The 55,051-nt window shown below is 73.5% G+C and carries 57 protein-coding genes and 1 pseudogene (2 of these 58 running past the window's edge); 27 read left to right on the top strand and 31 right to left on the bottom strand.

Going from position 1 to position 55,051, the window contains the following annotated elements; genetic code table 11:
• Positions 1-1,137 carry the 3' portion of a glycoside hydrolase family 3 C-terminal domain-containing protein gene (locus tag HS048_RS17385; protein WP_196467492.1) on the top strand. It extends 1,038 nt beyond the left edge of the window, so only the last 1,137 of its 2,175 coding nucleotides appear in the window; its start codon lies off the left edge, out of view; it ends in the stop codon at positions 1,135-1,137.
• Positions 1,138-1,266: 129 nt separating this feature from the next.
• Here the strand turns inward: HS048_RS17385 and HS048_RS17380 are convergent, their stop codons facing one another.
• From HS048_RS17380 to HS048_RS17370, 3 genes are all read right to left on the bottom strand, one after another.
• On the bottom strand, positions 1,267-2,115 hold the full coding sequence (locus HS048_RS17380; RefSeq protein ID WP_196467491.1) for an MBL fold metallo-hydrolase: 849 nt from the start codon (positions 2,113-2,115) through the stop codon (positions 1,267-1,269).
• A gap of 180 nt (positions 2,116-2,295) precedes the next feature.
• Complete coding sequence (locus HS048_RS17375) at positions 2,296-2,454, bottom strand: hypothetical protein (RefSeq protein ID WP_196467490.1); 159 nt, start codon at positions 2,452-2,454, stop codon at positions 2,296-2,298.
• The gene (locus HS048_RS17370) at positions 2,444-2,875 is read right to left on the bottom strand and encodes a MarR family winged helix-turn-helix transcriptional regulator (RefSeq protein ID WP_196467489.1); all 432 of its coding nucleotides are present in this window, start codon (positions 2,873-2,875) and stop codon (positions 2,444-2,446) included. The genes HS048_RS17375 and HS048_RS17370 overlap by 11 nt, the downstream gene beginning before the upstream one ends.
• 181 nt (positions 2,876-3,056) lie before the next feature.
• Here HS048_RS17370 and HS048_RS17365 point away from each other — a divergent pair, with 181 nt between their 5' ends.
• Positions 3,057-3,857 (top strand): IucA/IucC family C-terminal-domain containing protein, encoded by an 801-nt coding sequence (locus HS048_RS17365; protein WP_196467488.1) that lies wholly within the window; start codon positions 3,057-3,059, stop codon positions 3,855-3,857.
• A gap of 88 nt (positions 3,858-3,945) precedes the next feature.
• Here HS048_RS17365 and pcaC read toward each other — a convergent pair whose 3' ends face one another.
• The 5 genes from pcaC to HS048_RS17340 all read right to left on the bottom strand — a co-directional run bounded on the left by pcaC (position 3,946) and on the right by HS048_RS17340 (position 7,915).
• A complete protein-coding gene (pcaC, locus tag HS048_RS17360) occupies positions 3,946-5,061 on the bottom strand; it encodes a 4-carboxymuconolactone decarboxylase (RefSeq protein WP_196467487.1) in 1,116 nt (371 codons plus the stop codon).
• Between the two features lie 42 nt (positions 5,062-5,103).
• Positions 5,104-5,694 (bottom strand): protocatechuate 3,4-dioxygenase subunit alpha, encoded by a 591-nt coding sequence (pcaG, locus tag HS048_RS17355; protein WP_068901875.1) that lies wholly within the window; start codon positions 5,692-5,694, stop codon positions 5,104-5,106.
• On the bottom strand, positions 5,691-6,431 hold the full coding sequence (gene pcaH / locus HS048_RS17350) for a protocatechuate 3,4-dioxygenase subunit beta (RefSeq protein ID WP_068901878.1): 741 nt from the start codon (positions 6,429-6,431) through the stop codon (positions 5,691-5,693). Before pcaH ends, pcaG begins: the two co-directional genes overlap by 4 nt.
• A 117-nt stretch (positions 6,432-6,548) precedes the next feature.
• Positions 6,549-7,178 carry a CoA transferase subunit B gene (locus HS048_RS17345; RefSeq protein ID WP_068901880.1) on the bottom strand — a complete coding sequence of 210 codons (630 nt, stop codon included), beginning with the start codon at positions 7,176-7,178 and terminating at the stop codon, positions 6,549-6,551.
• Positions 7,175-7,915, bottom strand: coding sequence for a CoA transferase subunit A (locus HS048_RS17340; protein WP_196467486.1), 741 nt, complete (start codon positions 7,913-7,915; stop codon positions 7,175-7,177). The genes HS048_RS17345 and HS048_RS17340 overlap by 4 nt, the downstream gene beginning before the upstream one ends.
• 283 nt (positions 7,916-8,198) lie before the next feature.
• Between HS048_RS17340 and HS048_RS39100 the strand changes: the two genes are divergently transcribed.
• Positions 8,199-9,749 carry an IclR family transcriptional regulator C-terminal domain-containing protein gene (locus tag HS048_RS39100; protein ID WP_196467485.1) on the top strand — a complete coding sequence of 517 codons (1,551 nt, stop codon included), beginning with the start codon at positions 8,199-8,201 and terminating at the stop codon, positions 9,747-9,749.
• A gap of 30 nt (positions 9,750-9,779) precedes the next feature.
• On the opposite strand, the pseudogene HS048_RS17330 reads toward HS048_RS39100, so the two are convergent.
• A pseudogene (locus HS048_RS17330) lies at positions 9,780-11,270 on the bottom strand (ABC-F family ATP-binding cassette domain-containing protein); the annotation flags it as partial.
• Between the two features lie 70 nt (positions 11,271-11,340).
• On the opposite strand from HS048_RS17330, the gene HS048_RS17325 reads away from it, so the two are divergent.
• The gene (locus tag HS048_RS17325) at positions 11,341-11,925 is read left to right on the top strand and encodes a TetR/AcrR family transcriptional regulator (protein WP_068901888.1); all 585 of its coding nucleotides are present in this window, start codon (positions 11,341-11,343) and stop codon (positions 11,923-11,925) included.
• A gap of 79 nt (positions 11,926-12,004) precedes the next feature.
• Here HS048_RS17325 and HS048_RS17320 read toward each other — a convergent pair whose 3' ends face one another.
• A complete protein-coding gene (locus tag HS048_RS17320; protein ID WP_068901891.1) occupies positions 12,005-12,223 on the bottom strand; it encodes a hypothetical protein in 219 nt (72 codons plus the stop codon).
• 133 nt (positions 12,224-12,356) lie between these two features.
• On the opposite strand from HS048_RS17320, the gene HS048_RS17315 reads away from it, so the two are divergent.
• The 3 genes from HS048_RS17315 (at position 12,357) to HS048_RS17305 (ending at position 15,174) form a co-directional block, all read left to right on the top strand.
• Complete coding sequence (locus HS048_RS17315; protein WP_196467484.1) at positions 12,357-12,968, top strand: TetR/AcrR family transcriptional regulator; 612 nt, start codon at positions 12,357-12,359, stop codon at positions 12,966-12,968.
• Positions 12,969-13,457: 489 nt separating this feature from the next.
• On the top strand, positions 13,458-14,753 hold the full coding sequence (locus tag HS048_RS17310) for an RNA-guided endonuclease TnpB family protein (RefSeq protein ID WP_307832518.1): 1,296 nt from the start codon (positions 13,458-13,460) through the stop codon (positions 14,751-14,753).
• Between the two features lie 220 nt (positions 14,754-14,973).
• A complete protein-coding gene (locus tag HS048_RS17305) occupies positions 14,974-15,174 on the top strand; it encodes a hypothetical protein (RefSeq protein ID WP_230880861.1) in 201 nt (66 codons plus the stop codon).
• Positions 15,175-15,226: 52 nt separating this feature from the next.
• On the opposite strand, the gene HS048_RS17300 is transcribed toward HS048_RS17305, so the two are convergent.
• Entirely contained in the window at positions 15,227-16,708 is a 1,482-nt protein-coding gene (locus HS048_RS17300) for an NAD(P)/FAD-dependent oxidoreductase (RefSeq protein ID WP_196467483.1), read from the bottom strand.
• A 114-nt stretch (positions 16,709-16,822) separates the two neighbouring features.
• On the opposite strand from HS048_RS17300, the gene HS048_RS17295 reads away from it, so the two are divergent.
• Positions 16,823-17,497, top strand: coding sequence for a TetR/AcrR family transcriptional regulator (locus HS048_RS17295; protein ID WP_196467482.1), 675 nt, complete (start codon positions 16,823-16,825; stop codon positions 17,495-17,497).
• Between the two features lie 119 nt (positions 17,498-17,616).
• On the opposite strand, the gene HS048_RS17290 is transcribed toward HS048_RS17295, so the two are convergent.
• From HS048_RS17290 to HS048_RS17275, 4 genes are all read right to left on the bottom strand, one after another.
• On the bottom strand, positions 17,617-18,183 hold the full coding sequence (locus tag HS048_RS17290; protein WP_196467481.1) for a hypothetical protein: 567 nt from the start codon (positions 18,181-18,183) through the stop codon (positions 17,617-17,619).
• A 434-nt stretch (positions 18,184-18,617) separates the two neighbouring features.
• Positions 18,618-20,168 (bottom strand): alpha/beta hydrolase, encoded by a 1,551-nt coding sequence (locus tag HS048_RS17285; protein WP_196467480.1) that lies wholly within the window; start codon positions 20,166-20,168, stop codon positions 18,618-18,620.
• Between the two features lie 247 nt (positions 20,169-20,415).
• On the bottom strand, positions 20,416-21,231 hold the full coding sequence (locus HS048_RS17280) for a response regulator transcription factor (RefSeq protein WP_196467479.1): 816 nt from the start codon (positions 21,229-21,231) through the stop codon (positions 20,416-20,418).
• A 340-nt stretch (positions 21,232-21,571) separates the two neighbouring features.
• Positions 21,572-22,642, bottom strand: a complete 1,071-nt coding sequence (locus HS048_RS17275) for a sensor histidine kinase (RefSeq protein WP_230881696.1) — start codon at positions 22,640-22,642, stop codon at positions 21,572-21,574.
• A 230-nt stretch (positions 22,643-22,872) separates the two neighbouring features.
• Between HS048_RS17275 and HS048_RS17270 the strand changes: the two genes are divergently transcribed.
• Entirely contained in the window at positions 22,873-24,204 is a 1,332-nt protein-coding gene (locus tag HS048_RS17270) for a serine hydrolase (RefSeq protein WP_196467477.1), read from the top strand.
• A gap of 168 nt (positions 24,205-24,372) precedes the next feature.
• On the opposite strand, the gene HS048_RS17265 is transcribed toward HS048_RS17270, so the two are convergent.
• Positions 24,373-25,515, bottom strand: a complete 1,143-nt coding sequence (locus HS048_RS17265) for a GTP-binding protein (protein WP_196467476.1) — start codon at positions 25,513-25,515, stop codon at positions 24,373-24,375.
• A 122-nt stretch (positions 25,516-25,637) separates the two neighbouring features.
• Here HS048_RS17265 and rpmG point away from each other — a divergent pair, with 122 nt between their 5' ends.
• From rpmG to rpmF, 5 genes are read left to right on the top strand one after another with little or no spacing between them, the layout of a single operon-like run.
• On the top strand, positions 25,638-25,802 hold the full coding sequence (gene rpmG / locus HS048_RS17260) for a 50S ribosomal protein L33 (RefSeq protein WP_196467475.1): 165 nt from the start codon (positions 25,638-25,640) through the stop codon (positions 25,800-25,802).
• 4 nt (positions 25,803-25,806) lie between these two features.
• Positions 25,807-26,052: a type B 50S ribosomal protein L31 gene (locus HS048_RS17255; RefSeq protein ID WP_196467474.1), complete on the top strand. Its 246-nt coding sequence runs from the start codon at positions 25,807-25,809 to the stop codon at positions 26,050-26,052.
• Complete coding sequence (gene rpmB, locus HS048_RS17250) at positions 26,052-26,288, top strand: 50S ribosomal protein L28 (RefSeq protein WP_068904648.1); 237 nt, start codon at positions 26,052-26,054, stop codon at positions 26,286-26,288. The genes HS048_RS17255 and rpmB overlap by 1 nt, the downstream gene beginning before the upstream one ends.
• Entirely contained in the window at positions 26,288-26,587 is a 300-nt protein-coding gene (gene rpsN, locus HS048_RS17245) for a 30S ribosomal protein S14 (RefSeq protein ID WP_196467473.1), read from the top strand. The genes rpmB and rpsN overlap by 1 nt, the downstream gene beginning before the upstream one ends.
• A 1-nt stretch (position 26,588) precedes the next feature.
• Complete coding sequence (gene rpmF / locus HS048_RS17240; RefSeq protein WP_196467472.1) at positions 26,589-26,756, top strand: 50S ribosomal protein L32; 168 nt, start codon at positions 26,589-26,591, stop codon at positions 26,754-26,756.
• Between the two features lie 12 nt (positions 26,757-26,768).
• Here the strand turns inward: rpmF and HS048_RS17235 are convergent, their stop codons facing one another.
• Both HS048_RS17235 and HS048_RS17230 read right to left on the bottom strand, forming a co-directional pair.
• Positions 26,769-28,010 (bottom strand): GNAT family N-acetyltransferase, encoded by a 1,242-nt coding sequence (locus tag HS048_RS17235; protein ID WP_196467471.1) that lies wholly within the window; start codon positions 28,008-28,010, stop codon positions 26,769-26,771.
• A gap of 352 nt (positions 28,011-28,362) precedes the next feature.
• Positions 28,363-28,635 carry a hypothetical protein gene (locus tag HS048_RS17230; protein WP_196467470.1) on the bottom strand — a complete coding sequence of 91 codons (273 nt, stop codon included), beginning with the start codon at positions 28,633-28,635 and terminating at the stop codon, positions 28,363-28,365.
• 41 nt (positions 28,636-28,676) lie between these two features.
• On the opposite strand from HS048_RS17230, the gene HS048_RS17225 reads away from it, so the two are divergent.
• Together HS048_RS17225 and HS048_RS17220 are read left to right on the top strand one after the other, a co-directional pair.
• Entirely contained in the window at positions 28,677-28,919 is a 243-nt protein-coding gene (locus HS048_RS17225; protein WP_196467469.1) for a hypothetical protein, read from the top strand.
• 12 nt (positions 28,920-28,931) lie between these two features.
• Complete coding sequence (locus HS048_RS17220) at positions 28,932-29,558, top strand: HAD-IA family hydrolase (RefSeq protein ID WP_196467468.1); 627 nt, start codon at positions 28,932-28,934, stop codon at positions 29,556-29,558.
• A gap of 61 nt (positions 29,559-29,619) precedes the next feature.
• Here the strand turns inward: HS048_RS17220 and HS048_RS17215 are convergent, their stop codons facing one another.
• From HS048_RS17215 to HS048_RS17205, 3 genes are all read right to left on the bottom strand, one after another.
• Entirely contained in the window at positions 29,620-29,778 is a 159-nt protein-coding gene (locus HS048_RS17215) for a hypothetical protein (RefSeq protein WP_196467467.1), read from the bottom strand.
• A gap of 351 nt (positions 29,779-30,129) precedes the next feature.
• Positions 30,130-30,777 (bottom strand): hypothetical protein, encoded by a 648-nt coding sequence (locus HS048_RS17210; protein WP_196467466.1) that lies wholly within the window; start codon positions 30,775-30,777, stop codon positions 30,130-30,132.
• Positions 30,778-30,872: 95 nt separating this feature from the next.
• Positions 30,873-31,688: a carbon-nitrogen hydrolase family protein gene (locus HS048_RS17205; RefSeq protein WP_196467465.1), complete on the bottom strand. Its 816-nt coding sequence runs from the start codon at positions 31,686-31,688 to the stop codon at positions 30,873-30,875.
• 175 nt (positions 31,689-31,863) lie between these two features.
• Between HS048_RS17205 and HS048_RS38880 the strand changes: the two genes are divergently transcribed.
• The gene (locus tag HS048_RS38880) at positions 31,864-33,102 is read left to right on the top strand and encodes an HNH endonuclease (RefSeq protein WP_196467464.1); all 1,239 of its coding nucleotides are present in this window, start codon (positions 31,864-31,866) and stop codon (positions 33,100-33,102) included.
• A gap of 118 nt (positions 33,103-33,220) precedes the next feature.
• Here the strand turns inward: HS048_RS38880 and HS048_RS17195 are convergent, their stop codons facing one another.
• From HS048_RS17195 to HS048_RS17180, 4 genes are all read right to left on the bottom strand, one after another.
• The gene (locus tag HS048_RS17195) at positions 33,221-33,469 is read right to left on the bottom strand and encodes a hypothetical protein (protein WP_196467463.1); all 249 of its coding nucleotides are present in this window, start codon (positions 33,467-33,469) and stop codon (positions 33,221-33,223) included.
• Positions 33,470-34,159: 690 nt separating this feature from the next.
• Entirely contained in the window at positions 34,160-35,380 is a 1,221-nt protein-coding gene (locus HS048_RS17190) for an acyl-CoA dehydrogenase family protein (RefSeq protein WP_068893826.1), read from the bottom strand.
• Positions 35,381-35,517: 137 nt separating this feature from the next.
• Positions 35,518-36,489, bottom strand: a complete 972-nt coding sequence (locus HS048_RS17185; protein WP_196467462.1) for a glucosyl-3-phosphoglycerate synthase — start codon at positions 36,487-36,489, stop codon at positions 35,518-35,520.
• Positions 36,490-36,587: 98 nt separating this feature from the next.
• Positions 36,588-38,057, bottom strand: coding sequence for a helix-turn-helix transcriptional regulator (locus HS048_RS17180; protein ID WP_068893828.1), 1,470 nt, complete (start codon positions 38,055-38,057; stop codon positions 36,588-36,590).
• A 384-nt stretch (positions 38,058-38,441) separates the two neighbouring features.
• Here HS048_RS17180 and aceA point away from each other — a divergent pair, with 384 nt between their 5' ends.
• Positions 38,442-39,731 (top strand): isocitrate lyase, encoded by a 1,290-nt coding sequence (gene aceA / locus HS048_RS17175; RefSeq protein ID WP_068893829.1) that lies wholly within the window; start codon positions 38,442-38,444, stop codon positions 39,729-39,731.
• Between the two features lie 241 nt (positions 39,732-39,972).
• Here aceA and HS048_RS17170 read toward each other — a convergent pair whose 3' ends face one another.
• Positions 39,973-40,872, bottom strand: coding sequence for a LysR family transcriptional regulator (locus HS048_RS17170; RefSeq protein WP_068893830.1), 900 nt, complete (start codon positions 40,870-40,872; stop codon positions 39,973-39,975).
• Between the two features lie 80 nt (positions 40,873-40,952).
• Here HS048_RS17170 and HS048_RS17165 point away from each other — a divergent pair, with 80 nt between their 5' ends.
• From HS048_RS17165 to HS048_RS17150, 4 genes are all read left to right on the top strand, one after another.
• The gene (locus tag HS048_RS17165) at positions 40,953-42,218 is read left to right on the top strand and encodes an MFS transporter (protein WP_196467461.1); all 1,266 of its coding nucleotides are present in this window, start codon (positions 40,953-40,955) and stop codon (positions 42,216-42,218) included.
• 2 nt (positions 42,219-42,220) lie between these two features.
• Positions 42,221-43,105 carry an NAD(P)H-binding protein gene (locus tag HS048_RS17160; protein WP_196467460.1) on the top strand — a complete coding sequence of 295 codons (885 nt, stop codon included), beginning with the start codon at positions 42,221-42,223 and terminating at the stop codon, positions 43,103-43,105.
• A 126-nt stretch (positions 43,106-43,231) separates the two neighbouring features.
• On the top strand, positions 43,232-43,444 hold the full coding sequence (locus HS048_RS17155) for a hypothetical protein (RefSeq protein WP_153054023.1): 213 nt from the start codon (positions 43,232-43,234) through the stop codon (positions 43,442-43,444).
• Positions 43,445-43,683: 239 nt separating this feature from the next.
• Positions 43,684-43,971, top strand: a complete 288-nt coding sequence (locus HS048_RS17150) for an HU family DNA-binding protein (protein ID WP_068893833.1) — start codon at positions 43,684-43,686, stop codon at positions 43,969-43,971.
• 40 nt (positions 43,972-44,011) lie between these two features.
• On the opposite strand, the gene HS048_RS17145 is transcribed toward HS048_RS17150, so the two are convergent.
• The 3 genes from HS048_RS17145 to HS048_RS17135 all read right to left on the bottom strand — a co-directional run bounded on the left by HS048_RS17145 (position 44,012) and on the right by HS048_RS17135 (position 47,915).
• Positions 44,012-44,824 (bottom strand): ABC transporter ATP-binding protein, encoded by an 813-nt coding sequence (locus HS048_RS17145; RefSeq protein ID WP_196467459.1) that lies wholly within the window; start codon positions 44,822-44,824, stop codon positions 44,012-44,014.
• Positions 44,825-44,901: 77 nt separating this feature from the next.
• A complete protein-coding gene (locus HS048_RS38535) occupies positions 44,902-46,470 on the bottom strand; it encodes a serine/threonine-protein kinase (protein WP_196467458.1) in 1,569 nt (522 codons plus the stop codon).
• A gap of 344 nt (positions 46,471-46,814) precedes the next feature.
• Positions 46,815-47,915, bottom strand: coding sequence for an alpha/beta hydrolase (locus tag HS048_RS17135; protein ID WP_196467457.1), 1,101 nt, complete (start codon positions 47,913-47,915; stop codon positions 46,815-46,817).
• Between the two features lie 327 nt (positions 47,916-48,242).
• Here HS048_RS17135 and HS048_RS17130 point away from each other — a divergent pair, with 327 nt between their 5' ends.
• From HS048_RS17130 to HS048_RS17120, 3 genes are read left to right on the top strand one after another with little or no spacing between them, the layout of a single operon-like run.
• Positions 48,243-49,040, top strand: coding sequence for an ABC-2 family transporter protein (locus HS048_RS17130; protein WP_196467456.1), 798 nt, complete (start codon positions 48,243-48,245; stop codon positions 49,038-49,040).
• A 53-nt stretch (positions 49,041-49,093) separates the two neighbouring features.
• Positions 49,094-49,882: an ABC transporter permease gene (locus HS048_RS17125; RefSeq protein ID WP_196467455.1), complete on the top strand. Its 789-nt coding sequence runs from the start codon at positions 49,094-49,096 to the stop codon at positions 49,880-49,882.
• 4 nt (positions 49,883-49,886) lie between these two features.
• Positions 49,887-50,663: an ATP-binding cassette domain-containing protein gene (locus HS048_RS17120; protein ID WP_196467454.1), complete on the top strand. Its 777-nt coding sequence runs from the start codon at positions 49,887-49,889 to the stop codon at positions 50,661-50,663.
• A 190-nt stretch (positions 50,664-50,853) separates the two neighbouring features.
• Here the strand turns inward: HS048_RS17120 and HS048_RS17115 are convergent, their stop codons facing one another.
• The gene (locus HS048_RS17115) at positions 50,854-52,281 is read right to left on the bottom strand and encodes an MFS transporter (RefSeq protein ID WP_196467453.1); all 1,428 of its coding nucleotides are present in this window, start codon (positions 52,279-52,281) and stop codon (positions 50,854-50,856) included.
• Between the two features lie 47 nt (positions 52,282-52,328).
• On the opposite strand from HS048_RS17115, the gene HS048_RS17110 reads away from it, so the two are divergent.
• Positions 52,329-53,543: an ROK family transcriptional regulator gene (locus HS048_RS17110; protein ID WP_196467452.1), complete on the top strand. Its 1,215-nt coding sequence runs from the start codon at positions 52,329-52,331 to the stop codon at positions 53,541-53,543.
• A gap of 191 nt (positions 53,544-53,734) precedes the next feature.
• Here the strand turns inward: HS048_RS17110 and HS048_RS17105 are convergent, their stop codons facing one another.
• Complete coding sequence (locus HS048_RS17105) at positions 53,735-54,229, bottom strand: hypothetical protein (protein WP_196467451.1); 495 nt, start codon at positions 54,227-54,229, stop codon at positions 53,735-53,737.
• 265 nt (positions 54,230-54,494) lie between these two features.
• Between HS048_RS17105 and HS048_RS17100 the strand changes: the two genes are divergently transcribed.
• Positions 54,495-55,051 carry the 5' portion of an MFS transporter gene (locus HS048_RS17100; protein WP_196467450.1) on the top strand. The gene runs 13 nt beyond the window's last position, so only the first 557 of its 570 coding nucleotides appear in the window; the start codon lies at positions 54,495-54,497; the stop codon falls past the right edge of the window.

Raw genomic sequence — 55,051 nt, 5'->3', positions numbered from 1 at the left:
CTGGAGGAGATCAGGAGGCTGGCCGGGGAGCGGACAGTCACCACCGATCCCGAGGGCGCCGACCTGGCGATCGTCTTCGCCGGGCTCGCCGACGCCGACGAGTCCGAGGGCTACGACCGGACCGCCATCGAGCTCCCCGGCGAGCAGGTGGAGCTGATCCGCGCCACCGCCGCGGCGGCCCGCCGTACCGTCGTGGTGCTGTCCAACGGCGGCGTCGTGTCGCTGGAGGGCTGGCACGACGACGTCGACGCCGTCCTGGAGGGCTGGCTGCTCGGCCAGGCCGGCGGCGGCGCCGTCGCCGACCTGCTGTTCGGCGTGACCGGCCCGTCCGGGCGGCTGGCCGAGACCATCCCGCTGCGCCTGCAGGACACCCCCGCCTACCTGAACTTCCCCGGCGAGCAGGGCACCGTCCGCTACGGCGAGGGCGTCATGGTCGGCTACCGCTACCACGAGACCGTCGAGCGGCCGGTACGCTACCCCTTCGGCCACGGGCTCACCTACACCGCCTTCGCGGTCGGCGACCTCGCGGTGGAGGTCACCGGAACCGACAGCGCACGCGCCGCCCTCACCGTCGCCAACACCGGCGGGCGGTACGGCAAGCACGTCGTCCAGCTCTACGTCGCCACGCAGGCCGGCCCCGTCCGCCGCCCGGCCCGGGAACTGCGCGCCTTCACCAAGGTCGCGCTCGGCCCCGGCGAGTCCACGACCACGGCCTTCGACCTGGACGCCCGCGCCTTCGCCTACTGGGACGTCGCCGAAGGCCGCTGGCTGGTGGCGCCCGGCGAGTACACCGTCCAGATCGGCGAGAACGCCTCGGTGATCGTCGCCGAGGCGACCGTCGAGCTCGCCGGTGAGGTGCTCGCCAAGGAGCTGACGCTGGGCTCCAGCCTCGGTGAGTGGCTCGCGCATCCGGCCGTCGGCCCCGCGTTCATGGACCGGCTGACCGCGGGCATGACCGAGGAGCAGCGGGCGCAGGCCGCCGAGCACGCCGGCATGCTGCGCCTGGTCGAGTCACTGCCGATGCACCAGTTCCTGGGGTTCCTCCCCGCCCCGCTCCCCGAGGAGGCCCTCGCCGAGCTGATGGCCCTCAGCAGGCGGGGGACGCGCCGCCGGCCCCGGGAGCGACGAGCGCTCTGATCGCGGCGGCTCTGCGGCGGCTCTGCGGTGGAGCTGCGGTGGCTCCGCCGAAGCCGGAGCACGGGCGGGTGACCGGTCGTGCCGGTCCACCCGCCTGACGGCGGTGCACACGCGCGTCCGGCGGCCGGCTCATCGGAGCGGGTCGTCGAGGACGAAGCCGGAGCCCTCCCTCCGGACGGTCCCGGAGCGGGCCAGGTGGGTGGCGAAGAAGAGGCCGGAACGGTCGGCGAGGTCGTCGAGCACGCGGCGGCGGCTCTCCGCGGCGAGGGCGGGATCCTCGCAGAGGGACGAGGAGACGTCCGGGCGGAGCAACTGCAGGGGATGGTGGACCAGGTCTCCTGCGATCACCGCGGTCCGGCCGCCGTCGGTGATCTCCACCACGAGGTGGCCGGGGCTGTGACCGGGGGCGGGCAGCAGCCGTACGCCGTCGTCGATCCGGTGGGCTCCGGCGACCAGGTCCAGCAGCCCGGCCTCCTGCACGGGCAGAAGGCACTCGCCGATCCGTTCGGCGTGCCGGGTACGGCCGGCCGCGAAGTGCTCGTACTCCGCCTCGGCCAGCAGGTGGCGCGCGCGGGGGAAGGCCGGTTTCAGGTCGTCGGTGGTGTGCCAGCCGACATGGTCGTGATGGAGGTGGGTGGTGACCACGACGTCCACGGATCCGGGTTCGACGCCGGCCTCGGCGAGGGTGGTCATCCAGCGGGAGGTGAAGCCGGGGAAAGGGCCGCGTTTCCCCCGCTTGTCTCCGCCGAGGCAGGTGTCGACCAGGATCGTGGTCCCGGCGCCCAGGACGGCGAAGCCGGTGACGACCATCGGCGCGCGCATGCCGTCCGTCGCGAGCAGCCGTTCCAGGTCGGCGGGCGGCAGGCCGGGGAAGAGGCGCTCGGGCGGCAGGACGTGCCCGGCCGCGTCGATCAGCGGGACGACGGTGCGCCGCCCGACGGTGACGGGCGGGGGCTGGGGCGGGACGTGCAGGCGCACGGGCTGCTCCTGGCGTGAGGGGCTCTGGGCCGGGTGGGGATTTCCGAAGAAGAGGCATCGCCGGTCAGGGTCGTCCGGAGTGCCGTCAGCCGTGTTCGGCGTGGCCGCCGTGGTCGCTCACCTGCGCGTCGAACCAGGCGTGCAGCGCCGCCACCAGGGCGGGTTCCGCGGTGGTGTAGGTCAGCCGGGCATCACCGACCGGCCTCTGGTCGCCACCTCCTGCTGCCGGGCCGTGCCGCCGACCGGTCCGGCCGGAGCGGTCAGCGCGATCGCCGCGGTCCCGGCGGCGAGGGCGGCCACGGCGGCGGCCACGAGTGCGATCGTGCGGTCACGGTTCATCGACGGCCTCCGTGAGCAGGGTGAGGGCGCGCAGGACCGCCTGGCGCTCTTCGGCGGGGATGCGGTCCAGGGCGGCACCGAAGCGGGCCTGGCGGGCCGCGGCCAGTTGCCGGGCGGCCTGCAGGCCGGCGGGTGTGAGCCGCAGCAGGACGCCGCGGCCGTCATCGGGCGCGGGGGCCCGTTCGACCCAGCCCCGCCGGGCCAGCTGGGTGACGATGCGGCTGGTGGTGCTCTTCTCCAGCCGCAGCCGGTGCACCAGCTCGACCTGCCGCAGCTCGCCCCGGCGGGCCAGCTCGCCCAGCGCGTGGGCCTCGGAGGTCGGGATGGGGACCCCGCACGGGGTGCGGTCCGGCTGATGGAGCCCGAGCGCCCGGACGAACCGGGACACGGCCTCCTGGAACTCTGACGCCTCGGACGACATGGTTCGACCTTACAACCAAATAGTTCGATAATGCAACCGCATGGTTCGATAGTGCAACCAGTCTGGAAGACCGTCCCGATGCACCCCTCGAGCGCCGGTGGGACCGCGGCGCAGGCCTGCCGCGCCGATGCCGCACAATGGTTCGCCGACAGCGCCGTCACCACGCAAGGAGCCCTCCACCGTGTCCCATCCCTCCGCCGATCCGGCCACCGTGCTCACGACCCTGGCCGGCTACGGCGAGCGCTACAGGCTGGAGACCGATCCCGGTGCGGGCGAGGACTGGATCGCCGCCGACCGGCTGGTGGACCCCGCCGCCGAGGAGCTGACGCGGGTGCTGGAGGCCGAGCGGGCGGCCAGCGGCCAGGTGTCGGCGCACGCCACGGCGCTGACCGTGATGGCCGTCTACGCCGGCACGGTGACGGCCCCCGCCCTGCTGGCGTGGGCGCTGCACGACCAGGTGCTGGACGTCCGGCCGCACAACGTGCTGCTGCGGCTCGACGACCACCACGGGTTCGCGGCCGTCGCACTGCGCCGGCCGCGCCTGGCCGACGTCTCCCGCATGCCCGCGGCCGAACGGCTGGCACTGCTGGTGCGCCAGGTCCTCGACGAGCACCTGTTCCCGGTCGCCGAGGCGCTGCGGGCGCGCAGCCGCGCCAGCCGGCGGCAGCTGCACGGCGGCATCGCCCACGGGTGCGCTGCGGCGTTCGGCGCCGCGAGCAGGAGACCCGGAGCCGACGTCGACCTGCTGCAGCGCGCCCACGAGAGGTTCCTCGCGGCCTGCCCGCCGGAGCTGGCCGCTCTCGGGGAGATGGTCCGGCTCTCCGAGGCAGGCGCACAGGGCCTGTTCTACCTGCGCCGGACGTGCTGCCTGTACTACACCGCCGTCCACGGCGAGAAGTGCGCCAGCTGCTGCCTGGACAGCGCGGAGGACCGCATCGCCGGCTACCGCCGCGTCCTGGCCGGAGACGCGGCCCCGCACTGACCCGCCCCGGCGGCCCTCCTCCCCCGGCCGGAGCGGCCGCATCGGTGACCGGGAGCGCCGGGGTTCCCCGCCCGGACGCCGTTCACGGTCACTCCTCCGCGGCGCCGGAGGCGGTCTCGTCCAGCACGCGCTGGGCGACGGCGAAGGCCGCGTTGGCGGCGGGCACCCCGCAGTAGACCGCGGTCTGCAGCAGCACCTCGCCGATCTCGTCGGGCGACAGGCCGTTGCGCAGCGCCGCGCGCACGTGCATGCCCAGCTCCTCCAGATGGCCGCGGGCCACCAGCGCGGTCAGCGTGACGCAGCTGCGCGTCCGGCGGTCCAGGCCCGGACGGGTCCAGATCTCCCCCCACGCGTAGCGGGTGATCAGGTCCTGGAAGTCGCGGGTGAAGGCCGTGGTGCGGGCGATCGCCCGGTCCACGTGGTCGTCGCCGAGCACCTCGCGCCGGACGGCCGTCCCGGACTCCGCGGGCAGGTGCGCGAGCAGGGCGGCGGTGACGGGCTCCGGCCGGTCGACGCCCGCCAGGTGGGCGGCTCCGGGGACCTCCACCAGGGTGGAGCCGGGGATGCCGTCGGCGAGCAGCCGGGCGTGCGCGGGCGGCGTCGCGGCATCCTCGCGCCCGGCCAGGACCAGCGTGGGGACGGTGATCCGCGCCAGGGAGCCGCGCAGGTCGTAGCCGGCCAGGGCCTCGCAGCAGGCGGCGTACCCGGCCGGGTCGGCGGCGGCGAGGTCGTCGAGGAGCGGTTGCCGTACGGGACCGGCGAACCACCGCCGGGCGGCGGCCTCCGCCAGCGGCGCGGTCCCCTCCGCGCGGACCGCCTCGGCCCGCTCCCGCCACGCCTCCGGCTCGCCGAAGCGGGCGGAGGAGCAGAGCATCGCCAGGGACCGCACCCGCCCGGGATGCCGTACGGCCAGGGTCGCGCCGATCGCGCCGCCGATGGAGACCCCCGCGTAGTGGAAGGCTGTGAGGCCGCAGGCGTCGGCCGCCTCCAGCACGAGGTCGGCGAGGTCCTCCATGGTCCGCACGCCGCAGGCGCCCGGAGCGGACCCGCCGTGGCCGGGCAGGTCGAACCTCACCACGCGGAACCGGCGGGCCAGGGCGGCCAGCTGCGGTTCCCAGACGCGCAGCGAGGTGCCGAGCGAGGGCCCGAGGACGAGCGGCTCGCCCTGCTCGGGGCCGTCGGTCCGGTGGTGCAGCGCAGTCATCTCTCCTCCTGCGGAGTCCTGGGGCCGCCCGGGGTTCCGGGGTCATCCGAAGTCAAGGAAGACCGTTTCCTTCTCGCCCTGCAGGTGGATGTCGAACCGGTAGACGCCCTCCCGCTCCCACTCGGCCAGGAGCGTGCGCCCGCGGCCGGCGGGCAGCGTGTCCAGGAAGGGGTCGTGCGCCAGGTAGACGCGGGTGAACAGGTGGTGCAGCAGGCCGCGGGCGAACACGCAGACGCTGATGTGGCCGTTGCCGGGCGGGAGCGTGCGCAGCGCCCAGTGACCGTCGGCGTCGGTGGCGACCCGGCCGAAGCCGGTGAAGTCGACCCCGTTCCTGCCGATGACCGCGCCGGTCACCGGGTCGCGGCGCAGGCTGCCCGGCGCACCCGCGAGGTTCCCGGCGGGGTCGGCCTGCCAGAACTCCAGCAGCGCGTCGGGGACCGGGTCGCCCGCGCCGTCGCGGACGCGGCCGTGCACGGTGATCGCGGCCGGGTCGCCGGCCGGGGCGAGGTCGCCGCCGCCGGGGAAGGGCAGCGCGTAGCCGTAGAACGGGCCGACGGTCTGCGAGGGGGTGGGACCGGTGCCGCGGCCCTCGGCGAACCGGTCACGGTTCGAGGCCGACGCGGAGGACGTCATCGGCCCTCCTCCGTCCAGGTGGCGGCGGGGCCGTCCAGCACGATGTCCCAGCGGTAGCCGAGCGACCACTCCGGCACGGACAGCTCGTGCTCGTAGGCGGCGACCAGCCGCTGCCGGGCCCGGTCGTCGGTGACCGACTGCAGGATCGGGTCGTAGGGGAAGAGGGGGTCGCCCGGGAAGTACATCTGGGTGACCAGCCGCTGGGCGAAGGCGGTGCCGAACAGCGAGAAGTGGATGTGCGCGGGCCGCCAGGCGCCTGTGTGGTTGCGCCAGGGGTAGGCGCCCGGCTTGATCGTGGTGAAGGTGTACTCGCCGTCGTCGCCGGTCAGGCAGCGGCCGACGCCGGTGAAGTTCGGGTCCAGCGGCGCGGGGTGGTCATCTCGCTGGTGGGGGTAGCGGCCGGAGGCGTTGGCCTGCCAGATCTCCACCAGCTGGCCGCGGACCGGGCGGCCGTGGCGGTCGGTGACCCGGCCGCGCACGGTGATGCGCTCGCCCAGCGGCTCGCCGGCGTGCCGGCGGGTCAGGTCGTTGTCCAGGGCGGTCACGTCGGTGACGCCGAAGACCGGCCCGGTCAGCTCGGCGGCCTCGGGATCGGCCACCGCGACCGGCGGCTGCTTCGGGTGGCGGAGCAGGGTGCTGCGGTAGGGGGCGTAGTCGCGCGCGGGATGGTCGCCGGGCCCGGCGGCGGCGCGCCGTTCGGCGATCTCCCGGTCGATGTCGGCCTGGGTGAGGGACATGGAGTGGTCACCTTTCGAGGATGGCGGCCAGGCCCTGGCCGAGGCCGAAGCGGCCGCCGTACCGGCCGGAGGGGGTGCGGACGGCGCCGAGGACGTGGACGGTTCCCGTGCCGGCGCTCATGCGACGACCTCCGCGCCGGTACGGCCGCGCAGCTCGTCCGGGCTCACCCCGGGGGCGGTCTCCACCAGTCTCAGCCCTGCGGGGGTGACGTCCAGGACGCCGAGGTCGGTGATGATCCGGTGGACGCACGCCCGGCCGGTGAGCGGGAGCGAGCACTCCTGCACGATCTTGGGTGAGCCGTCCCTGGCCGTGTGCTCCATGAGGACGACGACCCTGCGGGCGCCGTGCACCAGGTCCATCGCCCCGCCCATGCCCTTGACCAGCCTGCCGGGGACCGCCCAGTTGGCCAGGTCGCCGCGGGCCGAGACCTGCATCGCGCCCAGCACCGCCACGTCGACGTGCCCGCCGCGGATCATGCCGAAGGAGAGCGCCGAGTCGAAGAACGACGCGCCGGGCCGTACGGTCACGGTCTCCTTGCCCGCGTTGATCAGATCCGGGTCGACCTCGTCCTCGGCCGGGTAAGGACCGACGCCCAGGACGCCGTTCTCCGAGTGGATCACCACGTCCACCTCCGGCGGCAGGAACGACGGGATGCGCGTGGGCAGCCCGATGCCGAGGTTGACGTGGTCGCCGTCGCGCAGCTCCGCCGCCGCCCGCGCGGCCATCTCGTCCCTGCTCCAGCTCACGGGGTGCGCACCGTCCGCTTCTCGATGCCCTTGTCGGCGGCCTGGTCGGGGGTGAGCGGGAGCACCCGCTGCACGAAGATCCCGGGCAGGTGGACCTCGTCGGGGTCCAGCTCGGTCAGCTCCTCGACCTCGGCGACGGTGACCCGCCCGGCCATCGCGGCCAGCGGGTTGAAGTTGCGGGCGGCCTTGGCGAAGACCAGGTTGCCGTGCCGGTCGCCCCTGGCCGCGCGGACCAGCGCGAAGTCGGTGGTGATGGCGTGCTCCAGGACGTAGAGTCGGCCGTCGAACGCGCGGACCTCCTTGGGCGGCGAGGCCGCCGCGACCGATCCGTCGGCGGCGTGGCGGAGCGGGAGCCCGCCGTCGGCGACCGGGGTGCCGACCCCGGCGGGGGTGTAGAAGGCGGGGATGCCGCACCCGCCCGCGCGCAGCCGCTCGGCCAGGCTGCCCTGCGGGGTCAGCTCGACCTCCAGCTCGCCCGCCAGGTACTGCCGGGCGAATTCGGTGTTGTCGCCGATGTAGGAGGCGGTCACCCGGGCGATCCGCCGGGCGGCCAGCAGCACGCCCAGACCGCCGCCGTCCGTCCCGCAGTTGTTGGAGACCACGCTCAGACCGGTCACGCCGGTGTCGTACAGCGCCTTGATCAGCGCGTTCGGGATGCCGCTGAGGCCGAAGCCGCCGACCGCGAACGACGCGCCGTCGCGCACCCCGGCCAGCGCCTCGACGGCCGAGGCCACCACCTTCCCGCTCCCCCGGCCCGCTGCCGGGCCGGTCTCCGGGCCCGCTGCCGGGTCTGTTCCCGGACCTGCTGCGAGGTCTGTTCCCGGGTCCCCTGCGGGGCCTGTTCCGGGGCCGTCTCTTCCCGTGTCCGTCCGCACGACGCTCCGTCCGATCCGCCGCCGTCCACCGGGCGTTTTGTTCGCTCAGTGAACTTCAGTTCGCTAGCGTGGAGACGAGTATCCGTAGCGGAGGCGCTCCTGTCAAAGGACCCTTCCGTTGATCTCCGCTGAACGAGGAGTCCCGATGGAGCCGGCCGGAACCCTGGAACGCGGCCTGGCCGTGCTGCGCGCGCTGTCCGCGGAACCCCGGCGCACGCGCGCCACCGACCTGGTCCGCGCCACCGGCCTGGCCAGGTCGGTGGTCGACCGCGTCGTGGCCACCCTCCTGCACCTGGGCCACCTCCGGGCCGAGGACCGCGACCTGCTGCTCGCCCCTCCCCTGGCGGAGCTCGGCACGGCCTACCTGACCTGCAGCGGGCTGCCCCGGGCGCTCGGTCCGCACGCCCGGCGGCTCGCCGACGAGCTGGACGAGTCGGTCTCGCTGGCCGTGCCGGACGGCGACGACGTCCGGTTCGTCGCCCAGTTCCCCCGGCGGCGCGCCCTGTCGATCACCTTCCGGGTCGGGGACACGCTCCCCGCCGCCCGCTGCGCCGCCGGCCTGGCCCTGCGTGACCCGGCCGCATCCTGGGCCGAGGACGACCAGCTCGTCGAGCCGGGACTGGTCGCGGTCGCGCTGCCGGTGCGCGACCCGGACGGCAGGGTCGTGTGCGCGGCCAGCGTGGTCAGCCACACCAGCAGGCACGACGTCACGGGCCTGCGCGAGCACGCCCTGCCCCGGCTGCGCGCGACGGTCGCCGCGATGGAGGCGGCCCTGAGGGAGGCGGCTCTGAGGGAGGCGGCTCTGAGGGAGGCGGCTCTGAGGGAGGCGGCTCTGAGGGAGGATTCGCCCGCTCCCCGTCCCGCCGGGGCCGCGGACCCCTCACCGGCCGCGGGCTCCCCGTCGACTGCGGACTCCTCACGGGCCGTGAAGGCGGAACTGGGCACGGCGTACCTCCGGTCGCTGGCCCGCGGCCTGGCCGTGCTGGTCGCGCTCGGCTCGGCGCCCGGCGGGCTCACCCTCGCCGACGCCGCCCGGGCCACCGGCCTGCCCCGCGCCACCGTACGGCGCGCGGTCCGATCCCTGGAGCAGCAGGGATACGCCGCGGCCGAAGGCACCCGGTTCGTCCTGCTGCCCCGGGTGCTGGAGCTCGGCTACGCCCACCTGTCGGGGCTGACCTTCCAGCAGGTCGTCCAGCCCCACCTGAAGGACCTGGTGGCCCGGGTCCGCGCGTCGGCCTCGGTCGCCGTGCTCTCCGGCGACGACGTCGTCCACGTGGCGCGCGTGCCCACCGCCGGCATCATGAGCGTCGACGTCACCGTCGGCACCCGCTTCCCCGCCCACGCCACCTCCATGGGCCGCGTCCTCCTTGCCGGCCTGCCCGAGGAACGCCTGGCGCGGATCACCCTCCGGCCGCCGACCCACCACACGACCGCCTCCCCCACCGCACCGGCCGACGCCGTACGGCAGGCGGCCCGCGACGGCTACGCCCTGGTCGACCAGGAGCTGGAGGAGGGCGTCCGCTCCATCGCCGTGCCCGTCCGCGACCGCACCGGCCGCACCGTCGCCGCCCTGAACGTCGCCACCCACGCCGGTCGCGCCGCCCCCGGCGACCTGGTCCGCGACGTCCTCCCCGCCCTCGCCGAAACGGCCTCCCGGATCGAGGCGGACCTCCGCCACGTCCCCGCACCCCCCTGACCGGGCCCTGTCGCCGCTGACGGATGCGTGACCTCCCCGAAGCGGGATCCGCGTGCCGGTGAAACGGCTCCGCAGCGCCCGGTCGTGCGTGACCACCACGAGCGCTCCGCGGTAGCCGTCGAGCGCCTGTTCGAGCTCTTCGACCAGGGTGAGCGAGAGGTGGTTGGTGGGCTCGTCGAGCAGCAGCAGGTCGTACTCACCCGCCAGCAGCACGGCCAGCGCCAGCCGCCGCCGCTGGCCCACCGACAGGGCGCCGACCTTGAACTCGAGCGCCTCCGGACGGAACAGGCCGGTCGCCATCAGTGCCGCCGCCTCCCCGCCGTAGGTCTCCAGGACCGTCCTGTCCGGATCGAACGCCACCTCCTGCGGGAGGTATCCGGCTCGCTCCCCCGCCTCGGCGGCGATCGCGGCGAGCAGCGTCGACTTGCCGGAGCCGTTGGGGCCGTGGATCAGCAGCCGGTCGCCCGCCGCGATCCGCACCCGGCCGACCTGCACGAGCGTGCCCGTGGCCGCGCCGGCGGGCGCGAACGCGCCGCGGAAGCGCAGCGGCTCGGGCGGGCGCGGGACCGGGTTCTCCCGCAGGCGGCGCAGGCGCTCGGCCGCCTGCCGTACGCGCGAGGCCACCGAGTCCTGCACGCGCCCGGCGTTGCGGTCGTAGGCCATCTTGTCGTTGTCCTTCATGGCCCGGCCCGCGGCGACGCGGTGCGCGGTGGTCGCGGCGAACTCCCCGACCCGCCGGACCTCCTCCCGCCAGTCGGCGTAGGCCTGCTCCCAGCGCAGCCTGGCCGCCGCCTTCTCGGCGAGGAAGCCGGTGTAGCCGCCGCCGAACCTGGTCATCGTGCCGCCCTCGACCTCGAGGATCGCCGTCGCCACCCGGTCCAGGAAGATCCGGTCGTGCGAGACCGCCACCACCGTGCCCCTGTGTTCGCGCAGCCGGTCCTCCAGCCAGGTCATCGCCGCCTCGTCGAGGTGGTTGGTCGGCTCGTCGAGCAGCAGGACCTCCGGGGAGGCCGCCAGCACGCAGGCCAGCCCCAGCCGGGCCTGCTCGCCGCCGGACAGGCTCGACAGCACGCGCGACCGCTCGATCCGGGCCAGGCCCAGGGCGTGCATCGCCTTGTCCACGCGGGCGTCGGCCTCGTATCCGCCCCTGGCCTCGAAGGCGGTGAGCAGCTCGCCGTACCGGTCCATGTCCTGCGCCTCGGCGGCCTCCTGCATGCCGCGCTCGAGTGCGCGCAGCTCGGCCAGGGCGGCGTCGACGGCCTGCTGGACGGTGTGGTGGCCCGGCAGGTCGAGGGTCTGGCCCAGGTAGCCGACGCCGCCGGCCGCCGACACCGTCACCTCGCCGTCGTCCGGCGCCTCCACTCCGGCGATCATCCGGAGCAGCGTGGACTTGCCGGAGCCGTTCTCACCCACGATCCCGGCGCGCTCACCGGGGCGGACGCTGAAGGTGACCCGATCGAGGACCCGGTGCCCGCCGTACGACTTCGAGACTCCCTTGAGGGAGAGCTGGGTGGTCAGAATGGAACTCCAATCGCAACTTGTGTAGCTTTAACGTAACCCGGCACGAGACTTAATGCAACTGGAGTAGACATTGGAGAAGCGTCCCGGTGGTCGCAGCGCCCGCGTGCGCGACGCCGTACGGCAGGCGACCCTCACCGAACTGGCCGAACACGGCTACAGCGGACTGACGGTGGAGAACGTGGCGATCCGCTCCGGTGTCCACAAGACGACCGTGTACCGCCGCTGGGGAAGCGCCGAGGGGCTGATCGCGGACGCCCTGGAGCTCGCGCGACAGGAACCGTGGCCGGTGCCCGACACCGGTTCCCTCAAGGAGGACCTGCGGGAGATCGCCCGGCTGGTGCAGAGCGGGTTCGCCGACCCCGTCGCCGGGCCGGTCTCCGCCGCGTTCGTGACGGCGGCCGTGCAGAGCAGCGGCGCCGCGCGGTCCCTGCACGACTTCTTCGTGGCCCGCCACGAGCAGGCGGCCGTCGTGGTGCGGCGAGCCGTCGACCGGGGCGAGCTGCCGGCGGGCACGGACGTCGCCGACGTGATCAGGACGGCCGTCGCCCCGATCTACTACCGGCTGTTCATCACCCGTGAGCCGGTCACCGAACGCGACGCGGAACGCGCGGCCGACGCCGCCTTCGCCGCCGCCCGCGCGGGCGTCATCCGGTGATCGGCGCACCGTGCCGCCGCGCCGGATACGCCGACGATCCGCCGTCACTCACCGGCGAAGACCGCAGTGCGGCCGGTCATCACCCGCGCCCGCTCCGCTTGGCCCGCTTGCTCGCCCAGCCGGCCAGCGACGCTCCGGCGACGGCGGCCGCGGCGTAACACGCCAGCCGCACCGCGAATCCTCCGGGCAACCAGGCGAGCAGGCCGGCGTCACCGTGGTCGGCCAGCAGCCGGATGGCGCCCTGCGCTCCCAGAACGAGCAGCAGCATGCCGATGACCAGCGCGGTGGTGTGCCTCATGCGACTTCGTCTCCCATCGCCCCGGAGGGCTTCGACGACAGGGGTGAACATGCCTCCACTTTTTATGGTGCGATCGAACCATAACACCGTCTTGGTACGATCGCACCACAAATAAGCGCAAGGGACGGACGGCATGCCGAGACAGGTGGACCACGACCAGCGCCGCCGCCAGATCGCCGAAGCCGTATGGCGCCTGGCCGTCCGAGGCGGCCTGGAGGATGTGACCTTGAGACAGGTCGCCGCCGAGGCCGAGGTCTCCGTCCGGCTGCTGCAGTACTACTTCGGCACCCGCGACCAGTTACTGCTCGGCGCGCTGGAGATCCTCAACGCCGACTCCGAGCAACGGGCCCGCGAACGCCTCGCGGCGCTCGGCGAGACGCCCGGCATGCGGGCGCTCGTGCGGGGAGTGTTGCTCGAGCTGCTCCCACTGGATGAGGAACGGCGCACCCGACACCTGGTGTACATCGCCTACTTCATCCCGTTCCTGGTCAACCCCACCCTGGCCGAGGTCGCCCGTGACGCGCCACACGCCCTGGAGGACCTCGTCGCCGGCCTGATCACGCAGGGCCAGGAACTCGGCCAGGTGCCCCGCACCATCGACGCCGCGGCCGAGGCCGCGTTCCTGGTGGCAGGCGCCGACGGAATCCAGACGACCGTTCTGCTGGGGCAGCGGACCCCCGAAGACGCCGTGGCCCTGATCGATCATCAACTGGCCCGCATCTTCACAGCCACGCCCCGCGGCTGACACGTGTCCCCGCTCCAGTCGTCCTCCGGCTCGGCGCGCCGGCGATCCGGCGGGCCGGACGAGCACCGGCACGTCCTCCGGTGGATCGCCCCGGAGGAGAGCCGCCCGCCCCGGGACCGAGGGCCCGCCGTGTCGGACGACATCGCGCGTCCGATCCGTCGCCGCCTCGTACACAACCAGGTCGGCGCGGCCGACGCCGGGAGCCTGCGGGCACGGTGACGAGGTCCGCCATGGGCGCCCGTATTCGCGTTGCCGCTGGCAGAAGGGGGCCGTAAGGTCCTGGAACTGTGATGCGGCAAGTGATCGGACGATTCATACCCGAACGACTGGGGTTGTGAACTGCCTATCATTTCGTCGAACCTCCTCAGGCGTTCTCAGGGTTCGTCCGTGTCACCCTGCAGATCTTCTCCTTCCGATGGACAATGCGTGACGATCCGATTACCATCGATCACACGTTCGATTCGCTTCGCGGGAAAGGATGATGCTCCGGTGACATCACCGACCGCTCCCGCACCCACCCCGCCCGCGCACACCGCGCGGCCGGACCGGACCCGGCAGGGCTACCGGATCGAACTGGCGCCCACCCCCGCCCAGCGCACCCGGCTGGCCCAGCACGCCGGACTGGCCCGGGTCGCGGAGAACTTCTACCTGGAGAAGATCCGCGCCGCCCTGGACCAGCGCACGGCCGAGGCCACCTACGGCATCCCGGACGAGCAACTGACCCGGGTGCCGTGGACCGCCCCGGAGCTGGAGGCGCGGTGGCGGGCCGAACGCGAGCACCGCTTCCCCTGGTTCACAGCCGAGAAGCTGTCCTCGCGGATCCCGAAGGAGGCCGCCCGCTGCCGCGCCAATGCTCTGAAGAACTGGGCGGCCTCCCGCACCGGTCGACGTAAGGGGCCGAAGGTCGGATTCCCGGCCTGGCGCAGGCGCCGCCACGGTCGCCGCTTCCGCTACGACGCCGACCGCGCCCATCCCATCGACACTCGTACCGTGGCGCTGCCCGGCATCGGCACCGTGGCCGTCCGGGAGGACATGACCTGGCTGACCGGCCGCATCGCGAGCGGCCAGGCGCGGATCCTGGGCGCCACCGTGCGCGAGCAGGCCGGACGATGGTGGATCTCCTTGCAGATCGAGATCGACCGCACCGCGCTGAACACCGCCCGCACCGTCGACCCGCACGCGCCCGCCTGCGGCCTCGACCTGGGCGTGAAGGTCTTCGCCACCCTCACCGACGACGACGGCACCACCGAGGAGATCCACGCCCCCGAACCGTTGAAACGCTCCCTGAAGAAACTCGCCCGCGCCGACCGCGCCCTGGCTCGCGCCCAGGACGGCAGCGCCAACCGGGCCAAGAAAGCCCGCACGGTGGCGGCCCTGCACCTGAAGATCGCCCATCAGCGTGCCGACTTCCTGCACCAGACCTCCAGCAGGCTCGCGAGAACCAAACGAGCCATCGCGATCGAGACCCTCAACATCGCGGGCATGGTGAGGAACCGGCGGCTGGCCCGCGCGATCTCCGACGCCGGGTGGGGCGAGTTCGCCCGCCAGCTGGCCTACAAGACGGCCTGGTACGGCGGGCACCTGCACGCGGCCGACCGCTGGTTCCCCTCCTCCAAGACCTGCTCGGCGTGCGGGCGGGTGCACCGGGGGCTGGCGCTGGCCGACCGCACTTGGAGGTGCACCGGCTGCCACATCGTGCACGACCGGGAGGTCAACGCCTCGGTGAACCTGCTGGCCGACATGCTGGCCGCCCTCGATCCCGGCGGAGGACGGGCCGCCGCCTGACTCCGGTCAGGGATCACGACTGGACGTCGCCCGGAAGTTCCCCCCTTGAGGAGACGCAAAACGCCTGTGGAGACCGGGTAAGACCGTCGGGTGACCGGCGGCACCGGTCGGTGAAGCAGGAACAGGGAAAGAGAATCACTGAGATTCTCTGAACGGCACCACCTCGGTCGCCGTCCGGCAGCGGGCCGTCCCGGCCGGACTGCAGGGCCGGGTGGGCAGCGTGAACACCATCTGCGTCTTCGGTGGCCTGGTCGCCGGTTCGCTCATCGGCGGGGCGCTGGCCGCCCGCTACGGCGTGACCGCCCCCTTCTGGTTCGCCTTCGTCGGCTCCGCCGTCTTCGTGGTGGCGCTCTGGCGACAGCTCATGCACATCACCCACGACGAAACCCATGACGAACCCGAGGCCGCCCGGCAGGGGTGAGCCCCGGCAGGTCCGCCGAGGCCGGCCGTTCAGAAGTCGGTGACGGATGGGTTCAGGTCCGGAGCCTCAGTTCCACCGACGGGGCCCCCAGCAGGCGTCTGGCTTCGCGGATGCCGGAGGTGAAGGCGCCGTCGGCGTGGCCGAAGCGCACCGGGCAGGTCGCCTCACCGGCGAACAGCACGCGACCGGCCAGGGGGGCCGCCAGGGCCTCGATCGCGGTGACGCCGGCGCCGGGGGTGAGGTGGGTGTAGGCGCCGCACGCGAACGGGTCGTTCCGCCAGCGGGTGACGGCCCAGGCCGCCGGGGCCGGGAGCCGTGCGCCGGTCGCGGTGGCCAGCACGTCCCGGGCGCACCGCAGTGTCTCCTGCTCGGTCAGGGCGGACAGTGCCCGCCCCGCGGGGCCCGCGGCCAGCGCGATCAGGGTGGGCGCGCCGGCCGGGCCCGTGGCGTCGATCCAGGCCCGCAGCGGGGTGCCCCCGTGCCGGATGAGGAACCCGGTGGCGGCCTCGTCCCAGTGGCGGGAGTCGTAGCGCAGCACCACTTTTTCGAAGTCGCCGAAGCCGAGCGCCGCGACGGCCCGGGCTTTCGGTCCGGGCAGGGCCGGGAGGAAGCCGATCGTCCCGGCTTTGAGGACGCCGAGGGGAACGGTGACCAGCACGTGCGAGCCGCGCTCGGTGCGGCCGTCGGTCATCTCGACGGTGACGCCGGCGCCGTCGGCCCGGACCGTCCGGACGGCCGCGCCCGTCCGGACGGGCGCATCGGGGGTGAGTGCCGCGATCAGGCGGCGGTATCCGCCTTCCGGGACGTCGTCGCCGCCGCCGTAGGGCTCGGGGACCTCCAGCACCGCGGCGGACAGGTCGGCGGCCGGAGCGGCGAGCTCGGTCTCGACGACCGTGTGGAGGATGAACCGCGTCCACTCGCGGCGGTCGGCGTCGGTCTCGGCGGCGCAGTAGGCGTCGATGAGACCACCGAGCGTCGCCTCCCGTCCGCTCCCCGCGACGCCTCCTGAGGTGGTGGGAGCGCCGGAGGGCGGGGTGCGGGCGGTGGATCTCGCTGCGGCGGCCTCGAAGCCGGCCGCGCTGCGGATCAGGTCCGACCGGAGCGATCCGCGCACCCGTACGCCTCCTTCACCGACCAGCGCGGCCCCGGCGGTCAGGTCGTCCAGGGCGTAGGGCAGTCGCGGGACGCCCGCCCGCTCGCACAGCCGCGTCAGCGGGTTGCCCCGGGGGTCGTGGATCCACGCGGCGCCCAGGTCGATGTCGGCCGCGCCGATCTCAGCGGTGCGGATCCGCCCGCCCAGGCGGTCTCTGGCCTCCAGCACCAGCACCCGCACCCCGGCCGACGTCAGGGCGTTGGCCGCGGCCAGACCGGCCAGTCCCGCCCCGATCACGATGACGCGGGTGGGGTCGCCCGCGACACCGCCCGGCGCAGGGCCGCCGTCACGGCCGACCTCCCACCTGCCCCCGGCCCGGCGCCGGACCGACGAGGCACCGGCCTGGTATCCCAGGGCGATCCCGGTGGCGGCAACGGACAACCCGGCCGCTCCCGCCAGCATCCCTCTTCTGGACAGGCGCATTTCGTTTCACATCATCCCTGGTAAAGCGAACTGTACGGTGAACAACAGTGAATCTATTGTACGGTGAACAACATGGTCAAGGAGATAGCCGGAGACCGCGCCCGCCGAGCGGCCGGGCCGGAGCGAGAGCCGCTGTCGCGGGAGCTGATCCTGCGACGGGCCCTGGAAATGATCGACGAAGCCGGAGTGGAGGCGCTGAGCATCCGGCGCCTGGCCGCCGACCTCGGCGTGTTCCCCACCGCGCTGTACTACTACCTGCCCACCCGCAGCGCGGTGCTGCACGGCGTGGTGGAGACCGTCCTGGAGGAGATGGACCTCACCCGGGCCCGCACCGGCACCTGGCGGGACCGGATACGGGCGCTGTGCCTGGCCCTGCGGCAGGTCGCGCACGCCCATCCGCGGCTGTTCCCCTACCTGGCCTCCTATCCGGAGAGCACCGTGCAGGAGTACAGGATCTACGAGGAGCTCTACCGCGCGCTGGAGGAGGCCGGTCTCGCCCCGGTGCGGATCGTGCAGGCGAGCACCCTGATCTTCTCCTACGCCACCGGGTTCACGCTCGCCGAGGTCAACGCCACCATCGGGCGGCCGGACGAGGGCGAGTTCGATCGGTTGTCGGCCCTGCCCGCCGCCGAGTTCCCCGCCACCCACCGGCTGGCCGGACAGATCCGCGACCTGGATCTGGAGGCGAGCTTCGAGGCCGGGATCGAGGCGATCCTGGACGGCCTGAGCGCACGAGCGGCCGGGTGAGCAGGAGCCGATCCCCGATCCGGCGGCAGGGGCGGGCAGGCTCCAACCTCCGCCCGGCCGCCGGCTGCGGGCGGCTCGACGGGAATGCCCGCCGAGCCGCCCGGGCGATCAGAACACCGTCAGTTGGCGCAGTCCTGGCTCTTCAGAGCCAGGATCATTTCGCTGACCCTGCCACGCGACAGCTGGAAGAGGTAATCGGCCTTCGCATTGCCCGGAACGGTGATGACGGCGTATCCGTTGACCGCCCGCCGTACCCCGGGGTAGGCCCTCTTCAACTGCCCGCCAGTGGAGCCGATCTTGATTCCCCGCGGGGTCTTCACGCCCTTGGGCGCGGCGATCACGGCCACCCCGTGCTTCTTGGAGATGTACAGGGCGCCGCTCGGGTAGGCCTTCAGGTCCCATGCCGCGCACGGGCCGGAACCGGAGGCGAACACGATCTTCTTGGTGGCCCTGGCCTTCTTGGCGCTCATCCCGAGTCTCACGCCTCCGAATCCGAACGGCCCGAACGTGCCGGCCGAGGTCGCGGAGGCGGCCGGCGCCACAGCCGGCCGCGGTCGCGCCACCGCGCCGGCCGGAGCCGCCGCGACCCCCAGCGCGAGTGCCGCCGCCAGGACGGCGGCCGACACCGTCCGCCGCCCGGCAGGTGCTGTCGACGCGGCCTCGCCGGCTCGGTTCAGTACGGACATCCTGCTCTCCTTCGGTTGCCGACGGCCCTGGCGACCGTCATCCTCGGCGCGTCCCGCACGCGCCTTGCAGGGGGACGGTTCGACGCCTGTCCCGGACTCGGCATCCGCTGATCCCCGCACCCCCGGCGAACTTTCCTGTACATCGAACAAGAAGATCTTATTGTACGGCGGACAAGAGGGTCAACAAGGGATCGAGCACCCCCGGATTTCCCGGAGCGAGCCGGACCCTCGCACCTACCGGTGCCGTTTTTCGCATCAAGGGCTGCAGCGACAGGCCGACGTGCGATCGGAGCCGGAATCAGCTGTGGAGGCTGTCGGCGTCGGTGATGCCGGCGGCCGCCCGCATCGCGGCGTGCGAGCGGGCCGGGATGGTGTATGCACCGGCGGGCCGGGTGCCGTTGGATGAACAGCCCACCGCGGCTCAGCCCAGACCACTACCGGGCGGGGCAGGTGGTGTCTTCGGCGGGCAGGACGCCCTCGAGCAGGTAGCGGCCGACGGCGTCGTCGACGCAGGCGTCAGGGGTGGAGGTGAACACCCGGGACACCAGGTGGCGGAAGGCACCGCGCACGGTGACCATGCGCGAGCCGCTCAGGGCCCGGCGCATCGCCCGCTGGCCCGGATGGGGGGTCTTGGGGTCGCCGGAGGCCCCGACGATCAGGGCCGGGACGTCGTTGCGGATCCGGGTGGGGGGCTCGGCGGGGGAGGTCGGCCAGAAGGCGCACGGGAGGTTCATGGCGCGGGTCAGCGGGCCGAACAGGGGCTCGTCGGCGCGGTGGGCCCGGATGTCGCGGTAGTAGGCGCCGGGATCGCGGGAGGCGGTCCCGTCGGCGCAGGTGATCGCCATCCGTGCGCTTCCGGCCCCGCCGGTCTCCGGAGAGGACAGGTACGCCAGTCCTTCCTCCAGGGAGGGAGCCGAGGTGATTTCGGCTCCGCGGGCGGCGTCGTCGAGGACCTTGAGGTCGGCGGCCAGGGCGGCGTAGGCCTGCTCGCTGTCCCGGCCCAGGCTGAGCAGCAGGATCGCCGGGAAGACGTGGGTGTCGACCTGGTGGCGGCCGATCCGCAGCGGGGTACGGGCGGCGGCCCGGTCGATGCGGTCCACGGTGGCCAGAACCCGGGCGGGGGTGGAGCCCAGGCGGTAGCGGTCGTGGTGGCGTGCGGCCCAGCCGGCCCACTCCTTCAGCGCCGCGGCCAGGTACGGCCCCATCGAGCGGGCGTAGCCGGGTCCGGCGTCCGCGGGATCCAGGGCGCTGTCGAGGACGAACCGGTCGACGCGGGCGGGGAACAGTTGCATGTAGACCGCGCCCAGGTAGGTGCCGTACGACCCGCCGAGATAGGACAGCTTCGACTCGCCCAGGGCGGCGCGGATGACGTCCATGTCACGGGCGGTGGCGCGGGCCGAGGCGTGGGGCAGCATCTCCCGCTGCCCCGCGCAGCGGGCGGCCAGGTCTTCGGCCTGTGCGGCGATCCGGTCGAAAGCGCGCCGGTCGTGGCCGGTCGAGCGCACGTAGTCGCCGATGGGCCAGTGGCAGTTCAGCGGGGTGCTGAGCCCGGTGAAGCGGGGATCCATCCCGATCAGGTCATAGCGGGCCGCCAGCGCGGGTGAGGCCGTCTTGAGCAGCGGTGCGTAGATCCTTCCGGGGTCGCCGGGGCCGCCGGGGTTGATCAGGAGCGCTCCGCGCCGGCGGCCGGGGGCGGTGGCCTGCAGCCGGGAGATCGCGACCGTGATGGTCCGTCCGTCCGGGCGGCTGTGGTCCAGCGGGACCGTGACCTCGGCGCAGCGCGCCCCGGCGGCGTGCAGCTGGGTGCCGAGCTCATCGCCGGGACCGGTCCGGCAGTCGTTCCAGGTGATCTTCTGCTGCTCGAACCGGGCGAGAGGACCGTCCGGGCCGGAGTGCCGAGGTCCGGAGGCGGCCAGGGCGCCCACGGAGCCGGACGAGGCGAGCACCGTGAAGGCGGCCATGGCCGCCATGGAGATCTTTCTCATGAGATCAGCGTCGCGGCCGGGCCACAGGGCCCGCATCGGCCATCAAGCCGATCAAGAAGCCGTGCGTCTCGGCCGTTCGGTCAGGGCAGGCGCGGCCGAAAACGTCATCGCGTACCGCGCGCCGCCTCCGCTGAGATGGCGAGTGCATTCCCAGATCAAGATCTTGTGCGCCCGCGCGAGCACCTTGACGGCCTCGGCCGGGTCGCTGCCACCCGCCGTGGGGGATACGGCGCGGACGCCGGCCAGATCAATCCGGAACCGACAGGCGCGGGGGAAGGGGCGCCGCCAGGCCGGCCTCGTGAGCGAGGATCGCCGCCTGGACCCGGTTCTCCAGGCCCAGCCGGATGAGGATGCGGTTCACCCGGCTCTTCACCCCGGCCTCCGACAGGCCGAGGCTCCTGGCGATGCGCGTGTTGGACATGCCCCTGGCCACCAGGAGGAGGACCTCCAGCTCCCGCGCGGTGAGATCACCGATCCGGCGGACCGCCTCGGAACGGGGGTCCGCCGGCGGCGTTCCGATGGCCGCCATCGGCGCCTGCACGTCAGGATCCGCCGCTCCCCCGGTGAGCCCGGGCACACCCGTGGCGGGTTCCTGCGCCCTGGTGAGCAGGGCGGGAGGAAGGGCCGTGACGGCGCCGATGATCCGCCGGGTGACGGTCGGGGCGAGGGCGGCCTCTCCCCCGGCGACCGCGCGGACGGCGTCGGCGAGCCGGTCGGGTGAGGTGTTCTTCAGCACGAAGCCGGACGCGCCCGCGCGCAGGGAGGCGTAGACGTACTCGTCGAGGTCGAAGGTGGTCAGCATCAGCACGCGGGGGCGGGGGCCCTGGTGCGGCCACTCGCCCAGGATGCGCCCGGTGGCCTCCACTCCGGTCAGGCCGGGCATGCGCACATCCATCAGCACCACGTCGGGCCGCAGCTCGAAGGCCGCCGTCACCGCCTCCTCCCCGTTGGCGGCCTCTCCCACGACCGCCAGGCCGGCACGCCGCTCGATCATCATGCGCAGGGCGGTCCTGACCATGTCCTGGTCGTCGGCGACGAGCACGCGCACGGGCACGGGCGTCATGCCGCACCCTGCGGGTCCGTGACCGTGGCGTCCGTGCGGGATCCCGGATCCGGGGTGGACGCTCGGCGGGGCGGAAGGTCCCGGGAGTCTTCGCGGCGCACGGGATCTGCGGCGGGAACCTCGGAGGAGACACCGGAGGAGACACCGCCGTCCGGACGGGCCGGGAGCGGTTCGGGGAAGTGGAGGACGGCTTCCACCCGCCATCCGCCCTCGCCGTCGGGACCCGCCCGCAGGGTGCCGCCGAACAGCGCGACCCGCTCGCGCATGCCGACCAGCCCCAGGCCCGAACCCGGCAGGGGGATGTGGGCCGGCGCGGGAGGGCCGTTGCCGACCGCGACGCTCAGCCGTCCCCCCCCCGGCTCAAGCCGATGCGCACGCTGGTGGCTCCCGCGTGTCGCAGCACGTTGGTAAGGGCCTCCTGCACGATGCGGTAGGCCGACACCTGCACCGCGGGCGGGATCCCGGCCACCGGGACCACATCGATCCCGACCCGGCACCCCGCGGCCCGGGCGGTGGCCGCGAGCCGTTCCAGATGACGCAGCGACGGCTCCGGAGCAAGGCCCGGCCCGGCGTGATCGCCGACGAGCGGACCTTCGGGGCCGGAGCCACGGTCGTCGGCGAGCAGGCCCAGCAGACGCCGCATCTCGGCCAGCGCGGTGTCGGCCGCCTCACCGATCCCGGCCACGCCCCGGCCCGCCAGGGCGGGATCCTCGTTCAGCACCTCCGCCGTGGCGCGGGCCTGCATCGCGATCGCGCTGACGTGGTGGGCGACCAGGTCGTGCAGGTCGCGGGCGATGCGCGCGCGCTCGGCCACGACCGCCCGCCGGGCGCTGACCTCCTGCTCGGCACGCAGCCGTCCGGCCAGCTCGCGCAGCTGCGCCGCATCGGCGTGGATGCGGCGCTGGGAGAAGCCCAGCAGCCAGGTGCCCGCCGCGATCGCGACGATCAGCACCGCCTCGATCGGACCCAGGACCGGCTCCCGGGGCACCGGCAGGCTCAACCACGGCCCGACGATCTCGGGGAGCGCGATCGCGACCACGGCGGCGCCGATCGCCGCCGCGCTGCGCGGCGGGCGGGCGTGGCGGGCGACGGCGTACAGGGCGCACACCACGTACAGCCCGTCGTGGAAACCGACCAGGGGATCGGTCAGCTCGAAGAGCGGATAGGCGACCCCGACCGCGGCCATGACCCGCCACGGGTGCGAGCGCCGCCACAGCAGCGGTACGGCCTGCGCCGGCAGCAGCACGACCAGCACGGCCGCCGTGGCGGCGTCGCCCGGGAGTCCCTCGCCCAGCCGAAGCAGCAGCGCCGTCGCCGTCAGCCCGCAGGCGAGCGCCGCGTCGGCCGCCCGCGGACGCGCCCGCAGCCACCGGCGCGCCGCGACGATCAGTCCTGCGAGGAGTGCGTTCATCACCTGGGGATGGAACCGGACCTGCTTCCGGCGCCGCTCCCGGCCGAGGGGAGGCCGGGGGTCACCTTTCCGCCGACCAGCGTAGGGCAGCGTCCCCGCCGGCGGAACGCATCGAAAGTTGCGCCGGTCCCGGCCGGTCCCGGGCTTTCGGCCGATCCCCCCGGTGACCCCTTTTCCTACGGTCGGAGCATCCGCCGGATCACCCGGTACCGACTCGAATGGAAGACCTCATGCACCACACCCTCCCCCCGCGTCCGGCCGCACCCGGCACCGGGCACCGCGGCAGACGCCCGGCCGCGGCGGCCGTGACCGCAGCGGTCCTCGCCGCCGCGCTCACCGCTCCGCTCGCCGCCGCCCGCCCCGCCTCCGCGAGCGGACCGGCCTCCCCCACGGCGCTCTTCACGGCCTCCCCCACCGCGTCTCCCCCGGTGTTCTCCACAGCGACCCCTGCGGCGACCCCTGCCGCGTCCCCTGCGAAGGAGACCGCCACCGGCCGATACGGCCGGGCGAGGCTCCAGCGCGACGTGGACGCCATCCGCGCCCTCGGTGCGACGGGGGTCGAGGCGCAGGTCGTCACCGGCGACGGCCGGCGCCTGGTCGCCACGGCCGGCGTGGCCGACCTCCGCACCGGACAGCCCGTACCCGCCGGGGGGTACACCCGCGTCTCCAGCGTCACCAAGATGTTCGTGGCCACCGTGATGCTCCAGCTCGCCGGTGAAGGCAGGCTGTCCCTGGACGACACCGTGGAGCGCTGGCTGCCCGGCGTGGTCCGGGGCAACGGCCACGACGGCCGCCGGATCACCATCCGCCGGCTGCTCCAGCACACCGCCGGCGTCTACGACGCCTACCCGGCCTTCGCCTCCGTGGAGGACTACCGCGAGCGCCGCTACGACCGCTTCACCGACGAACAGGTGGTGGCCGAGGCGATGCGGCACGAGCCCGCCTTCCGGCCCGGCGAGGACTGGCTGTACTCCAACACCGGCTACCTGATCATCAGCATGATCATCAAGAAGGTGACCGGCCGTCCCTGGCATGCCGAGGTCCGCGACCGCATCAGCCGGCCGCTGGGACTGCGGCACACGCGCTGGTCGGGCACCTCGCTCGACGTGCCCCGCCCCCGTATGAAGGGCTATCTGGTGCCGGGGCCCGGCAGGGCGCCGGTCGACGTCACCCGGCACTTCGACGGTGACGCCGCGGGCGGCCTGATCTCCACCGCCCCGGACGTCAACCGCTTCCTGCGCGCCCTGGCGGGTGGCCGGCTGCTCTCGCCCGCTCTGCTGGAGGAGATGCGCCGGACCGTTCCCGCCACGGCGTTCCAGCAGGTCTGGCCGGGGGCCCGCTACGGCTTGGGAATCATGTCACGCCCGCTGACGTGCGGCGGCCTCTACTGGAACCACGGCGGCGACGACTACGGATACACCGCGCGCACCGGCGTCACCGCCGACGGCCGGCGCAGCGTCACGCTGTTCGTCGCCGGCAGGACCGCGGACGGAGAGCGCATGCAGGCCAGGGAGAAGGCCGCCGCCGAACTGGTCGACCGCGCACTGTGCGGCGGCCGCTGATCCTGCCCTGCGTCCCGGCCCCGCCTCCCCGCGACGGCATCCCGCCGTCCCTGTGACGCCACGCCGCCGCGGCATCGGCGTCGGGGAAGGCGGGATCGCCGTCCTCGCGGTCGACGTGGTCCACCCCCTGCGGCGGATCGCTCTTCGTGCGCGGGGTACGGCGGGGCTTCATGCGATCTCCTCCAAATCGAGGACGCCCGCGAACGGGTCGTCGTAGCCGGCCCAGGCGTCGGAGCCGGCGAGCATCTCCTCCGGCGTGAGCAGGCAGGAGTCGAGCAGCGCGGTGATGCGGCCGGGGTCGAGGTCGGGGCCGGTGAAGACCAGGTGCTGCACGCGGTCACCGGTGATCTCGTTCCACTCCAGAGCGGCGGCCGTACGGCGGGCCGGGGAGACCATCTCCCAGGCCGCTCCGGGGAGGGCGGCCAGCCACGGGCCGGCGTCCTCCATCGAGACGATGCCGGCGACCGCGTCCCAGGCCAGCAGGCGCTCGTGCCGGGTGGCCAGCCAGAACCGGCCGCGCGAGCGGACCGAGGTGGTGACCAGCTCGTCGACGGCGTCGAACAGGCGCGCCGGATGCAGCGGGCGCAGCCGGTGCCAGACCACCGTGGTGATCTCCTCGGTGCGGGCGTCGACGGGCAGCCGCGCGGTCGCCGGGTCGACGCGCTCGGCCAGCTCGGCGGTGCACACCGCGCCGCCGCGGACCTCGGGCGGCTCGGCGGCCCGGTGGACCGGAGTGAGCGGGGCCAGGTGCGCGAGCACGGCGCGGGACAGCTCGTCGTCCTCGGCGTCGCCGCCGTGCAGCACCAGGCCGGTGGCGTACTCGATCTGCCGGGCCAGCACCTCGGCCAGGAACCGCCGGTCCCCCGCCGCCGCGACCTGGCCCGTCTCGGCCAGGCGGTCGCCCCGGGTGATGTCGATCGGCATGTGCGTGGCATGCAGCGCGGTCAGCACCGAGGTCAGGCGCAGCACGCCGTGGGCCTCCTCGCAGTCGATGGCCTCGGCCACCGAGCGCGGCTCGACCGTGTCCCACAGGTCCACGATCAGCAGGGAGGCGGCCGGAGCGCGCCGTACCAGCTCGGGCAGCAGGTCCTCGCGCACGGTGCAGGTGACGCAGCCGTGCGCGAGCCGCACCTCGGCCAGGTCCAGGACGCCGGAGCGGTCGCGGACCACGCGCTCGATCCGGCCGCGGGTCACCTCGCGCAGGTCGTGGTGGATCGCGACGGCGCCGGGGTGGTCGTGCAGCAGCGCCTCGACGGCGGCGGTGCGGGCGGGCGCGTGCAGGCCCGCGATGAGGACGACAGGGGTGGACACGGGACTTCTCCTTTGCGGGCGCGGGCGCGGTGACGCTCCCGGCGCCGCGACCGGACATCGATTGACGAAATGAAAACCGTTCCCATTATCATTACACGGGTCGGCCACACGGAAGGAACCCCATGGCCCGAAACGACCTCCGCCCCGTGATCAAACTCAAATCGACCGCGGGCACCGGCTACACCTACGTCACCCGCAAGAACCGGCGCAACCACCCCGACCGGCTCACCCTGCGCAAATACGACCCCACCATCCGCCAGCACGTGCTCTTCCGAGAGGAACGATGACCCCGTGAAGAAGGGCATCCACCCCGACTACCGCCCCGTCGTCTTCCGCGACCCGAGCGCGGACTTCGCGTTCCTCACCCGCTCCACCATCACCAGCACCAAGACGATCACCTGGAAGGACGGCAACACCTACCCGCTCGTCGACGTCGACGTCTCCTCGGCCAGCCACCCCTTCTACACCGGCCGCACCCGCGTGCTCGACACCGCCGGCCGCCTCCAGCGCTTCAACCAGCGCTACGGGAGGACCTGATGTCCGCCCACTGCCAGCTCACCGGGACCGCACCGGTCTTCGGCAACCGCGTCTCCCACTCCCACCGGCGCACCCGCCGCCGCTGGAACCCCAACATCCACAACCGCCGCTACTGGCTGCCGAGCGAGGGCCGGTTCGTCCGGCTCACACTCAGCGCCAGAGCGATCAAGACCGTCGATGCGATCGGCATCGAGGCCGCCGTGGCCCGCATCCGCGCCCGGGGAGGAAAGGTCTGATGGCCAAGAAGAGCAAGATCGCCGCCAACGAGCGCCGCAAGGCCGTCGTGGCCCGCCACGCCGAGCGCCGCGCCGCGCTCAAGGAGATCATCCGCACCGGCACCGCCGAGGAACGCGAGCAGGCCGCGCGAGCGCTGGCCCGCCAGCCCCGCGACGCCTCGGCCACCCGCATCCGCAACCGCGACTCCGTCGACGGCCGCCCCCGCGGCCACCTGAGCAAGTTCGGCCTGTCGCGCATCCGCTTCCGCGAGATGGCCCACCGCGGCGAGCTGCCCGGCATCACGAAGGCGAGCTGGTGACGTGGCCGTCCCCAAGCGCAGGACCTCGCGCAGCAACACCCGCCACCGCCGCTCCCGGTGGAAGGCCACGGCTCCCGACCTGGTCCCGATCATCGCAGGCGGCCGGGAGGTCCTGGTGCCCCGCCGCCTGGTCCGCGCCTACCAGCGCGGCCTGATCACCCCCGGCTGACACCCTCCCCGTCTAATACGGCAGGTAGTAGCTGAGCACATCGGCGGTGAGGGGCGGGAAGAGTGCCTGGAACAGCTCCTCCTGCGCGGTGTAGACGTCGGGCCGGATCCGGGTCAGGCCTTCGATGCCGTGCGGGCCGAACAGCAGGGCGGGCAGGTAGTCGGGGGCCACTCCGGCGCCGCCCACCGCTGCGGGGCCCTGCATCGCGCCGCCGGCGGTGACCGCGCCGAGGCCGTCGGCGTGGACCGGGATCCGGTAGTGGGCGCCGAAGGTGGAGATGACGATGTCTCGGCCGGTGTGGTCTATCCCGGCGGCGGTGAGGCGGTGCCAGAGCAGTGGCCGCAGCCGGTCCAGCAGCGCCGTGACGTCCGGGATCCGGATGTAGTACTGCTCCGCCTGCCGGCGTGGTTCGTGGGTGAGGAAGTCGTGCCAGGCGGCGGCGGTCACGGTGCCGGCTCGATGGACGACCCGTACCTGCCCGTCGGGCACCAGTGCGGCGACGCCGCGGAGCAGTTCCCGCGCCGCGGCCTCGTCTAGGGCGGCGGCCTCGGCCAGGAGCAGCCCGTCGTCTTCGGGAGGCGTGGTGCGCCCGGTGGCGATGACGGTGTCGGCGTGCTCGAGGACCCACAGGGTGCTCGCCTCGTGGGCCAGCAGCCATCGCCAGCATGCGGGTGAGTGCGGCATGGCCACGTCGAACCGGCTCTGGGCCGTCTCCTGCAGGGCCGCCATGACCGGGATGTCGGAGGGCCGGGCGGGGCGGAGCCCCGGGGTCGCCTCACCGGGGGGCGGGGTGTGCACGGTCAGTGCGGGCGGTATGTCGACGGCGTACTCGTAGCCGAACAGCCGGTAGAAGTACGGGATGCCGATCATCGCCTGGATGACGTGACCGCGGGCGGCGGAGCGGTCGTGGGCCCATCGCATGAGTGCCCGTACGAGTCCGCGTCCTTCGTATTCGCGGTCGGTGGCCACCAGCTCGACCTGACCGGAGGGGAGGCGGATGTCGGCGATGCGCACTTCTTCGTCGAGGAGCGTCGCGGTGGAGACGACCCGGTCACCGTCGACGACCACGGCGCAGGCCGGCCAGCCGGCGTCGGGGTCCGTGGCGACCAGCCGGTGGTCGAGGGCGTCAGCGGGTTCGCCGCGTTCGGCCAGGAGCGTTCCGATCTGGTCGAGGTCTGCGGGCCGCGCTTGCCTCAGGACGAGGCCTCCTGCGAGCGGTACAGGCAGGGCGGGGGAGGCTGTGGGCACGGTCACGGCGGGACTATTGCACCGGGCGGGCGGTCTCGTCCATCGGTTTTCCCCCTGCCCGGGGCGGACGGGACAGGCGTCGAAGACGATCGGCGCACCGCACTCGGGGCGCGTTCGGTTTCCTCACCCGGGCGGCACGAATGCGGCCTCCAGGCCGAGCGCGGAGTGGTGCGTTCCACGCCGGCCACCGCCTGATCTTCAGTTCCATCGCGCCTGGACGACCGCAGCGTACGACGACGATTCGCCGGCTCATGGGCTCGTGGTGGTCGGGCGGGGCGGAGAGCTCGGCGGCACGGATCGCCCCGACCCAGGAAGACCCGCGAACAGGGCGAAGAACAGGGCCAGGAATGCGTACCGCTCAAGATCGAAAGGCATGGCGGGAATGGTAGTGAGCCGCGGCGGTGACGCATGTACATCCTGAACGTCGGGAGAAGGCCCGTTCCGCGACCTCGGTGTCGCGGGCACCGCGAGCGAGCCGCCGGTGGCTGAGCCGTACGGTCGCGGACCGCCCGAGCACCGCGGTGACCTCGGCAGCCACCAGCCGGCCGATCGGCTGCCAGGCGTGCATCGCCGACCAGATGGCCGGCCCGTCCAGGACGGTGTCGGGATCGGTGAGCAGATCGTGGATCATCGCGCTTCACCGCTCCGGCGGTGATCGGGGAGGATGGCAGGATGCCGCACACCGAACAGACACCGTGGGGTCGGTGGGAGCCCGCGCCGCCGGGTCAGGTGGTCGCCCTGTTCCAGGACCTGGACGCCTTGGTGGGTCAGCGGCGGGTACGCCGTCGAGCCGGCCGTCGGCCGCGCCTACCGCGAGCGCTGCCGCTGCTGACCGCACCACAGCGGGCCTGGCTGGACGAGGTGCTGGGAGTCGAGTACGGCGCGCATCCCTGGCGGGAGCGGTTGCGCGGATGAACAGGAGAACCGATGCCTTTCGACGCGGTGCTGTGCGACTTCTACGGCGTGATCGGCTACGTCGACCTGACCGAGCACGAACGGCGTGAACGCGCCTGCGGGCTGGTCCCGGGCACCACGGAGAAGATCGCCTTCGCTCCGGAGCTGGCCGTACCGGCGGCCCTCGGACGGATCACGGTAGGCCAGTGGACGGAGGCGATCGCCGCCGGGCTCGCCGGACTGGCCGGCCCGCAGGACGCCGCGGAGCTGAGCCGGGGATTCGTCGAGGCCGGGTGCCGGATCGACACGGAGGTCGTCGGCCTGCTCCGGCAGGTCCGGGCCCGGGTACCGGTCGTGCTGGTGTCCAACTCGACGCTCCAGCTCAACGCCGTCCTGGAGACGGCCGGACTGGGCCGGTCCTTCGACGCGGTGGTCACCAGCGCGCAGGTGGGAGTGGCCAAGCCGGACCGGCGAATCTACGAGGCCGCCGCGCAGGCCGCGGGAGCCGCCGCCCGCCGTTGCCTGTTCGTCGACGACCGGGCCGCGAACGTGGACACCGCGGTCGAGCTGGGCATGACCGGTGTCGTCTACCGGGAGCCGGACGATCTGCTCCGGGTGCTGGCCCCGCTGCTGAGTGAGGATCACAGGTCGTCCTCGTAGTCGAGGTCGGCCAGTTCCTGCGGGTCGCTGGCGACCAGGTCGTGTTCGCGGCGGCTGGTGATCATCTGGAGCGGGACCCGCTGGGCTCCGGCTCCCGCGGTGAGCAGGCCGCCTTGAGTTCCTCCGGCAGGTCACGCAGGGAGAAGACGATCCGGTGGGAGTCGGGCCGGGTGGTGGTCGGCTCGTCGAAGAGCCGCCGGTGGCTGCCGGTGACGTACATCCGTGTGCGGACATAGTCCCGGCCCCGTGCGGGATCCGGCTCCGGCAGTCTCGGGCCGGACACGGTGATGCGGCCCAGCGCCCGCGGGGACGACGGGTTACCCGGCGAGGGGCGGGATCTCGGCTGCTTCAACGACGACACCCCCGATGACGTACCCGACTCGGTCACGTGGACGGGGCCGGGTTCGATCGGGATCCGGGGTGGCCTACGGGCGAGCATTCCCCATGACCTCGAACCCCGCATCAGGACGGCCTCAGACCACCGCCGCTCCCGATTGCCGACAGCGGCCCCGTGAGCATCGTCGGCCGGTCGGCGCCGCCTCCGGACAGCCTGCCCGCCCGGTCCCGGAGGTCAGGACGGGGTATCCAGGGAGTAGATCCGCTCGCGCAGCAGCCCAGCGGTCTCCTCCAGACCGGTCCCGAGATCGAACCAGACCCGGTCACGCCGCCCACCATGCCGGTCCAACCCGGCGGCGGCCCAGGAGAACACGCCCTGCAGCACCGAACGCTCCCCGTCGGGCGGGCGGACCGACAACGCGAACGGCAGCGCCAGCGCGGCCCGCACGACCACGACCTTGTCCGGATCATCCGGGTCGCGCCGTCCTCCGGTGAGGAACTCGGGTGTGTCGAGGAGCTTGACCCATTCCAGGACCGAGCCGGGGACCTGCTCGCCGAGGATCTGCGCGATCGACGCGCGGACCGCCGCGGCGGGATCATCGCCGAGCCAGCCCAGCCAGTGGTCCGGGTCGGTCAGCGGAGTGAAGTCGTCGTGCACCGGCCCGTGCCGGGGGTTGGGCTCGTACTCCCCGGTGGGGTGGCCGTCGTCGCCGACCCGCCACGCGCCCGCGATCGCTTCGGGCGGCACGTACCCGTCCGGGTCCGCGACCTGCTCGGGATCGATCGCGTATACCCAGCCACCGGGATGGTCCGCGGCGGCGGCCACCACACCCGGCGGAGGCTCGCGCCACTCCCGGACGGGCTCCGGCGAGAAGATCCCCATGGCCGATTCCTCCAGGAACAGGGTGAGACGGTCGGGTCGATCCTGCCATGGGCGCGGGGACCGTGACCTCCTCGGGACCCTCGCCCCCGCCGGGGCTACCGGCCCGGTCGGCGGCGCCCGCCCTCGCGCGGTCCACCGTGGTAGCGCGACTCCAGGACGTCGCCGCGCCGCTGACCGAGATACCAGTCGGAGACGGCCGCCAGATCGATGCTCGCGCGCAGCACCGCCCACTGGTCGCCGGTCGTCTCGGCGACGATCTCGCCCCGCGGTGAGACGATCATCGTCGGGCAGTGCGAGGCCGCTTCGGCGGCGTTGGCGGCCAGTAGCCAGCGCTGGTTCTCCGCCGCCCGACTGACCAGATGAGCCCGCCACACGCCAGGGGGTTCATCAGGGTTGGCCGCGTGGGTGAGGTAGGCGAACACCTGCGCGCCGGAACCCGCCAGGTGCCGCCACTGCTCGGGGAAGCGGATCTCCCGGCAGATCTGCACACCCACGTCGACGGTGCCGCCGGCACAGGCGAGCCGGTGGACGGGGAGATCCGATCCGGCGCCCAGCACACCGCGCTCGCTGACCGCCAGGTTCACCTTCCGGTACGGCCTGCGCGCCCCGTCGGGGGTGACCACCAGCGCCCCGTTCCACCAGCGATCATCGCAGTGCAGCAGTGAGCCGCAGATCAGATGGACACCCGTCCGCCGGGCCAGGGCGGCCAGTTCGCCCGCGGCCGCGTCCAGCTCCGCGGGGTCGAGCCGGTCCAGTGGCGACAGGTCCGCGCCGTAACCGGACAGCGCGCCTTCGGGCAGGACCACCAGGTCGTCCCCGGCGCAGGACTCGACCACCCGGGTGATCTCGACCAGGTTCTTCTCGACATCCCAGGTGACCGGGATCTGGGCGACGGCCGTACGCAGGAGCACGAGCCGCGACGGTAGCACCACCGGCACTCAAGCGATCATCCGGGCCCGTCCGACGATGGCCTCACCTGCGTCCGCGGCGCACCGGCCGGTGACGCCGTCGTACCGGAAACCGGACCCGCTCTTTCACCCCGGTACGGGAAGTAGATCCAGTGATAAGCCCAGATAGGATCACAATGTGGCGCTTTCCGATCTCCGGCGTGAGATGGTGCTCGCCGCCATCGCCGAGTACGACCGGCTGGGCCGTGACGCCTTCCTCGAGCGGTACGGCTACGGCCCCGCACGCGACTACTTCCTCCGCCACCAGGGCAGACGGTACGACTCCAAGGCGATCGCCGGCGTCGCCCACCGCGGTGTCGGCGGCAGGCCCCTGCGCGCCGCCGAGTTCTCCGGAGGCAACGCCACCGTGGCCCGCGCCCTCATCCGCCTCGGCTTCGAGGTGACCGCACCGGGCACCGTCATCGACAGGCACTCCGTCGAAGACCTCCTCCAGAAGATCGGCTCGCTCAGGACCGCCACCTCCCCGGTGACCCGCGCACCGAAACGGCACCAGCCGCTGACCCTGCTGTGGGCGATCGGCCGGGCGGTCCGCGGCGAGGAACGTCTCACCTCCTGGCAGACCACCTCCGCGGAACTCCGGGCGCTCATCGAGGAGTTCGGTCTCGACGACGACCGGCCCAACCCCGAGTTCCCCGTCCTGCGGCTCCACCACCACGGCCTATGGGACCTTCCCGGCCATACCGGCGCACCGCCCGCCAGCGGCCAGGCCGCACAACAGTGGATGAGAACGCACCGTCCGGACAGCGGACTGCAGAGCTGGGTGCACGACCTCGTCACCGCGCAGGAGGACATCCGCGCGCAGCTCGTCGTACGGTTGCTCACTGCCTACTTCCACGGCGTCGACCTCAACACGCTCCTGGCCCGAGTCGGCCTGGCTCCGGACGGCTCCGCCACGGAGCCTCCCGCCGACGACAGCGTCCTCACGCCACGCGGCGGATCGCCGACACCCGGTCGGCGTGAGGTCATCACGAACCGTGTGGCTCGCGACTCCCTGCTCGCCGAGCAGATCAAGCGCGCCCACGACCACCACTGCCAGATCTGCGGCACCCGCCTGGTCCTCCGCCAGGGCTTCTACGCGGAGGGAGCGCACATCCGTCCGCTCGGCCGGCCGCACGACGGCCCGGACGAGCCGGACAACCTGCTGTGCCTGTGCCCCAACCACCATGTCCTGTTCGACCGAGGCATGATCACGGTTCAGGACGATCTGACCGTGGTGGACATGGTCTCCGGCAGCCGCCTGGGCACTCTCCGGCTCGCGCCGAACCACGAGATCAGCCTGGAACATCTCACCTATCACCGCAGGAACATCGGGCCCGACCACGGAACCGAGGACCGTACCGCTCCCTCGGCCCTCTGATCCGCGACCTCCGGAGACCGCGGACCGACCGGCTATCACCCAAGCGGCCAGTGGGGTCCGCATCCTGCCCGCCGCCCGCAGTTTCGCGGCCCGGCAGCGCAGCGAGGTTCCGCGATGATCACCATCCCGGGTAGCGGTCCCACCAGAACGGGTCCTCCCCGGATTCGTACTCGCCACCGGCGGGGCTCTCAGTGATCTGCAGAGCCAGATCACGCGCGAGCGTGTCCATGACCCACACCAGTTCCAACCTGCTGATCAGCTCGACCGGCCAGATGTCGACACCGTACAGTGCTCCGAGCAGAGCGCCCGTGACGGCGGTGACGGAGTCGCCGTCGGGCGCCGCGGCGGCGAAGGTCAAGGCCTCCATCGCCTTCCCCGCTGTCAGGGGCGACTCCTTCAGGCCGGTAGGAGGCGGCGGCGTACACACCGCCGAGGAGAGCCGATAGGGCGGTGGCATCGGGGGCGATCTGCGCCAGCCGGGCTTTCTCCCGAGGCTCCTGCCGCGCCTGTTCGTAGGCCGCGCGGATCTGGTCGTGGACCTCGATTCCCTGTAGGGCGGCCCACCGGCAGTAGATGTGCCAGACCACCGACGGCGGATGACAGACGCCCCTGTGCTCACCGCGGATCCAGGCACGGATGATCCCGTCGATCGTGAAGGCCGCCAGCTGGGTGCTGACCCCGGCCCGGATGGGCCCGGACGCAGGGACGGCCCCGCGGCCGACGCTGTCACCCAGCGCGAGGCCCAGCACCAGGCCGCGGACCCGGTTGGCCCAGGTAGCGGGTCCATTCATCGGTCGCCTTCCCGGGGACCGGCGAGAGGGCCCCTGTCCCCATCGGCTTGCCTGCACGTTGATGTCACATAGTCACATATCTCGCAAATCCGACATTCACCGCTCACCGCGAGACAGAGGAGAACATCACTCTCTGCGACGATCAGACCGAGCCGCCGCACCAGGAGATGATCTCTCCCGACACACAACCGGATGCTTTGACGGAACGGCGACGGAACAGGGGCCGGAACCGAGGCCTCACACCATGATCAGAAAATCCGACATTTTCAGCGCACGGGCAGGCCGGTGACGGCGCGGCCGATGATCAGGCGCTGGATCTCGGACGTGCCCTCGAAGATGGTGTAGATCTTCGCGTCGCGGTGGAAGCGCTCGACCGGGTGGTCGCGGGTGTAGCCGGCCCCGCCCAGGATCTGGATGGCCTGCTCGGTCACCCACACCGCCGTCTCCCCCGCCACCAGCTTGCACATCGACCCCTCGGCCTGGTCGAACGACCGGCCGTTGCGGGCCATCCAGGCCGCGCGCCAGGTCATCAGCCGCGCGACGTCGACGCGGGTGGCCATGTCGGCGAGGAGGAAGGCGACGGCCTGGTTCTCCCCGATCCGGCGGCCGAACTGCTCGCGCTCGCGGGCGTAGTCCCGGGCGTACTCGAACCCGGCGCGGGCGATGCCGACCGCCATGGCGGCCACCGAGGGCCGGGTCGTCTCGAAGGTCCGCATGGCGGCCTGCTCGCCGGCCCTGCCGCCCTCGCGGACCCGCGCCAGCCGCGCGTCCAGTTTCTCCTTGCCGCCGAGCAGGCAGGAGCCGGGCACCCGTACGCCGTCGAGGACGACCTCGGCGGTGTGGGAGGCCCGGATGCCGTGCTTCTTGAACTTCTGGCCCATCGACAGGCCGGGGGTGCCCGGCGGAACGACGAAGGAGGCCTGGCCGCGGGTGCCGAGCGAGGGGTCGACGGAGGCGACGACGACGTGCACGTCGGCGATGCCGCCGTTGGTGGCCCAGGTCTTGACGCCGTTGAGGATCCAGTCGCCGGAGGCCTCGTCGTGGACGGCCCGGGTGCGGATGGCGCCCACGTCGGAGCCGGCGTCGGGCTCGGAGGCGCAGAACGCGCCGAGCTTGACGTCGTCGGGGGTGCCGAACATCTGCGGCAGCCACTCGCCCATCTGCTCGGGGGTCCCGGTGGCCGACAGGGCCGCGGCGGCCAGGCCGGTGCCGACGATGGACAGGCCGATCCCGGCGTCACCCCAGAAGAGCTCCTCGAAGGCGACCATCAGGCCGAGGCCGCTGGGCTCGAAGGACTGCTGGGCGAAGAAGTCGAGGGAGTAGAGGCCGATCTTGGCCGCCTCCTGGATGATCGGCCAGGGCGTCTCCTCGCGCTCGTCCCACTCGGCGCCGGCCGGGCGGACGACCGTGCGGGCGAACTCGCGCACCCAGTCGCGCACCTCGCGCACGTCGTCGCTCAGTTCCGGGCAGAAGCCGTTCTCGCTCATCGTCCACCCCTCCGGGAAAGCGTTACCATCGGTAACACCCTCTACCTTACTGACGGGTAGACCCATCCGCGCAAGCCGCCCCCGCCACTCCTCCACCTACCCCGCGGCGGGGACCCGGCCGCAGCGGCGGCCCCCGTTCAGACCGCCGTGCGGGGACCGTAGCCGGGAACGGTGATCATGGGCGGGCGCTCGGCGACCGCCACGTCCCGCACGGTCGCGTGGTGCCCGCCCGGTCCGCGGCGGAACTGGGCCAGGCGCGGGGACGGCGTGTGCAGCGGGATCATCTTGTCCTGGCGCGCCAGCCGCGACCAGGAGGTCTGCAGGATCTGCGCGGCCATGCCGCCGAGGGCCTCGGTGGACTGGTGGGAGTGCACCCTGCGGCCCAGGTCGACCTGGGCCAGGGCGTCGAGGCCGGACAGTTCCAGCAGGTCGATAAGGAGCCCGAGCTCCACGCCGTAGCCGGTGACGAACGGGACCCGCTCCAGGACCGAGCGCCGCCCGGCGTACTCTCCGGCGAGGGGCTGGACGAACCCGGCCAGCAGCGGCCAGTGCAGGTTGAGCAGCGGCCGCGCGACCAGCTCGGTGACCCGCCCGCCGCCGCCCGGCGCGTCCGCGCCCCGCGCGTCCCGCAGCGGCCGGTCGTAGCAGCCCTTGACGTAGACCACGCCGGGATCGGCCAGCAGCGGCCCGAGCAGCCCGGTCACGAACGAGGTGCGGAACTCCCGCAGGTCCGCGTCGACGAAGACCAGCAGATCGCCGGAGGTCACGGCGAGGGACTTCCACAGCGCCTCCCCCTTGCCGTCCAGCGGCTTGAGGTCGGGCAGGACCTCGTCCTGCGCCACCACGCGGGCGCCGGCCGCCGCGGCGCGCGCGGCGGTGTCGTCGGTGGAGCGGGAGTCGATGACCACGAGCTCGTCGACGAGCGGCACCGCCTCCATCAGCTCGCGCCGGATCGCGGAGACGATCTCCCCGACCGTCTCCCCCTCGTCGCGCGCGGGCAGCACCACGCTGACCGTCGCGTCCCCCCTGGCCTCCAGCAGCTCCGGTGGGGACCAATCATCCGAGGACGACGTACGGCGGCGCAGCCATGCCTCCACCTCAGGCAGCACAGCCCATCCTCCCCGTCACCCCGGAACGCACGGGTATCACCCTATGCGTCGCCGTTGCGGAGTGAATCACCGGCCGGACCGGTCCCGCGGCCCGGGGATCAGTCGGCGGCGTGGCGCTCCAGGAAGGTGTAGACGTCGGCCTCGTCCACGCCGGGGAAGGACCCGGGCGGGAGCGCCACCAGGACGTGCGAGTTGGCGCGCGCCGAGGGCCAGGCGTAGCCCTCCCAGCGCTGGGCCAGCTCGGGCGGCGGGCGGCGGCAGCAGTCGCCGTTCGGGCACTCGGACTTGGTCCGGTTCACGGTCTCCCGGCCGCGGAACCAGCGCGACTCGCGGTACGGCACGCCGAGCGTGATGGCGAAGTCGCGCTCCCGGCTGGGATCGACGTGGGCGACGCAGAAATAGGTGCCGGTGGGCGAGTCGGAGTACTGGTAGAAGACGGAGAAGCGGTCGGGCGAGAGGAAGACCTGCCGGCCCGACCACTGCAGGCACATGCGCTGGCCCTCGATCGCGCCCTGCTCGTCGGCGGGGAAGACGATGCCGTCGTTCTCGTAGGCCTTGTAGATGATCCCGCCGACGTCGTTGCGGACGAAGTGGCAGACCAGGTCCAGGTGGTGCGTGGCCAGGTTGGTGAAGCGGTGCGCGGCCATCTCGTAGGAGACCGCGAACACGTCGCGCAGGTCCTCGACGCTGAGCGCCCGGTCCTGCTTGGCCTCCCGCAGGTACGGCGCGGCGGCGGCCTCGGGCACGAGGACCGCGGCGGCGAAGTAGTTGGCCTCGGTCCGCTGGCGCAGGAAGTCGGCGAAGTCGCGGGGCTTGTGGTGGCCGAGGGCCAGGTGGCCGATGGTCTGCAGCAGGATCGTGCGGGGGGTGTGCATGCCGAGCTGCTCGTGCTTGACGTAGATGCGCCGGTTGCGCAGGTCGGTGATCGAGCGGACCGTCCGGGGCAGGTCCTGCACGGTCCGCACGCTGTAGCCGAAGTGGGTGACCAGCGCCTGGACGGTGCTCTGCGAGAGCGCGCCGGAGCGGTAGCCGACCGCGGCCAGCGCCTCGGCCGCCGCCTTCTCGATCTCCGCGAAGTAGTTGCCCTGCTCGCGCTGCTTGCGGCGGAGCTCGGCGTTGGCGGCGCGGGCCTCCTCCGGGGTGGCGGTGCCCTTGGCCTGGCGGGAGCGGAGCTCACCGTAGAGGCCGAGGATGTGCTCGAGCACGTCATTGGGCACGCGCGCGGAGACCTTCAGCCGGGGCAGCCCGAGGCCGGCGTAGAGCGGATCGCGCTGGGCCTCCTCCAGCTCCATCTCCAGCTGCGCGCGCCGGTTGGGCGCCTGCCGGCGGAGCAGTTCCTCCACCGGCACGTTGAGCGCGGAGGCGAGCGACTTGAGCAGCGACAGCTTCGGCTCGCGCTTGCCGTTCTCCAGCAGGGAGAGCTGGCTCGGCGCCCGGCCCACCCGTTCGCCCAGGTCGGAGAGGGTCAGGCCGCGCTGCTTGCGCAGGTGGCGCAGGCGCTGACCGAAGGCGATGAGGTCGAGCTCCTGTGTCAAAGAAAGCGGTTCTTCTCCGACCAGCGGTGTCATGTCCCGATCCTAAGCGAAAATTCCGCCCATCTTCCACTCGCGAACCGCGCATCCCCGTACGGCGTGCGGGTAAGGCCCCCACCCTCCCCGACCGGCCTCCGGCCGGCCCGCGCACCGCACACCTTCGGCCCGCGCGGCGCACCTCTCCGGGGCCTCCGTGACCGCCCGGCCACCACCCCCCTCGACGGGTGCCGAGTGAGCCGGACCACACACGATTGGTCTAGTCCAGAGCGAAAACTCTGATGTTCTTCTCTATCGAATACTGGTGAGTATTGGCTAGATCGGAAAAAATATCGTTCTTTCCGCGAAAAGCACCTTGTTCCCCCGTTTCGCCGGGGCACACACTCAGGGCAAGGCACCCAGGGGACGACAAGGAGTGAAAAAATGAACGATCGCCTCAAGGGAGCCGCAGAGGAACTGCGGCGCGAGTGGGAGACCGACCCCCGCTGGAACGGCATCGAGCGGACCTACACGGCCGAGGACGTCGTGCGGCTGCGGGGCTCGGTCCAGGAGGAGCACACTCTCGCCAAGCTCGGCGCGGAGCGGCTGTGGGACCTGCTGCACAGCGAGGACTACGTCCACGCCCTCGGCGCGCTGACCGGCAACCAGGCCGTCCAGCAGGTCAAGGCGGGGCTGAAGGCGATCTACCTGTCCGGCTGGCAGGTCGCCGCCGACGCCAACCTCGGCGCCCAGACCTACCCGGACCAGAGCCTCTACCCGGCCAACTCGGTCCCGGCCGTCGTGCGCCGCATCAACAACGCGCTGCTCCGCGCCGACCAGATCACCTGGTCCGAGGGCGACCAGAGCGCGCCGCACTGGCTGGCTCCGATCGTGGCCGACGCCGAGGCCGGCTTCGGCGGCGTGCTGAACGCCTTCGAGCTGATGAAGGGCATGATCGCCGCCGGTGCCGCCGGCGTGCACTGGGAGGACCAGCTGGCCTCCGAGAAGAAGTGCGGTCACCTCGGCGGGAAGGTCCTCATCCCGACCGGCCAGCACATCAAGACCCTCAACGCGGCCCGTCTCGCGGCCGACGTGGCGGGTGTGCCGTCCCTGATCATCGCGCGGACCGACGCCCAGGCCGCGACGCTGCTGACCAGTGACGTCGACCCCCGCGACCAGAAGTTCGTCACCGGCGACCGTACCGCCGAGGGCTTCTACCGGGTCCGCAACGGCGTCGACGCCTGCATCGCCCGCGGCCTGGCCTACGCGCCCCACTCCGACCTGCTGTGGATGGAGACCTCCACCCCGGACCTGGACGTGGCCCGCGAGTTCGCCGAGGCGATCAAGGCGCGCTACCCGGACCAGATGCTGGCCTACAACTGCTCGCCGTCGTTCAACTGGAAGAAGCACCTGGACGACTCCACCATCGCCAAGTTCCAGCGCGAGCTCGGCCACATGGGCTACAAGTTCCAGTTCATCACGCTGGCGGGCTTCCACTCGCTCAACTACTCGATGTTCAACCTGGCGCAGGGCTACGCCGAGGAGGGCATGACCGCCTACGTCGAGCTCCAGGAGGCCGAGTTCGCCGCCGAGTCCCGCGGCTACACCGCCACCCGCCACCAGCGCGAGGTCGGCACCGGATACTTCGACCTGGTCAGCACGGCCATCGCGCCGGACTCCTCCACCACGGCCCTGAAGGGCTCCACGGAGGAGGAGCAGTTCGAGGCTCACTGATCCGAGGAAGGACCGGGAGCGCGGGTTTCGCAGTCCGCGCGGGACGGGGCGGCTCTTCAGGGCATGCGGAGCCCGCCCCGGCCCGCCGGGCACCCGCCTGAGCCGAGGCCCGCGCTCCCGGTCCGCCCTCGGACTCGGACTCCCGAGACCAGGACGAAGACCCCGCCTCCTTCCCCCCAGGGAGGCGGGGTTTCCCCGTTCCGGCCCGGACTCCTGAAGTCACGGGCCAGGGCTCCTGAAGTCACGGGCCCGGCGGGCCCGGGGGCCCGGCCGCCGGGACACCGAGGGCGGACAGGAACGCCGCAGCGGCGGGGGACGGGGACGAGCCGCTCCAGACGAGGTACTCCATGCGGGCCGGGGCGTCGCCGAGCCGGACGACGGGCAGGTCGGGGAGCTCGGAGACGAAGTCCGCGGGCAGCATCCCGATGCCCAGGCCCTGCCGGATCAGGCGGGCCATGAAGTCGGGGGAGCTCACCTCGAAGGCGACCTCGCGCCGCACTCCGGCCGCCGCGAACGCCTCGTCCGACTGGATCCGCCCGGCGGTGCCCGCGGGGAAGTCGACGAACGGCTCGTCCGACAGGTGGCGCAGCTCCACCTGCTCCCTGTCCGCCAGCGGGTGACCGGGCGCCACCACGGCGACGAGATGGCCGCGCGCCAGTTCGCGGCCGCGGACGCCCCTGGGCGGTGCGCCCACCGGCAGCCCCAGGAACGCGACGTCCAGGGTGCCCTGCCGCACCCGTTCGGTCAGTTCCTCGCTCGCGCCCGAGCGGAGGCTGATCCGCACCCGCCGGTGCCGCAGGTGGAAGCGCCTCAGCTCGGTCGGCAGGTCGACGGCCGTGACGGTGGGGATGGCGCCGACGGCGAGGCGGCCCCGGATCTCCCCGGCGGCCGCCGCCACCTCGGCGCGGGCCCGTTCGGCGGCCTCGAGGGCCTGGCGGGCCGCGGGCAGGAACGCCTCCCCGGCGGAGGTCAGCCGGACGCGGCGGCTGGTGCGCTCGAACAGCCTGGCCCCCAGCTCGCGCTCCAGGCGGGCGATCTGGTGGCTGAGCGCGGACTGGACGACCAGGCACCGTTCGGCGGCGCGGGTGAAGTTGCCCGTCTCCGCTACGGCGACGACGTAGCGCATCTGCTGGAGCTCCATGAATCAATCTTGATACACGATCGCTGCCGATGATGAACATGCATTGGACTCATTGATCGTTCATGGCCGAGGCTGGGGGCATGACCGCGACGAGATCCCACCCCGGCGGCGGCCTGCCGCGCGGGCTGCTCCTGCTCATGTCCACCGCGACCGGATCGGCCGTCGCGGGGAACTACTTCGCGCAGCCGCTGCTCGACCTGATCGGCCGGGAGCTGGGGATCGGGCCCTCGTCGGCGGCGCTGGTGGTGACGGCCGCCCAGGGCGGGTACGCGCTGGGGCTGATCCTGCTGGTGCCGCTGGGCGACCTGATGGAGCGGCGGCGGCTGACGGTGGCGCTCTACGCGGCGACCGCGCTGTTCCTGCTGGTGTCGGCCACCGCCGCCAACGGGACGGTGCTCCTGGCCGGCACCGCCCTGACCGCCCTGACCTCGGTCGGGGCGCAGGTGGTGGTGCCGTTCGCGGCGACGCTGGCGGACCCGGCGGAGCGCGGCCGGGTGGTCGGCACGGTGATGACCGGGCTGATGCTCGGCCTGCTGCTGGCGCGGACCGCGTCCGGAGCGCTGTCGGAACTCGGCGGGTGGCGGACGGTCTACTGGGTGCACGCCGCCCTGATGGCGGTGATGGCCGTACTGCTGCGCGTCCTGCTGCCCAGGCTCGGCGGGGACGGCGGGCGCCTGTCCTATCCGGGGCTGCTCCGCTCCACGGTCTCGATGTTCCGGCAGGAGCCGCTGCTGCGGTGGCGGGCGGGCATCGGCGCGTCGAGCCTCGCCGCCTTCAGCGTGCTGTGGACGGCCTCGGCCTTCCTGCTGGTGGGACCGCCGTACGGCTGGACGGAATCGGTCATCGGCCTGTTCGGCCTGGTGGGCGCCGCGGGCGCGCTGACCGCCACGGTGGCCGGGCGGCTGGCCGACCGCGGGTACGTCCAGACCGTGACCGGCGCCGGGGCGGTCCTGCTGCTCGCGTCCTGGGCGGCGATCGCGGCCGGGGCGCACTCGCTGGCCTGGCTGCTCGCCGGCGTGATCGTGCTCGACCTGGCGCACCAGGCGGTGCTCAACAGCAGCCAGAACGTCCTCTACGCGCTCCGGCCCGAGGCCCGCAACCGGATCAACTCCGCCTTCATGACCTCCATGTTCCTCGGCGGCGCGGTGGGCTCCGCGCTGACGTCGGCGGTCTGGGTGAGCGGCGGCTGGACCGGCGTGTGCGTCCTGGGCGCCGTCCTCTCGGCCGGGACCGCCGCGCTCTGGGCCCTGGAGCGCCTCACCGCCGGCCGGGCGGCGGGAAGAGCCCCGAAGACCGCCGCGGTACGCGGCCTGATCCGTGTCCTCACCACCACCAAGGGAGAATGAGCGTGCCGCGCACCGTACTGATCACCGGAGCCACCGGGACCGTGTCCACCGCGCTGATGGACGCGCTGCGGGGAACCGGGTTGGGCCTCCGCGCCCTCGTCCGCGAGGCATCCGGAGCCGGCGGCCCGCGCGGGCGGGGCGCCGAGGTCTTCGTCGGCGACCTCGGCGACGCCCGGTCGCTGCCGCCCGCCTTCGAGGGCGTGCAGGACGTGTGGCTGCTCACCCCGAACGGCCCGCGCGCTCCGGAGCACAGCATGAACGCCGTGTGGGCCGCCCGCCAGGCCGGGGTGGAGCGCATCGTGCGCCTGTCCGTGGTCGGCGCGGCGCACGACGCGCCGAACCGCAGCGGCAGGCTGCACGCGCTGTCCGACCGGGAGACCGAGCGGTGCGGCATGCGCTGGACGATCCTGCGCCCGCACTGGTTCATGCAGAACCTGCTGAACGAGGCGGGCGACGTCTCCGCCACCGGCACGTTCTCCCTGAACATGGCCTCGGCGCGGATCGGCATGATCGACGCGCGCGACATCGCCGAGTGCGCCGCCCGCGTGCTCCTCGACGACCCGGACCGCCACCACGGTGAGACGTACACCCTCACCGGCCCGCGCTCGGTGACGTTCGACGAGGTCGCCGACCGGCTGAGCCTCGCGCTCGGCAGGCCGGTCGCGTACGTGCCGGTCGGCCACGACGCCAAGCGCGGCGCACTGCTCGGCCACGGCGTTCCGGAATGGATCGCCGACATGCTCGAGGAGTACGCACGGGCGTACGCCGCCGGGTGGGGGGACTTCACCACCGGCACGGTCGCCGGCCTGCTCGGCCGCCCCCCGCGCGACGTCGCCGACTTCGTCCGCGACCACGCCGCCGCGTTCGCCCCTGCCGGCGGGCACTGAACGGGAATTGCGGTGAAATGCACAATACGAGCGCTCGTGGAGAAATTTACCCGGGCATAGATATTCCATCCTGATATGCCCCTCCAGTTACCCCGTGCTTACTCTTGCCTCCCTAGCCTCGGCCTTATGGGGATATGGCTGGGGCCGCACGGCATCGAAGTCGAGGCGCTCGTGGTGAACGATCGACCGTGCCTGCGCGTCACCCGCCTGATCGGCGGGGAACGCGTGCTCGTGGCGGACTGCGCCGACGTGCGGGAGGTGGGCCGCCACGTGGATCTGGCGCAGCTGGTCATGGCCGACAGCGACGAGCGGCAAAGGTTCGGTCACGTCGGGGCGTGACCCCCGCCCGGCCGTGAACTTCCGCCCCCGGCCGGGCGTCGGTGTAGGCAGGGAGGTCGGAATGGAGACGGGAGTTCCGCACGGCCTCGCCTGCGAGGACCTCCGGCTGGAGCTCCTCCTCGTCGAGGCCCTGCAGCGGGAGGCCGAGCGCCTGGCCGCATTCCCCGCGCCCGAGGGATGAAACGGACCACACGATCCCCGTAGTGTTGGTCCTCCCGGGCACTGCAGGAAAGAAGTAGATGAACAAGCGCGAGCTGATCGAGAAGGCGGCGGCGGAGGCCGGTCTCACCCGGCGGCAGACCGCCGCGGCGCTGGACGCGATCCTGGACACCATCCAGCACGCCGTCGCGGGCGAGGACAAGGTGGCGATCCCCGGCTTCGGCTCCTTCGAGATCGTCCACAAACCCGCCAGGACCGGCCGCAACCCGCAGACCGGCGAACCACTGGAGATCGCCGAGACCTGGACGGCCCGGTTCAAGCCCAGCCCCGGGTTCATGGGGCTGATCCGCCAGCGCAAGAAGGACTGAGCCCGCACCGCCCGGCGCGGGAAGGAGGGACACCCCCGTCCTACCCGTGCCTCCCCCGTACGGCGCGGGCCGACCAGCGGCCGTCCAGACGGTCGATCCGCAGGGGGCGGCCGAAGCACTCCGACAGGCCCTCGTCGGTGAGGACCTCCCCCACCGGTCCCGCTGCCTGGATCCGGGCGTCGCGCATCAGCAGCGCGTGCGTCGTGGTCGCCGGCACCTCCTCCAGGTGGTGCGTCACGGTGATCGTGGTCAGCGCCGGCCGTACCGTCGCCAGCTCCTCCAGCACGGTGATCAGGTCCTCGCGGGCGGGCAGGTCGAGCCCGGCGAACGGCTCGTCCAGCAGCAGGATCACCGGATCGGCCATCAGCGCCCTGGCCACCCGGATGCGGGCCCGCTCGCCCTGCGAGCAGACGCGGAACAGCCGGTCGCCCAGGTCCTTGCAGCCCATGTCGGCCAGGAGCCGCCGGGCGCGCTCGTCCTCGCCGGGACCGTAGCGGTCCCAGAGCGGAGCGCTGCTCCCGGTGTAGCCGGTGAGGACGACGGTGTGCGCAGTGGCGCCCTCCTCCTCCAGCAGCTCCTCGTCGACGAGCCGCTGGCTGGCCGCGACCAGGCCGATGCGGCGACGCAGCTCCCTCAGGTCCACCCGGCCCAGCCGCTGGCCGAGCACCGTGGCCGCGCCCTCGCTGGGATGCCGTACGGCGGCGGCCAGCGAGAGCATCGTCGTCTTGCCCGCCCCGTTGGGTCCGAGGACGACCCAGTGCTGGCCGTACTCCACCTGCCAGTCGATGTCCGCCAGCAGCGTCCGCCCGACCACCCGGACCCCGACACCGCTCAGTTCGACCGCACCCGGCACAGTTCCCCCTCCGACTCGGTTGGCGCCGTTCACCCTAACGGATGGCCCCGCCCCCTCCCGGAGGCCTGTACGGCCCCTCAGCCGCCGATCTGCGGCACGGGACCGGAGGAGGACAGGGAGGAGGAGGCGGTCGGCGTCGCGGAGCCGCTCGGGGACGGCGAGGGGCTCTCCCCGTCCCCGGTCTGCGGGATCCGGGTGAAGGAGGGTTCGGGCGCGGCCGTCCTCGTCGGGCAGTCCCCGCCGGGACCCCGCGCCGCACCCCCGCCTTCCCCGTCCGCGCAGGGCCGCGGTCCCCCGGGGTCACCGCCCCCGGGCTCGTCGGAGGGTTCTCCGGGATCGCGCGGTCCGTCCGGCGCCGGCTCCTCCGCGTGCCCGCTCACCTGCGGCACCGGCATCGTCCGCGTCGTGGTGACCGTGATCGTGGACGGGCTGACCGGCGGCACGCTCCTGGTCCCGCCGGCCGGAGGGCGGGTCCGGCGGAAGGCGCCGCCCGTGGGCGTGCCGTCGGCCGGGATCACCATCGGCACGTGCTCGGGCGGCCGGGCGCCGCCGCCGAGGACGCCGTTGCCCGCGGCGACGACGGCGAGCACCGCCATGGAGGCCGTGGCCAGCGCGGCGAACCCGGCCTGGGGCAGGTGGGGGCCGTTGCGGGGAGCCCTGCGGGTTCCCCCGGCCGGGACCGCGGGCCGTTCGCGGGCCCGCGGCCGGTTCCTGGACCGGTCCGCCGCCGGGCCTGGAACCGGGTGGGCCTGCGGGTACGGGACCGGCGTCCAGACCTCCGCCAGCACCTCGGCCACCGCCACCCGCAGGTCCCACGGGTCTCCCACCCCGCCCACCGCGAGCAGCGCGCCGAGCAGGTCCGCCGCCGGGGGGCGTCGGGCGGGCTCCTTGTCCAGCGCGACCTCGACCACCGGGCGCAGCAGCGCGGGCACCGCGGAGAGCCGCGGCGGTTCCACCAGGATCCGCCGGGTCAGTTCGTCGGACTCGCCCGCGCCGAACGGGTGGTGGCCGGTCGCCGCGTAGGCGACCAGGCATCCCCAGGAGAAGACGTCGGAGGGCGGCAGGGCCCTGCCTCCGGTGAGGCGTTCCGGAGCGACCCAGCCCGGGCTCCCCATGACCTGCCCGGCCTGGGTGTGGGAGGCGAGGCCGTCCACGTCCCTGGCGATCCCGAAGTCGATGACCCGCGGGCCGGCGTGCGACAGCAGCACGTTGGCGGGCTTCAGGTCGCGGTGGACCAGCCCGGCCTCGTGCACCGCCGTCAGCGCGGCGGCCACGCCCAGGGCGACGCCGTAGGCGAGGTCGGGGGTGAGCGGGCCGCGGGCGGAGACCACCTGGGAGAGCGAGGGACCGGGGACGTACTCGGAGACCAGGTAGGGCCGTTCCCGGTCGGTGCCGTCCTCGATCACCGCGGCGGTGCAGAACGGGACCACCCGGCGGGAGAACTCCACTTCCTCCGCGAACCGGGCGCGGAGCGTGGGATCGTCGAGGTGCACCGGGTGCGGCGTCTTGATCGCGACCACGCCGCCGCGCGGGTGCTCGGCCAGGTAGACCACGCCCATGCCGCCGGCGCCGAGCCGGCCGAGCAGGAGATGGCGGCCGATGGTGACCGGGTCTCCCACGGTCAGCGGCCGCACGCCAGGGGGCATCCCGTTCCCGGGGCCGGTTCCGCCACGTGCCATCCGGATGAGCCTCTCGTGTGCGCGCTACGGCAAGCACACTGTGACCCGGTGGAGCGAGCCCTCGCGCCCGACCCGTCACAAGCACTATGGCGGGTAAGGCGAATGATCCCTGAAGGTAAGTAACCGGTGGGGCCGGAGGTGCGGGAAACACCGGCGCGGTCTGCGGGAAAGGTCCTCCCGGCCCCGGCTCCATCCTCCCGGCCCCCGGCCCCGTTCTCCCGGCCGGCCGCCGCCGGGCCGGGCCGGATGGCGAGGCCGGGCGGACCGGGCCGGGCCGGGCGGCGAGGCCGTACCCGGCGGCGACCGCCCCGTCAGGCCGCGGCCGAGCCGGTCCCGGCGGCGGGGGCCGGGGTGAGGAGGTCCGCGGCGAGCAGGTCCGCGGCACCGGGATCCGCGGCACGCAGGTCCGCGGCGAGCGAACCGCCGTCGGAGGTGTCCGCCGCGGGGACGTCCCCGGCGGAGAGCGCCCGGGCCGCGCTCAGGAAGCGGGCGATGTGCAGGAACGCCTGGCGCGCCTCGGGGAGGATGTCGGCCAGGAGGGGGAAGACGTGCGGCATTCGCCGCCACTCCTCGTAGGTCACCGGCACGCCCGCCTCGCGGGCGCGTTCGGCGACGCGGCGGCCCTCGTCGCGGAGGACCTCGGTGGAACCGGTGACGATCATCAGCGGCGGCAGTCCCGCGTAGTCGCCCAGCACCGGGGAGACCAGGGGGTCGCGGGGGTCGAGGCCGGAGGTCCAGCGCCGGGCGAGCCAGTCGACGCGGCCGGCCGGGATCAGCGGGTCGGCCAGGCGGTTGACCCGGCGGGGGGTGTCGGTGAGGTCGGTCCACGGGGACAGGCACACGGCGGCCGCGGGCAGCGGGAGCCCCCGGTCGCGCAGCGCCAGCAGGGCGGCCAGGGTGAGGTGACCGCCCGCCGAGTCGCCGGCGAACAGGACGTCGGCCGGGTCGTAGCCTCGTTCCAGCAGGCACCGGTAGGCGGCGAGCGCGTCCTCGAGCGACTCGGCCAGCGTGTGCACCGGGCCCTGGCGGTAGTCGAGGGCCAGCACCGGGCGGCGGGCGGCGACCGACAGGCGCCAGGTGATCGGCCGGTGGGTGGCCGGGGAGCAGACGAAGTAGGCGCCGCCGTGGAAGTAGAGCAGGACCCTGCGCTCGTCGAGCTCCCGCCCGGCGCGGACCCACTCCCCCTCGCATCCTCCGAAGGACTCCCCCTCGACGGTCACGTGCCCGGGCAGCCGGAGCGGGACCTTCTTGGCGAGGGCGACGATCCGCGAGGCGGCGACCACGCTGGCGTCCGACCGCAGCAGCAGCCCGGAGATCGGCTTGAAGGTGCCGCGCAGGATCGTGTTGAGCGCCGTGGCCTGCCAGCTGACGGGGTAACCGGGGCAGACGTCCACGTTGATCTCGTCGTTCATGCGGGCACCTCCTTGACAGGAGGATGCCCTTCAGAACTTCCTTCTACCATTCCGCGAAGATATCGCCATGGTTACGGATATGTGACGAGATGTCCCATATCTCTCTCCGTAGCCGCGGCCCGCCCGCCCGCAGGATAGCCCCGGCCGACGGTGCGGCCCGCCGCGGAGCCGTACCACCGCGACCGGCACCGCGGCCCGCCCGCGGGGCCGTACCACGCCGGCCACCGCCGCCACCCATCCGCCCGCGGGTGTGCGCCGCAAAACCCGTTGCCCCGGGGCCGGGCCGCGGGGAAAATGACACGGCCGCCCCGGTGCACCGGAACCTCCATGGAGGACGTCTTCCTGCTCTACGCGCGCATCGCCGCCTACGGCTTCCGCCGTCACTCCGCCTACCGCGCCGCCGCCCTCGCCGGAGCCTTCACCAACAGCGTCTTCGGCATCCTCCGCGCCTACGTCCTGATCGCCCTCTGGCAGGCCCGCCCAGGCCTCGCCGGATACGACGTGACGGACGCCGTCACCTTCTGCTTCCTCAGCCAGGCGTTCATCGGTCCCATGCAGGTCTTCGGCGGCGGGCTGCAGCTCGCCGGGCGCGTGCGCAGCGGGGACGTCGCCGTCGACCTGCTGCGCCCGGCCTCCCTGCAGCTGTGGAGCCTCGCCGACGACCTGGGCCGCGCCGCCTACCTGTTCCTGCTGCGCAGCCTGCCGCCCACCTTTCTCGGCGCCGCCCTCTTCGGCATCGTCGTGCCGGCCGACCCGGCGACCTGGGCCGCCTTCGCCGCCTCCTTCACCCTGGGCGTGCTGGTCAGCTTCGCCCTGCGCTACCTGACGGCGCTGTCGTGCTGCTGGATCGTCGACGACCAGGGCGTGCAGTCGCTCTCGCTGGTGCTCACGCTCTTCCTCAGCGGCATGGTCCTGCCCCTGAACCTGTTCCCCGGCTGGTTCGGCGAGCTGACCCGCGCCCTGCCCTGGGCGGCCATGGTCCAGGTCCCCGCCGACGTCTACCTCGGCAAGCGGGACGTCCTGGAGGCGCTCGCCTTCCAGGTCTCGTGGGCGGCGGCGCTGCTCGCGCTGGGCGCACTGGCCACCCGCGCCGCCCGCCGCAAGGTGGTGGTCCAGGGTGGCTGACCCGGGACGGTCCGGGCCGGACCGCGCCGCGGGCGCCCGGGACGGAGCCGCCCGTGGTTAGGACCTACCTGCTGCTCGCGTGGACCTGGCTGCGCGCCTCCGCCCAGTACCCCGTGTCGCTGGCGATGATGGTCCTCGGCTCGTTCGCCGTCAACGCCCTGGACGTCGCGGCCATCTGGATCATCTTCCAGCACACCGGCTCGCTCGGCGGGTTCGGCCTGGCCGAGGTCATGTTCCTGTACGGCACCGCGGACATGTCCTTCGCCCTGGCCGACACGCTCTTCGGCAACGTCGACCGGCTCAGCCACCACATCCGGAGCGGGAGCTTCGACACCATGCTGATCCGGCCGGCCTCCGCGTTCGTCCAGATGGCGACCGACCGCTTCAGCGTGCACCGCTTCGGCCGGCTCGCCCAGTCCGCGGTGGTGCTCGGCATCGCCCTGCCCCGGCTCGGCCTGTCCTGGGAGCGGGCCTGGATGGTCCCGCTGATGATCGCCTGCGGAGCCGTCATCTTCGCCGCGATCTTCACCCTCGGCGGGGCCCTGCAGTTCCTGCTCACCGATGCCCCGGAGGTGGCCAACGCCTTCACCTACGGCGGCAGCGCGCTGACCCAGTACCCCCTGAGCGTCTACGGCGAGCAGCTCGTCAGGGGGGTGACGTTCGTCGTCCCGCTGGCGTTCGTCAACTGGCAGCCGGCCCTGTACGTGCTGGACCGGCCCGACCCCCTCGGCCTGCCGTACTGGCTGCGCTTCGCCGCGCCGCTCGCCGCCCTGCTGCTCGCCCTGGCCGCCGCGCTGGCCTGGCGGGCCGGCATCCGCCGCTACCGTTCCACGGGGAGTTGACCAGATGATCGAAGTCGACCGGGCCGGGCGTTCCTTCACCGTCGGCCGGGGCAGCGCCCGGCGGACCGTGCACGCCGTGCGGGATCTGTCGTTCACGGTCGGGGCCGGGGAGTTCGTCGGCTACCTCGGCCCCAACGGCGCGGGCAAGTCCACCACCATCAAGATGCTCACCGGCATCCTGGCCCCCACCTCGGGCCGGCTGCGGGTGGCCGGGCTCGACCCCACGCGCCGCCGTACCGCGCTCGCACGCAGGATCGGGGTGGTCTTCGGACAGCGGACCACCCTGTGGTGGGACCTGCCACTGAAGGACAGTTTTCAGCTGGTCCGACACCTTTACAAAGTAGATCGGATTGATTTCCGGCGGCGGCTGGACGAACTGGCCGGCCTGCTCGACCTCGGGTCCTTCATGGACACCCCGGTCCGCCAGCTCAGCCTCGGCCAGCGCATGCGCGGCGACGTCACCGCCGCACTCCTGCACGACCCCGCCGTCCTGGTCCTGGACGAGCCGACGATCGGCCTCGACGTGGTGAGCAAGGTCGCCATGCGCGACTTCCTGCGCCGCCTCAACGCCGAGCGCGGCACGACCGTCCTGCTCACCACCCACGACCTGGGCGACATCGAGAAGCTCTGCCGCCGCGTCATGCTCATCGACCACGGCAGGCTCGGATTCGACGGCACCCTCGACGAACTGCGCGCCACGGGTCCGGACGGCGACTCCCTGGAGGAGGTCGTCGCCCGGCTCTACACCGGCTCGGCTCCGGGGACGCCCGCGCCCCCGTGAAGGTCCCGGCGCCACACCCGTCCACTCCTCCCCTCACCCGCTCCGGGCGCGCGCGCCCCCCTCCTCGCATCCGTTCCGGCCGGGCACGCGCCCCCTCCTCACCCGTTCCGGCCGGGCGCGGGTCCCCCTCCTACTCCGGCCGGGCACGCGCCCCCTCCTCACCCGTTCCGGCCGGGCGCGGGTCCCCCTCCTACTCCGGCCGGGCGCGCGGCCACGACGCGGCGGCCAGGACCGCCGCCAGCGGCGGCACCGTGACCAGGAACGCCGTCCGCAGGTCGAGCGCGGCCCCGAGCGCGGCCAGCGCCGCGGGCGCCGCCAGGATCGCGGTGCCGGAGGCGAGTGCGCCGTACGCCGCCGACCGCGCCGCGGTGAGCCCCGGCACCTGGACCAGCCGGGCGAGCGTCACCGGGTAGAGCGGCGCGATCCCCAGCCCGGCGGCGAGCAGCCCGGCCGCGACCGGCGCGGGCGAGGCGGTCAGGGCGACGGCCAGGGTTCCGGCCGCCGCGAACCCGCACCCCAGCGGGACGACCGGGACCCCCCGCCCGAGCAGGCGCGGCGCCGCGAGCCGACCGGCCGCCATCCCCACCAGGAACGCGGTGGCCGTCGCGGCGGCCGCCGCCGCGGTCAGCCCGGTGTCCTGCAGCCGGGTCGTGGCCCAGATCGTGAAGCAGAACTCCATCGACACGGCCGCCACGATGGCGGCCCACGCCCCGGCCGCCCGCCGCCCCACCGGCGGGCCCGAGCCGCCGCCGTCCCCCTGCGCCGGATAGGAGCCGCGTACCGGAGAGGGGTCGTGCGCCCGAGAGGGACCGTGCGCGGGAGAGAAGCCGTGCGCGGGAGAGGAGTCGTGCGCCCGGTCGGCGGCGTCCGCCTCGGGCCGGGAACTCCGCGGGCCGGCGGGCGGTCGCCGGTCGCGGGCGCCGGAGTCCACCGGCGGGCGGGCTCGGGAGTCGGCCGCGAGGAACAGCAGCGGCGGGACGGCCAGCAGAAGGGCGAGCCGGCCGTTCGCACCGGCGGCGTCGAGGGCGCCGATGGCGGGCGGGCCGAGCAGGGCGCTGACGCTCGCCGCCGCGTTGGCGCGGGCGAGACGGGCGGCGGCGTCCGGGCCGTGCAGCAGGGCCGGGGTGACCAGGACGAGCCCGGCCGCGCCGAGGCCCAGCAGGAGCGCGCCGGTGGCGGCGGCCGCCTCGACCGGCGCGACGGCGAGCAGCGCCGCACCGGCGGCGGCCACCAGGGCGGCCGTCAGCAGCGCCGGCCGGGGCCCCGGGCGCAGCACCAGCGGTCCCGCCGCTCCGACGGCCAGCAGGCCGGCCCCGAAGGACGACGACAACCAGGCCAGCTCGCCGGGATGCACGCCGAGATCGCGGGCGAGCAGCACCAGGCACGCGCCGAGGCTGTTGACGGTGAACCCGAGTGCCGCCTGCGCGAATCCGACCTGCCGGACGACCCGCCGCTCCCCCGGCGCGCTCCCGCGGCCGTCCCGCACGGCGGCTCCCGGCCGCCGCCCGTGCTCCCCCGCCCGCGCCGACCGGACGCGTTCGACAGACGCGCCGGAGTCGAGGAGAGTGCCGTCCATGTCCAGGAGCATCGCCTCGGTCGTTCGGTCCAGCCGTGGCACGGCGTCCCCCCTTAATAAACTCGTCGGTCGAGGATAAAGAGAGGGCGATGCCCATGACAAGCCCCGCAGGTCGTCCGTCCTCTCGCCCGGCCTCCGTCCGCGCACGGGACGCCCGCTGGCGCGGTGCGCTGGCCGTACTGGAGGAGATGCGCCGGGAACCGGGCGTCACCCGGGCGGGCGTGGCGCAGCGGCTCGGGCTGACCACCGGCTCGGCCACCGAGATCACCGCACGGCTGCGGGAGCTGGGGCTGCTCGCCGAGACCCCGGCCGCCGCCTCCGGCCGAGGGCGGCCGACCACGGTGCTGCACCCCCATCCGGACGGCCCGGTCGTCATCGCGGTCGACATCCGGCAGGAGGACTGGCGGATCGCGGTCGCGGCGCTCGACGGCAGGCCGCACGTCGCCGAAGCGGGCGCGCACGCCAGCCGCGAGCCCGGCCGGGTGGTCGCCGTGATCGCGGAAGCGGTGCGGCGCGCCTGCGAACGGCACGGCGGCCGGGTCCGGGCCGTGTCGGTGGCCGTCGCCGCGACGGTCCGGCACGGCGGAGTCGTGCAGTCCGCCGCGCTGGGCTGGGATGCGGTGGATCTCACCGGGCTGGTGCCCGATCCGCGCCTGCCGCTGCTCGTCGGCAACGACGCGACGCTGGCCGGCGCCGCCGAGGCCCGCTACGGCGCCGCCGCGACGGCCGGCACGGCGCTGCACGTCACGATCGAGGTCGGCGTGGGCGGCACCCTGGTCGTGGACGGCCGTCCTGTCGCGGGCGCGGCCGGCGCAGGCGGGGAGTTCGGCCACCTGCCGTTCGGCGACCCCGCACTGCGCTGCCCGTGCGGCGCGACGGGGTGCTGGGATCTCACCGTCGACGGGCGGGCCATCGCCCGCCACCTCGGGGAGCCGCCGCCCCGTGATCCGCGCAGCTACGCGCAGGCGGCCGTGGACAGGGCGGCGCGGGACGCGCCGGCCCGGTCCGCGGTGGGCCGCGCCGCGAGCGCGTTCGGCCGCGGCCTCGCCGGGCTGATCAACGCCTTCGACCCCGACATCGTCACGCTCGGCGGCTTCGCCGAGCCGCTGCGCGCCGCGGCCGCTCCGGAGTTCGGCACGGCCCTGGCCGACGGGCTGATGCGCTTCCGCCGCCCGGATCCGCCGCCCGTGGTGGCCGCCGCGCTCGGCGGGGACGGCGCGCTGCACGGGGCCGCGGTCACCGCGCTCGACGGCGTCCTCACGGAGGAGGGCCTCAGCGCGTGGGCGGCCGGGCGCGCCGGCTGAACGCGCGGCCCGGACAGGACGTCAGCGGCCGGGCGGACCGGTGACGAGGACGAGGACGAGAACGATGGCGAGGACGATGGCGAGGACGATGGCGAGGACGATGGCGAGGACGATGGCGAGGACGGGCCGATACGCGAGCCGAGACGTCCGGCCGGAACGGCGCGGAACGGACGGTGCGGCGGCCCCGTCCGTCAGTAGTAGGCCCGATCGTTCGACTCCTCGTACTCGTCGCCGTCCTCGTCCCCGTCCTGTCCGGCCCAGCGGGAGGGCAGCAGGACGGGGATGAACAGGGCGACGCCGAGGAGGGCGTAGACACCGGTGGTGAGCAGGATGCGCATGCCGCGGCCCGCCTGGAGCAGCACCTCGTGGAAGGTCGGGTTGACGGGCAGGAATCCCAGGCCCCGGCCGGTGTCCAGGACGTAGACCACGGTCCAGGCGAGCAGGACCATCGACGGGACGAAGCAGGCCACCGGGGAGACCCGGCCGACGATCAGCAGGCCGATCAGGAGGCCGGTCCCGGCCATCGCCGCCGGCGCGGCCCAGTTCTGCCCGGTGCCGGTGGCGGGCGGGGCGACGCCCTGGGCGGGCTGCAGGGCGAGGCCCATCTCCGCCGCCGCCCATCCCGCGCCGAGCAGGAGGACCGCCGTCACCACCAGTCCGATGAGCAGTCCGAAGACGTGCCGCATCCCCCACCACCTCGGCCTCGACATGTTCTGGTCGCGGCAACCATAGCCACAAAAGCGGCAAAGCTGCAGGGATCACATGCTTTCGGTTCACCGAGCCCGATGCCGGACCCGATGCGGAGCTCTACACCGGACCCGATGCCCGGACCCGATGCCGGACCCGACACCGCGCTCGACCCCGGACCCGATGCAGAGCTCCCCACCGCTCAGTCCCGGCCCGGCACCGGACTCCCCACCGGACTCGATCCCGGGCCGTCACCGTGAGAGCATGGCTCGCGTCATGCTCGCCCTCCTCCCGCTCCGGCTCACGCGCGCGGCCGCCTTCTCCGCCGTCTGCGTGACGCTCGCCGCCCTCGGCCACGTCGCCGCGGGCGGTTCGGGCCCGGAGCCGTGGGCACTGGCCGCGGGAGCGTCGGCGGTGGCGGTCCTGTCCGCGTCGCTCGCCGGACGCGAGCGGTCCGCCGGCACGGTCACCGCGGTGCTGACCGGAGCGCAGGCGGTCCTGCACGAGGTGTTCGCCCTGGGCGGCGGCCCCGCCGCGCCCTCCCTCGCCGGGCACCTCCACGGCCGGGGGCTGGGCCAGAGCCTGGGCATGCTCCTGGCCCACCTGACCGCCACACTGATCACCGGCTGGTGGCTGGCCCGCGGCGAGACCGCCCTGTGGGCGCTGCTGCGCGCGGCCGCCCACCACCTGGGATCGGCGTTCCGGCTGCTCACCGGAGCCGTGCCCCTCCCCGTCCCGCCGTCCGCCCCGCTCCCGGCGCTGCCGCCCGTCCCCGTCCGGGGCCTTCTCCGCCACACCGTCAGCCGACGCGGTCCTCCACT

Source organism: Planomonospora sp. ID91781 (assembly GCF_015711595.1).
Lineage (GTDB): Bacteria > Actinomycetota > Actinomycetes > Streptosporangiales > Streptosporangiaceae > Planomonospora > Planomonospora parontospora.
Note: the sequence above shows the minus strand (reverse complement) of the source record. Positions and strands in the feature narration are given on the sequence as shown.

Excerpts from the sequence above, each read along its gene's own strand:
- HS048_RS17375 (WP_196467490.1), bottom strand. The coding sequence starts at position 2,454 with ATGAACCGTGACCGCACGATCGCACTCGTGGCCGCCGCCGTGGCCGCC.
- HS048_RS17370 (WP_196467489.1), bottom strand. The coding sequence starts at position 2,875 with ATGTCGTCCGAGGCGTCAGAGTTCCAGGAGGCCGTGTCCCGGTTCGTC.
- pcaC (WP_196467487.1), bottom strand. The coding sequence starts at position 5,061 with ATGACTGCGCTGCACCACCGGACCGACGGCCCCGAGCAGGGCGAGCCG.
- pcaG (WP_068901875.1), bottom strand. The coding sequence starts at position 5,694 with ATGACGTCCTCCGCGTCGGCCTCGAACCGTGACCGGTTCGCCGAGGGC.
- pcaH (WP_068901878.1), bottom strand. The coding sequence starts at position 6,431 with ATGTCCCTCACCCAGGCCGACATCGACCGGGAGATCGCCGAACGGCGC.
- HS048_RS39100 (WP_196467485.1), top strand. The coding sequence starts at position 8,199 with ATGGAGCCGGCCGGAACCCTGGAACGCGGCCTGGCCGTGCTGCGCGCG.
- HS048_RS17320 (WP_068901891.1), bottom strand. The coding sequence starts at position 12,223 with ATGAGGCACACCACCGCGCTGGTCATCGGCATGCTGCTGCTCGTTCTG.
- HS048_RS17315 (WP_196467484.1), top strand. The coding sequence starts at position 12,357 with ATGCCGAGACAGGTGGACCACGACCAGCGCCGCCGCCAGATCGCCGAA.
- HS048_RS17295 (WP_196467482.1), top strand. The coding sequence starts at position 16,823 with ATGGTCAAGGAGATAGCCGGAGACCGCGCCCGCCGAGCGGCCGGGCCG.
- HS048_RS17290 (WP_196467481.1), bottom strand. The coding sequence starts at position 18,183 with ATGTCCGTACTGAACCGAGCCGGCGAGGCCGCGTCGACAGCACCTGCC.
- HS048_RS17285 (WP_196467480.1), bottom strand. The coding sequence starts at position 20,168 with ATGAGAAAGATCTCCATGGCGGCCATGGCCGCCTTCACGGTGCTCGCC.
- HS048_RS17280 (WP_196467479.1), bottom strand. The coding sequence starts at position 21,231 with ATGACGCCCGTGCCCGTGCGCGTGCTCGTCGCCGACGACCAGGACATG.
- HS048_RS17275 (WP_230881696.1), bottom strand. The coding sequence starts at position 22,642 with ATGAACGCACTCCTCGCAGGACTGATCGTCGCGGCGCGCCGGTGGCTG.
- HS048_RS17270 (WP_196467477.1), top strand. The coding sequence starts at position 22,873 with ATGCACCACACCCTCCCCCCGCGTCCGGCCGCACCCGGCACCGGGCAC.
- rpmG (WP_196467475.1), top strand. The coding sequence starts at position 25,638 with ATGGCCCGAAACGACCTCCGCCCCGTGATCAAACTCAAATCGACCGCG.
- rpmB (WP_068904648.1), top strand. The coding sequence starts at position 26,052 with ATGTCCGCCCACTGCCAGCTCACCGGGACCGCACCGGTCTTCGGCAAC.
- rpsN (WP_196467473.1), top strand. The coding sequence starts at position 26,288 with ATGGCCAAGAAGAGCAAGATCGCCGCCAACGAGCGCCGCAAGGCCGTC.
- HS048_RS17230 (WP_196467470.1), bottom strand. The coding sequence starts at position 28,635 with ATGATCCACGATCTGCTCACCGATCCCGACACCGTCCTGGACGGGCCG.
- HS048_RS17225 (WP_196467469.1), top strand. The coding sequence starts at position 28,677 with ATGCCGCACACCGAACAGACACCGTGGGGTCGGTGGGAGCCCGCGCCG.
- HS048_RS17220 (WP_196467468.1), top strand. The coding sequence starts at position 28,932 with ATGCCTTTCGACGCGGTGCTGTGCGACTTCTACGGCGTGATCGGCTAC.
- HS048_RS17215 (WP_196467467.1), bottom strand. The coding sequence starts at position 29,778 with ATGTACGTCACCGGCAGCCACCGGCGGCTCTTCGACGAGCCGACCACC.
- HS048_RS17210 (WP_196467466.1), bottom strand. The coding sequence starts at position 30,777 with ATGGGGATCTTCTCGCCGGAGCCCGTCCGGGAGTGGCGCGAGCCTCCG.
- HS048_RS17195 (WP_196467463.1), bottom strand. The coding sequence starts at position 33,469 with ATGGAGGCCTTGACCTTCGCCGCCGCGGCGCCCGACGGCGACTCCGTC.
- HS048_RS17190 (WP_068893826.1), bottom strand. The coding sequence starts at position 35,380 with ATGAGCGAGAACGGCTTCTGCCCGGAACTGAGCGACGACGTGCGCGAG.
- HS048_RS17180 (WP_068893828.1), bottom strand. The coding sequence starts at position 38,057 with ATGACACCGCTGGTCGGAGAAGAACCGCTTTCTTTGACACAGGAGCTC.
- aceA (WP_068893829.1), top strand. The coding sequence starts at position 38,442 with ATGAACGATCGCCTCAAGGGAGCCGCAGAGGAACTGCGGCGCGAGTGG.
- HS048_RS17170 (WP_068893830.1), bottom strand. The coding sequence starts at position 40,872 with ATGGAGCTCCAGCAGATGCGCTACGTCGTCGCCGTAGCGGAGACGGGC.
- HS048_RS17165 (WP_196467461.1), top strand. The coding sequence starts at position 40,953 with ATGACCGCGACGAGATCCCACCCCGGCGGCGGCCTGCCGCGCGGGCTG.
- HS048_RS17155 (WP_153054023.1), top strand. The coding sequence starts at position 43,232 with ATGGGGATATGGCTGGGGCCGCACGGCATCGAAGTCGAGGCGCTCGTG.
- HS048_RS17150 (WP_068893833.1), top strand. The coding sequence starts at position 43,684 with ATGAACAAGCGCGAGCTGATCGAGAAGGCGGCGGCGGAGGCCGGTCTC.
- HS048_RS38535 (WP_196467458.1), bottom strand. The coding sequence starts at position 46,470 with ATGCCCCCTGGCGTGCGGCCGCTGACCGTGGGAGACCCGGTCACCATC.
- HS048_RS17135 (WP_196467457.1), bottom strand. The coding sequence starts at position 47,915 with ATGAACGACGAGATCAACGTGGACGTCTGCCCCGGTTACCCCGTCAGC.
- HS048_RS17130 (WP_196467456.1), top strand. The coding sequence starts at position 48,243 with ATGGAGGACGTCTTCCTGCTCTACGCGCGCATCGCCGCCTACGGCTTC.
- HS048_RS17120 (WP_196467454.1), top strand. The coding sequence starts at position 49,887 with ATGATCGAAGTCGACCGGGCCGGGCGTTCCTTCACCGTCGGCCGGGGC.
- HS048_RS17110 (WP_196467452.1), top strand. The coding sequence starts at position 52,329 with ATGCCCATGACAAGCCCCGCAGGTCGTCCGTCCTCTCGCCCGGCCTCC.
- HS048_RS17105 (WP_196467451.1), bottom strand. The coding sequence starts at position 54,229 with ATGCGGCACGTCTTCGGACTGCTCATCGGACTGGTGGTGACGGCGGTC.